General features: G+C 55.8%; 65 protein-coding genes and 4 tRNA genes (2 of these 69 only partly in view). 47 read left to right on the top strand and 22 right to left on the bottom strand.

Annotation, left to right across the window (positions count from 1 at the left end):
* Positions 1-503 carry the 5' portion of a DUF8183 domain-containing protein gene (locus ACZ5AM_RS11055; protein ID WP_464916169.1) on the bottom strand. Its footprint begins 97 nt before the window's first position, so 503 of the gene's 600 nt are visible here — the first part of the coding sequence; the start codon lies at positions 501-503; its stop codon lies beyond the left edge, outside the window.
* 92 nt (positions 504-595) lie between these two features.
* On the opposite strand from ACZ5AM_RS11055, the gene speB reads away from it, so the two are divergent.
* Positions 596-1,453 (top strand): agmatinase, encoded by an 858-nt coding sequence (speB, locus tag ACZ5AM_RS11050; RefSeq protein WP_464914969.1) that lies wholly within the window; start codon positions 596-598, stop codon positions 1,451-1,453.
* Here speB and ACZ5AM_RS11045 read toward each other — a convergent pair whose 3' ends face one another.
* On the bottom strand, positions 1,454-1,924 hold the full coding sequence (locus ACZ5AM_RS11045; protein ID WP_464916168.1) for a hypothetical protein: 471 nt from the start codon (positions 1,922-1,924) through the stop codon (positions 1,454-1,456). It lies immediately after the preceding gene.
* A 74-nt stretch (positions 1,925-1,998) separates the two neighbouring features.
* Between ACZ5AM_RS11045 and ACZ5AM_RS11040 the strand changes: the two genes are divergently transcribed.
* The 14 genes from ACZ5AM_RS11040 to ACZ5AM_RS10975 all read left to right on the top strand — a co-directional run bounded on the left by ACZ5AM_RS11040 (position 1,999) and on the right by ACZ5AM_RS10975 (position 15,393).
* Positions 1,999-3,720 (top strand): chloride channel protein, encoded by a 1,722-nt coding sequence (locus ACZ5AM_RS11040; RefSeq protein ID WP_464914968.1) that lies wholly within the window; start codon positions 1,999-2,001, stop codon positions 3,718-3,720.
* A 9-nt stretch (positions 3,721-3,729) separates the two neighbouring features.
* A complete protein-coding gene (locus ACZ5AM_RS11035) occupies positions 3,730-4,986 on the top strand; it encodes a TIGR00375 family protein (RefSeq protein WP_464914967.1) in 1,257 nt (418 codons plus the stop codon).
* A 97-nt stretch (positions 4,987-5,083) separates the two neighbouring features.
* Positions 5,084-6,325 carry an ATP-binding protein gene (locus ACZ5AM_RS11030; protein WP_464914966.1) on the top strand — a complete coding sequence of 414 codons (1,242 nt, stop codon included), beginning with the start codon at positions 5,084-5,086 and terminating at the stop codon, positions 6,323-6,325.
* On the top strand, positions 6,322-7,257 hold the full coding sequence (locus ACZ5AM_RS11025) for a thiamine-phosphate kinase (RefSeq protein WP_464914965.1): 936 nt from the start codon (positions 6,322-6,324) through the stop codon (positions 7,255-7,257). Before ACZ5AM_RS11030 ends, ACZ5AM_RS11025 begins: the two co-directional genes overlap by 4 nt.
* Positions 7,258-7,293: 36 nt before the next feature.
* A complete protein-coding gene (locus ACZ5AM_RS11020; protein ID WP_464914964.1) occupies positions 7,294-7,674 on the top strand; it encodes an ArsR/SmtB family transcription factor in 381 nt (126 codons plus the stop codon).
* The gene (locus ACZ5AM_RS11015; RefSeq protein ID WP_464914963.1) at positions 7,674-7,958 is read left to right on the top strand and encodes a MazG nucleotide pyrophosphohydrolase domain-containing protein; all 285 of its coding nucleotides are present in this window, start codon (positions 7,674-7,676) and stop codon (positions 7,956-7,958) included. Before ACZ5AM_RS11020 ends, ACZ5AM_RS11015 begins: the two co-directional genes overlap by 1 nt.
* A gap of 104 nt (positions 7,959-8,062) precedes the next feature.
* On the top strand, positions 8,063-8,527 hold the full coding sequence (locus ACZ5AM_RS11010) for a lysylphosphatidylglycerol synthase transmembrane domain-containing protein (protein WP_464916167.1): 465 nt from the start codon (positions 8,063-8,065) through the stop codon (positions 8,525-8,527).
* Positions 8,424-8,942 carry a lysylphosphatidylglycerol synthase transmembrane domain-containing protein gene (locus tag ACZ5AM_RS11005; protein ID WP_464914962.1) on the top strand — a complete coding sequence of 173 codons (519 nt, stop codon included), beginning with the start codon at positions 8,424-8,426 and terminating at the stop codon, positions 8,940-8,942. The genes ACZ5AM_RS11010 and ACZ5AM_RS11005 overlap by 104 nt, the downstream gene beginning before the upstream one ends.
* Positions 8,918-10,144, top strand: a complete 1,227-nt coding sequence (locus ACZ5AM_RS11000) for a glycosyltransferase family 4 protein (RefSeq protein WP_464914961.1) — start codon at positions 8,918-8,920, stop codon at positions 10,142-10,144. Before ACZ5AM_RS11005 ends, ACZ5AM_RS11000 begins: the two co-directional genes overlap by 25 nt.
* Complete coding sequence (locus ACZ5AM_RS10995; RefSeq protein WP_464914960.1) at positions 10,141-10,863, top strand: polysaccharide deacetylase family protein; 723 nt, start codon at positions 10,141-10,143, stop codon at positions 10,861-10,863. The genes ACZ5AM_RS11000 and ACZ5AM_RS10995 overlap by 4 nt, the downstream gene beginning before the upstream one ends.
* 24 nt (positions 10,864-10,887) lie before the next feature.
* Positions 10,888-11,937 (top strand): AmmeMemoRadiSam system radical SAM enzyme, encoded by a 1,050-nt coding sequence (gene amrS, locus ACZ5AM_RS10990; protein ID WP_464916166.1) that lies wholly within the window; start codon positions 10,888-10,890, stop codon positions 11,935-11,937.
* Positions 11,938-11,940: 3 nt separating this feature from the next.
* Positions 11,941-12,744 (top strand): hypothetical protein, encoded by an 804-nt coding sequence (locus tag ACZ5AM_RS10985; RefSeq protein WP_464914959.1) that lies wholly within the window; start codon positions 11,941-11,943, stop codon positions 12,742-12,744.
* Positions 12,745-12,816: 72 nt separating this feature from the next.
* Entirely contained in the window at positions 12,817-14,697 is a 1,881-nt protein-coding gene (locus tag ACZ5AM_RS10980) for an S-layer protein (RefSeq protein ID WP_464914958.1), read from the top strand.
* Between the two features lie 30 nt (positions 14,698-14,727).
* Positions 14,728-15,393 (top strand): hypothetical protein, encoded by a 666-nt coding sequence (locus ACZ5AM_RS10975; RefSeq protein ID WP_464914957.1) that lies wholly within the window; start codon positions 14,728-14,730, stop codon positions 15,391-15,393.
* Positions 15,394-15,406: 13 nt separating this feature from the next.
* Here the strand turns inward: ACZ5AM_RS10975 and ACZ5AM_RS10970 are convergent, their stop codons facing one another.
* Positions 15,407-15,982, bottom strand: a complete 576-nt coding sequence (locus ACZ5AM_RS10970) for a TATA-box-binding protein (protein WP_464914956.1) — start codon at positions 15,980-15,982, stop codon at positions 15,407-15,409.
* Between the two features lie 103 nt (positions 15,983-16,085).
* Positions 16,086-16,928: an SDH family Clp fold serine proteinase gene (locus ACZ5AM_RS10965; RefSeq protein WP_464914955.1), complete on the bottom strand. Its 843-nt coding sequence runs from the start codon at positions 16,926-16,928 to the stop codon at positions 16,086-16,088.
* A 100-nt stretch (positions 16,929-17,028) separates the two neighbouring features.
* On the opposite strand from ACZ5AM_RS10965, the gene ACZ5AM_RS10960 reads away from it, so the two are divergent.
* Positions 17,029-17,454, top strand: coding sequence for a DUF356 domain-containing protein (locus ACZ5AM_RS10960; protein ID WP_464914954.1), 426 nt, complete (start codon positions 17,029-17,031; stop codon positions 17,452-17,454).
* Here ACZ5AM_RS10960 and ACZ5AM_RS10955 read toward each other — a convergent pair.
* From ACZ5AM_RS10955 to ACZ5AM_RS10945, 3 genes are all read right to left on the bottom strand, one after another.
* Positions 17,440-17,574 (bottom strand): PIN domain-containing protein, encoded by a 135-nt coding sequence (locus tag ACZ5AM_RS10955; protein WP_464914953.1) that lies wholly within the window; start codon positions 17,572-17,574, stop codon positions 17,440-17,442. The two genes, ACZ5AM_RS10960 and ACZ5AM_RS10955, sit on opposite strands and share 15 nt — an antisense overlap.
* A 302-nt stretch (positions 17,575-17,876) precedes the next feature.
* Positions 17,877-18,044: a hypothetical protein gene (locus tag ACZ5AM_RS10950; protein WP_464916179.1), complete on the bottom strand. Its 168-nt coding sequence runs from the start codon at positions 18,042-18,044 to the stop codon at positions 17,877-17,879.
* Positions 18,045-18,076: 32 nt separating this feature from the next.
* Entirely contained in the window at positions 18,077-18,619 is a 543-nt protein-coding gene (locus tag ACZ5AM_RS10945; RefSeq protein ID WP_464914952.1) for a multiprotein bridging factor aMBF1, read from the bottom strand.
* Between the two features lie 70 nt (positions 18,620-18,689).
* On the opposite strand from ACZ5AM_RS10945, the gene ACZ5AM_RS10940 reads away from it, so the two are divergent.
* Both ACZ5AM_RS10940 and ACZ5AM_RS10935 read left to right on the top strand, forming a co-directional pair.
* The gene (locus ACZ5AM_RS10940; protein WP_464914951.1) at positions 18,690-19,193 is read left to right on the top strand and encodes a GNAT family N-acetyltransferase; all 504 of its coding nucleotides are present in this window, start codon (positions 18,690-18,692) and stop codon (positions 19,191-19,193) included.
* Between the two features lie 53 nt (positions 19,194-19,246).
* A complete protein-coding gene (locus tag ACZ5AM_RS10935; RefSeq protein WP_464914950.1) occupies positions 19,247-19,498 on the top strand; it encodes a hypothetical protein in 252 nt (83 codons plus the stop codon).
* Positions 19,499-19,526: 28 nt separating this feature from the next.
* Here ACZ5AM_RS10935 and ACZ5AM_RS10930 read toward each other — a convergent pair whose 3' ends face one another.
* From ACZ5AM_RS10930 to ACZ5AM_RS10900, 7 genes are all read right to left on the bottom strand, one after another.
* Entirely contained in the window at positions 19,527-19,811 is a 285-nt protein-coding gene (locus tag ACZ5AM_RS10930; protein WP_464914949.1) for a PIN domain-containing protein, read from the bottom strand.
* Between the two features lie 94 nt (positions 19,812-19,905).
* Positions 19,906-20,061 (bottom strand): hypothetical protein, encoded by a 156-nt coding sequence (locus ACZ5AM_RS10925; protein WP_464914948.1) that lies wholly within the window; start codon positions 20,059-20,061, stop codon positions 19,906-19,908.
* Positions 20,062-20,108: 47 nt separating this feature from the next.
* A complete protein-coding gene (locus ACZ5AM_RS10920; protein WP_464914947.1) occupies positions 20,109-20,513 on the bottom strand; it encodes a Zn-ribbon domain-containing OB-fold protein in 405 nt (134 codons plus the stop codon).
* 1 nt (position 20,514) lies between these two features.
* Positions 20,515-21,681, bottom strand: coding sequence for a thiolase domain-containing protein (locus ACZ5AM_RS10915; protein WP_464914946.1), 1,167 nt, complete (start codon positions 21,679-21,681; stop codon positions 20,515-20,517).
* Positions 21,682-21,691: 10 nt separating this feature from the next.
* Entirely contained in the window at positions 21,692-22,744 is a 1,053-nt protein-coding gene (locus ACZ5AM_RS10910; RefSeq protein ID WP_464914945.1) for a hydroxymethylglutaryl-CoA synthase, read from the bottom strand.
* Between the two features lie 118 nt (positions 22,745-22,862).
* Positions 22,863-23,543, bottom strand: a complete 681-nt coding sequence (locus ACZ5AM_RS10905) for a fibrillarin-like rRNA/tRNA 2'-O-methyltransferase (RefSeq protein WP_464914944.1) — start codon at positions 23,541-23,543, stop codon at positions 22,863-22,865.
* 5 nt (positions 23,544-23,548) lie between these two features.
* Complete coding sequence (locus tag ACZ5AM_RS10900) at positions 23,549-24,805, bottom strand: C/D box methylation guide ribonucleoprotein complex aNOP56 subunit (protein ID WP_464916165.1); 1,257 nt, start codon at positions 24,803-24,805, stop codon at positions 23,549-23,551.
* A gap of 106 nt (positions 24,806-24,911) precedes the next feature.
* On the opposite strand from ACZ5AM_RS10900, the gene ACZ5AM_RS10895 reads away from it, so the two are divergent.
* Positions 24,912-25,979, top strand: coding sequence for an SPOUT family RNA methylase (locus ACZ5AM_RS10895; RefSeq protein ID WP_464916164.1), 1,068 nt, complete (start codon positions 24,912-24,914; stop codon positions 25,977-25,979).
* 91 nt (positions 25,980-26,070) lie between these two features.
* Here the strand turns inward: ACZ5AM_RS10895 and ACZ5AM_RS10890 are convergent, their stop codons facing one another.
* Together ACZ5AM_RS10890 and ACZ5AM_RS10885 are read right to left on the bottom strand one after the other, a co-directional pair.
* Positions 26,071-26,793 (bottom strand): DUF92 domain-containing protein, encoded by a 723-nt coding sequence (locus ACZ5AM_RS10890; protein WP_464914943.1) that lies wholly within the window; start codon positions 26,791-26,793, stop codon positions 26,071-26,073.
* A 141-nt stretch (positions 26,794-26,934) separates the two neighbouring features.
* Entirely contained in the window at positions 26,935-27,390 is a 456-nt protein-coding gene (locus ACZ5AM_RS10885; protein WP_464916163.1) for an Lrp/AsnC family transcriptional regulator, read from the bottom strand.
* Positions 27,391-27,678: 288 nt separating this feature from the next.
* Here ACZ5AM_RS10885 and ACZ5AM_RS10880 point away from each other — a divergent pair, with 288 nt between their 5' ends.
* Positions 27,679-28,716 carry a hypothetical protein gene (locus tag ACZ5AM_RS10880; RefSeq protein ID WP_464914942.1) on the top strand — a complete coding sequence of 346 codons (1,038 nt, stop codon included), beginning with the start codon at positions 27,679-27,681 and terminating at the stop codon, positions 28,714-28,716.
* 6 nt (positions 28,717-28,722) lie between these two features.
* Here ACZ5AM_RS10880 and lonB read toward each other — a convergent pair whose 3' ends face one another.
* Entirely contained in the window at positions 28,723-32,040 is a 3,318-nt protein-coding gene (gene lonB / locus ACZ5AM_RS10875; protein WP_464914941.1) for an ATP-dependent protease LonB, read from the bottom strand.
* Positions 32,041-32,170: 130 nt separating this feature from the next.
* Between lonB and ACZ5AM_RS10870 the strand changes: the two genes are divergently transcribed.
* The 4 genes from ACZ5AM_RS10870 to ACZ5AM_RS10855 all read left to right on the top strand — a co-directional run bounded on the left by ACZ5AM_RS10870 (position 32,171) and on the right by ACZ5AM_RS10855 (position 34,289).
* On the top strand, positions 32,171-32,968 hold the full coding sequence (locus tag ACZ5AM_RS10870) for a DUF2666 domain-containing protein (protein WP_464916162.1): 798 nt from the start codon (positions 32,171-32,173) through the stop codon (positions 32,966-32,968).
* A 61-nt stretch (positions 32,969-33,029) separates the two neighbouring features.
* Positions 33,030-33,413 carry a Rid family detoxifying hydrolase gene (locus ACZ5AM_RS10865; RefSeq protein ID WP_464914940.1) on the top strand — a complete coding sequence of 128 codons (384 nt, stop codon included), beginning with the start codon at positions 33,030-33,032 and terminating at the stop codon, positions 33,411-33,413.
* A gap of 26 nt (positions 33,414-33,439) precedes the next feature.
* Complete coding sequence (locus tag ACZ5AM_RS10860) at positions 33,440-33,814, top strand: Mov34/MPN/PAD-1 family protein (RefSeq protein ID WP_464914939.1); 375 nt, start codon at positions 33,440-33,442, stop codon at positions 33,812-33,814.
* Positions 33,815-33,863: 49 nt separating this feature from the next.
* Positions 33,864-34,289: a metal-dependent transcriptional regulator gene (locus ACZ5AM_RS10855; RefSeq protein WP_464916161.1), complete on the top strand. Its 426-nt coding sequence runs from the start codon at positions 33,864-33,866 to the stop codon at positions 34,287-34,289.
* Between the two features lie 31 nt (positions 34,290-34,320).
* On the opposite strand, the gene ACZ5AM_RS10850 is transcribed toward ACZ5AM_RS10855, so the two are convergent.
* On the bottom strand, positions 34,321-35,655 hold the full coding sequence (locus tag ACZ5AM_RS10850) for an NCS2 family permease (protein ID WP_464914938.1): 1,335 nt from the start codon (positions 35,653-35,655) through the stop codon (positions 34,321-34,323).
* Between the two features lie 239 nt (positions 35,656-35,894).
* Here ACZ5AM_RS10850 and ACZ5AM_RS10845 point away from each other — a divergent pair, with 239 nt between their 5' ends.
* The 3 genes from ACZ5AM_RS10845 to ACZ5AM_RS10835 are packed head-to-tail and all read left to right on the top strand — an operon-like array spanning position 35,895 to position 37,625.
* The gene (locus tag ACZ5AM_RS10845; RefSeq protein WP_464914937.1) at positions 35,895-36,200 is read left to right on the top strand and encodes a Gar1/Naf1 family protein; all 306 of its coding nucleotides are present in this window, start codon (positions 35,895-35,897) and stop codon (positions 36,198-36,200) included.
* 6 nt (positions 36,201-36,206) lie between these two features.
* Positions 36,207-37,118, top strand: coding sequence for a transcription initiation factor IIB (locus tag ACZ5AM_RS10840; RefSeq protein WP_464914936.1), 912 nt, complete (start codon positions 36,207-36,209; stop codon positions 37,116-37,118).
* A gap of 12 nt (positions 37,119-37,130) precedes the next feature.
* Positions 37,131-37,625, top strand: a complete 495-nt coding sequence (locus tag ACZ5AM_RS10835) for a YfcE family phosphodiesterase (RefSeq protein ID WP_464914935.1) — start codon at positions 37,131-37,133, stop codon at positions 37,623-37,625.
* A gap of 23 nt (positions 37,626-37,648) precedes the next feature.
* On the opposite strand, the gene hpkB is transcribed toward ACZ5AM_RS10835, so the two are convergent.
* The gene (gene hpkB, locus ACZ5AM_RS10830) at positions 37,649-37,852 is read right to left on the bottom strand and encodes an archaeal histone HpkB (RefSeq protein WP_088858788.1); all 204 of its coding nucleotides are present in this window, start codon (positions 37,850-37,852) and stop codon (positions 37,649-37,651) included.
* A 194-nt stretch (positions 37,853-38,046) separates the two neighbouring features.
* Positions 38,047-38,220 (bottom strand): class III signal peptide-containing protein, encoded by a 174-nt coding sequence (locus ACZ5AM_RS10825; RefSeq protein WP_464914934.1) that lies wholly within the window; start codon positions 38,218-38,220, stop codon positions 38,047-38,049.
* 111 nt (positions 38,221-38,331) lie between these two features.
* On the opposite strand from ACZ5AM_RS10825, the gene ACZ5AM_RS10820 reads away from it, so the two are divergent.
* The 13 genes from ACZ5AM_RS10820 (at position 38,332) to rpl12p (ending at position 47,697) form a co-directional block, all read left to right on the top strand.
* Positions 38,332-38,931 carry an RNA ligase partner protein gene (locus tag ACZ5AM_RS10820; RefSeq protein WP_464916160.1) on the top strand — a complete coding sequence of 200 codons (600 nt, stop codon included), beginning with the start codon at positions 38,332-38,334 and terminating at the stop codon, positions 38,929-38,931.
* A gap of 26 nt (positions 38,932-38,957) precedes the next feature.
* Positions 38,958-39,034: transfer RNA gene (locus ACZ5AM_RS10815), tRNA-Thr, on the top strand.
* 9 nt (positions 39,035-39,043) lie between these two features.
* A tRNA-Pro gene (locus ACZ5AM_RS10810) sits at positions 39,044-39,121 on the top strand.
* Positions 39,122-39,252: 131 nt separating this feature from the next.
* On the top strand, positions 39,253-41,127 hold the full coding sequence (locus ACZ5AM_RS10805) for an ABC transporter substrate-binding protein (RefSeq protein ID WP_464916159.1): 1,875 nt from the start codon (positions 39,253-39,255) through the stop codon (positions 41,125-41,127).
* Between the two features lie 68 nt (positions 41,128-41,195).
* Complete coding sequence (locus ACZ5AM_RS10800) at positions 41,196-42,110, top strand: AbrB/MazE/SpoVT family DNA-binding domain-containing protein (RefSeq protein ID WP_464914933.1); 915 nt, start codon at positions 41,196-41,198, stop codon at positions 42,108-42,110.
* Between the two features lie 58 nt (positions 42,111-42,168).
* Positions 42,169-42,999, top strand: coding sequence for a D-aminoacyl-tRNA deacylase (locus ACZ5AM_RS10795; RefSeq protein ID WP_464914932.1), 831 nt, complete (start codon positions 42,169-42,171; stop codon positions 42,997-42,999).
* 128 nt (positions 43,000-43,127) lie between these two features.
* Positions 43,128-44,252, top strand: a complete 1,125-nt coding sequence (ftsZ, locus tag ACZ5AM_RS10790; RefSeq protein ID WP_464914931.1) for a cell division protein FtsZ — start codon at positions 43,128-43,130, stop codon at positions 44,250-44,252.
* A 66-nt stretch (positions 44,253-44,318) separates the two neighbouring features.
* Complete coding sequence (locus tag ACZ5AM_RS10785) at positions 44,319-44,516, top strand: protein translocase SEC61 complex subunit gamma (RefSeq protein ID WP_464914930.1); 198 nt, start codon at positions 44,319-44,321, stop codon at positions 44,514-44,516.
* Positions 44,517-44,534: 18 nt separating this feature from the next.
* Positions 44,535-44,993: a transcription elongation factor Spt5 gene (locus tag ACZ5AM_RS10780; RefSeq protein WP_464916158.1), complete on the top strand. Its 459-nt coding sequence runs from the start codon at positions 44,535-44,537 to the stop codon at positions 44,991-44,993.
* A 28-nt stretch (positions 44,994-45,021) separates the two neighbouring features.
* A complete protein-coding gene (locus tag ACZ5AM_RS10775; RefSeq protein ID WP_464914929.1) occupies positions 45,022-45,519 on the top strand; it encodes a 50S ribosomal protein L11 in 498 nt (165 codons plus the stop codon).
* Positions 45,520-45,633: 114 nt separating this feature from the next.
* A complete protein-coding gene (locus ACZ5AM_RS10770; RefSeq protein ID WP_464914928.1) occupies positions 45,634-46,284 on the top strand; it encodes a 50S ribosomal protein L1 in 651 nt (216 codons plus the stop codon).
* A gap of 5 nt (positions 46,285-46,289) precedes the next feature.
* Positions 46,290-47,309: a 50S ribosomal protein L10 gene (locus ACZ5AM_RS10765; protein ID WP_464914927.1), complete on the top strand. Its 1,020-nt coding sequence runs from the start codon at positions 46,290-46,292 to the stop codon at positions 47,307-47,309.
* A 64-nt stretch (positions 47,310-47,373) separates the two neighbouring features.
* Positions 47,374-47,697 (top strand): 50S ribosomal protein P1, encoded by a 324-nt coding sequence (gene rpl12p / locus ACZ5AM_RS10760; RefSeq protein WP_464914926.1) that lies wholly within the window; start codon positions 47,374-47,376, stop codon positions 47,695-47,697.
* Between the two features lie 81 nt (positions 47,698-47,778).
* Here rpl12p and dcd read toward each other — a convergent pair whose 3' ends face one another.
* Positions 47,779-48,249, bottom strand: a complete 471-nt coding sequence (dcd, locus tag ACZ5AM_RS10755) for a dCTP deaminase (protein WP_464916157.1) — start codon at positions 48,247-48,249, stop codon at positions 47,779-47,781.
* Positions 48,250-48,296: 47 nt separating this feature from the next.
* On the opposite strand from dcd, the gene ACZ5AM_RS10750 reads away from it, so the two are divergent.
* Positions 48,297-48,372 (top strand) — tRNA-Arg (locus ACZ5AM_RS10750).
* Between the two features lie 787 nt (positions 48,373-49,159).
* On the opposite strand, the gene ACZ5AM_RS10745 is transcribed toward ACZ5AM_RS10750, so the two are convergent.
* A complete protein-coding gene (locus ACZ5AM_RS10745) occupies positions 49,160-50,329 on the bottom strand; it encodes a hypothetical protein (protein ID WP_464914925.1) in 1,170 nt (389 codons plus the stop codon).
* A gap of 379 nt (positions 50,330-50,708) precedes the next feature.
* Between ACZ5AM_RS10745 and ACZ5AM_RS10740 the strand changes: the two genes are divergently transcribed.
* The 6 genes from ACZ5AM_RS10740 to ACZ5AM_RS10715 all read left to right on the top strand — a co-directional run.
* A tRNA-Gln gene (locus tag ACZ5AM_RS10740) sits at positions 50,709-50,784 on the top strand.
* A gap of 386 nt (positions 50,785-51,170) precedes the next feature.
* Positions 51,171-51,404 carry a hypothetical protein gene (locus ACZ5AM_RS10735; protein ID WP_464914924.1) on the top strand — a complete coding sequence of 78 codons (234 nt, stop codon included), beginning with the start codon at positions 51,171-51,173 and terminating at the stop codon, positions 51,402-51,404.
* 5 nt (positions 51,405-51,409) lie between these two features.
* On the top strand, positions 51,410-51,904 hold the full coding sequence (locus tag ACZ5AM_RS10730; RefSeq protein ID WP_464914923.1) for a DUF7344 domain-containing protein: 495 nt from the start codon (positions 51,410-51,412) through the stop codon (positions 51,902-51,904).
* Between the two features lie 211 nt (positions 51,905-52,115).
* Positions 52,116-52,709 carry a DUF1102 domain-containing protein gene (locus ACZ5AM_RS10725; RefSeq protein ID WP_464914922.1) on the top strand — a complete coding sequence of 198 codons (594 nt, stop codon included), beginning with the start codon at positions 52,116-52,118 and terminating at the stop codon, positions 52,707-52,709.
* Between the two features lie 14 nt (positions 52,710-52,723).
* Positions 52,724-53,263 carry a DUF1102 domain-containing protein gene (locus tag ACZ5AM_RS10720; RefSeq protein ID WP_464914921.1) on the top strand — a complete coding sequence of 180 codons (540 nt, stop codon included), beginning with the start codon at positions 52,724-52,726 and terminating at the stop codon, positions 53,261-53,263.
* A 54-nt stretch (positions 53,264-53,317) separates the two neighbouring features.
* Positions 53,318-53,327: the beginning of a signal peptidase I gene (locus ACZ5AM_RS10715; RefSeq protein WP_464914920.1), read on the top strand. The gene runs 1,067 nt beyond the window's last position; only the first 10 of its 1,077 coding nucleotides appear in the window; the start codon lies at positions 53,318-53,320; the stop codon falls past the right edge of the window.

The following is a 53,327-nucleotide window of genomic DNA, read 5'->3' as shown; positions in this document are numbered from 1 at the left end:
AAGTCGATTATCTCCCTCTCGCTGGCGCCCTTCTGGAGCCGCTCTATTATCATCATGCTGAGCCTCTCGAATATCGCCTCCTGGAACTCCTCGGTTAGGCCCAGTGCGTCCATGAGGACGTTCATTCCCACGAGGAGGGCCGTGAGGGCGTCGTTGAACTCCTCCTTTCCAAGGCTCTTCTCGTCCAGGTCGACCCTCAGCGTTATCTCGTCGTTCATGCCGCTCAGTGTGAACTTGAGCATGTTCATCCTCTCGTTGAGGACGAGGAGGGTGTGATACGTTTTGACCCTATCCTCTAGCCTCATGGCTATCGTCTCTACCCCCGAGGGGACCGCGAGCCTTATGAAGCCATCCGCGAAGACTACGTTGAGGATGAAGGGTATCTTTGGGTGCTCCGCTACGTAGTGTCCTTCCCCCGCCTTCTCCACCTTCCAGGGGAGGTCGACTATATCTTCCGCGTCGTCCCTCCCTGCCTTCAGCCACTCCAGCACCTGGCTCTGCATGTGTACCACCTGCGGTACTACGGCGGAGGGATAAAAATAGTTTGCCCAAAAGCTTTTTTAGATCGTGCCTTCTCCCTGCCGGGGGTGGGGATATGGACTTCCTGTACACCTACGAGACCCTCAAGCTTGAGTTTCCCCTCGTTGAGCCGGAAAAGGCCATGTTCACGATCCTCGGTGTTCCCTTCGACGGGACGACGAGCTTTAAAGCGGGAGCGCGCTTCGGCCCAACGCTCATCAGGCATGCGACTCTCAACCTGGAGAGCTACATCCTCGACTACGGAGTTGACATAGCCGAACTCCCGATAGCTGACATAGGCGACGTCGCTGTTGTGGCCGGCGACCCGAGGAAAACTGCGGACCGGGTTAGGGAGACGGTTGAGGAGCTCAAAAGGGCCAACCCACAGACCATCCCGATACTGCTAGGCGGCGAGCACTCCCAGACCCTCGGGACGGTCGAGGCATTGAAGCCAGCGAGCTACGTCGTCTTCGACGCCCACCTCGACCTGCGCGACAGCTACGAGGACAACCCCTACAACCACGCCTGCGTCGCCAGGAGGATAAGTGAGCTGGGCGTTAGAGAGGCGATGTTCGGGATAAGGAGCGGGACGAGGGAGGAGGTGGAGTACGCCGAGGAGAAAGGCATCCGCTGGGTTCACGCAAGGGACTACGACTTCGACGCCTTCGTCGAGCTCGTAAAGCCCCTTCCAGAGCCGGTCTACCTCTCCATCGACATAGACGTCTTCGACCTCTCGCTGGTTCCTTCGACCGGAACGCCCGAGGCCGGTGGCTTAGCTTTCTGGGACGTGGTTGAAGCCCTTGAATGGCTGACCGAGAACAAAAAAATAGCGGGCTTCGACATAATGGAGGTCGCGGGAGAAAAATTGGGGGAGATAACGGCCCTAACAGCCGCCAAGCTGCTGTTCTACTTCATCGGCATGATGGGGAGGTGATCAGCCGAAGAAGGCCCCCATCATGTCCATCTGTTCCTCGCTCATGCTCTTTATCTTGAACTCCGGCATCTCGGCTTTGAGCCCCTCGTACTCCTCCCCCGTTATCTCCCTCGCCTCACCGTTCTCCACAACGTAGAAGATCCCGTATTCGGGGTCGCGGTAAGCCACTAGAAACTTCTCGACCTCGATGTCGTCGAAGTTCACGAAGATGACGTTTCCCCCGGTGTAGGGGCGCTTGCACTTGAAGGGGAAGCTCGAGGAGTTGAGCATCGCATCGCCCAGGGCCTGGTTGGCCTTCTCGCCGTTTATCTCGGTCCAGAACTTCCTCCCCTCGAAGTCGCCCTCAACTACTATCAGAAACCTCTGGCCGTCGAGCTCCACCACCGGCGCGCCCTTCTCCTGGAGTATTTTGAAGAGCTCGCCGATGGTCTCGGCGTTTCTAAGCGAAGCAACGAACCCTTCAACCTTCATGTTGTCCACCGGATGGGGTTTGGCGCGAGCCTATAAAAGCTTAAGCTTTTTAGGTATCGGGGGTACGAAGGGATATGAAGTCCGGGGCCGAAGCTTATGCTAGGCGGTGGGCCACGGTCATCTTCTTCTCCATCATAGCAGGCCTAGTCGGCGGCCTCGGCGCTGTCCTTTTCAGGCTCGTCATAAAGGCTTTTCACGTTCTCTTCTTCGAGCGCTTCCTACCCTTCGTCACACTCAACTTCCACGGCTTCAACCTAGGGTACGTCCTCCTCCCTGCCTTTGGATCCCTCCTCGTCGCTTTCCTGGTGGTTCGCTTCCCCCAGATTCGCGGAAACGGTATTCCGGAGGTCATAGAGGCCGTTATATTCAGGGGTGGGAACATCCCCGGCCGGTTCGCTGTCGTCAAGACCCTCGCCACGGCGATAACGATAGGATCGGGCGGAAGCGTCGGGAGGGAGGGGCCGATAGGCTTCATAGGGGCTTCTCTGACCTCCATCCTGGCGAGATGGTTTGGCCTCTCCAAGGAGATGAGGAAGCTCCTCGTCACGTGCGGCCTCGCGGCCGGAATAGCCGGGACGTTCAACACGCCCCTGGCCGGAGCAATGTTCGCCCTTGAAGTGGTCTACATGGGGGCGTTCTCGATAAACCTCGTGCCGATCTTCATAGCATCGATAACCGGAAACGCGGTAACGCTCGCCGTCCTCAGGAAGGCCTTTGAAATCGACATCCCCGGTGGAATAGGCCACACGCTCCCGGAACTTCCCCTCTTCTTCCTTCTTGGCCTCTTCCTCGGCGTCTTGGCCGCGTTCTACGCCAAATTCCTCTACCGCGTCGTCGATGCCTTCGAAGGTTCCCGGGTCAACCCCCTCTTGAAGCCCGTCCTCGGGGGCTTCGGTGTGGGCTTTCTGGGGATGCTCTTTCCCGCCTATGGGATCTTTGGCATAGGCTACGAGGGCATGAGGATGGCCTTCTACGGTGAGCTGGCAGTGGGGATGCTCCTCGTCCTCGGGTTCGTCAAGATGCTAGCGACGGCCTTGACCGTGGGTTCAGGGAGCAGCGGTGGTGTCTTCGCCCCGAGCCTCTACGTGGGTACGATGTTCGGTGCGGCTTTCGGTGAGGCCGTCGGATCCCTGTTCCCCTCTCTCGGGGCCAACCCCACAGTTTACGCCCTCGCTGGGATGGCGGCCTTCTTCAGCGGCATGACCCAGGCACCCCTGACCCAGATACTCATGGTTACCGAACTCACGAGGAGCTACGCGGTCCTGCCGGCGGTCATGACCTCCGCTACTATGGGCTTTCTCACCGCGAGGTTCTTCCTCGGCGGCGAGTCGATATACACCCTCAAGCTCCTCCGGAAGGGCTACCACGTCAGGACGGGCAGGCCTGTTATCCTGGAGACTATCTCCGTGGGGGAGATAATGACCCGGAACGCCGTTTACGTTACACAGGACATGACGCTCTTTGAGGTGGAGCATCTGATAGCTGAGACCGGCCACGACTGCTTCCCGGTCGTCAACGAGAAAATGGAAGTCATCGGGATAATCGGGGTGAAGGATATCCTCAAGAGGAGCAGCTCGATGAAGAGGCTTCCAATAGGGCGCTTCGTCAGAAGGACCTATGGAGTTACCTATCCCACTGAAACGGCGCAGGAGGCCTTTGAGAAGCTTATGGCCCACGACCAGAACCTCCTGCCCGTGGTTGAGGGCCCCGAGAGCAGGAAACTGGTGGGGGTCATAACCAAAAGGGACATATACCGCGCCTACTACCGCGGACTGGAGGGGATGTACATCGACTGAGGTGATAGGATGCTCGTTGATGCCGACCTTCACATTCACTCCCGCTACTCCAAGGCGGTTTCAAAGGCCATGACGGTTCCGAACCTCGCTGAGAACGCCCGCTTCAAGGGTCTCGGCCTGGTGGGGACCGGCGACATACTGAACCCGAAGTGGGAGGAAGAACTGCTCAAATACGCCCGAAAGGTTGATGAAGGAACCTACGAGCGCAACGGGATACGGTTCCTCCTAACAACAGAAGTCGAGGACAATAGAAGGGTTCACCACGTCCTGATTTTCCCGGGCATCGATACCGTCCGCGAGATGAGGGAGAGGCTAAGGCCTCATTCAAGTGACATTGATACCGAGGGAAGACCGCGCGTGAACCTCTCCGCCGCTGAAATAGCCGACCTAGCCAACGATCTCGACGTTCTCATCGGCCCGGCGCATGCATTCACCCCCTGGACGAGCCTCTACAAGGAGTACGACTCGTTGAAAGAGGCCTATGGAAACGCGAAAATACACTTCCTCGAGCTCGGCCTCTCCGCCGACAGCGAGATGGCCGACATGATAAAGGCCCATCACAAACTCACCTACCTCAGCAACAGTGACGCCCACTCGCCCATGCCCCACAGGCTTGGCAGGGAGTTTAACCGCTTTAAGGTTGAGGAGGCCACGTTCGAGGAGATCAGGAAAGCCATCCTGAATCGCGGTGGCAGGAAAATAGTCCTCAACGCGGGCCTCGATCCTCGCTTGGGTAAGTACCACCTCACGGCCTGCTCGCGCTGTTACACCCACTATTCCCTCGGCGAGGCCAAAGCTTTCAAATGGAAGTGTCCTAAGTGCGGGGGCAGGATAAAGAAGGGCGTAAGGGACAGGATTTTTGAGCTTGCCGACACTGATGAGAGGCCGAAGGAGAGGCCGCCCTACCTCCGCCTGGCCCCCCTCGCGGAGATAATAGCGATGGTTATAGGGAAAGGCGTCGAGACGAAGGCCGTGAGGCTGATCTGGGAGCGCTTTCTGAGGGATTTTGGGAGCGAGATAAGGGTTCTCGTTGACGTGCCGGTTAAGGAACTCGCTGGAGTTCACGAGGAGGTTGCAAAGGCCATCTGGGCCTACAGGAACGAAAAGCTAATCGTAATCCCGGGCGGAGGAGGGAAATACGGGGAGATCAGACTGCCGGAGGAGATAAAGAACGCTTCCATAGCCGAGCTTGAGAGCGTTGACGTCGAGCTTCCGGAGGAAAAGCCAAAGCAGAGGAGCATAACGGAGTTTTTGAGGCCTGGGTAAAGTTGCCAAACGTGATTGGCAAGATTGGCAAAAAGTTGCTAGATAGAATTGGCAAGATTTTTAAGAAGTTGCCACTTAAAATTTCAAGGTGTGAAGAATGGGTGCGGTCAGGGAGGTTGTGGAAGACTACCTTGAGGTGGATGTTGAAGGCGTTGAAAGAGAGCTCAACGTTCCACTCCCGAGGGTTCCGAGGGCCATAGCGATAACCGGCCCCAGGAGAGCTGGAAAAAGCTTTTACATGCTCCAGAAGTTTAAGAGCCTGCTCTCTCATGTTCCCTCCCTCTATTTGCCCCTCGATGACGACAGGCTCTATCCCCCGACTCTTGAAACCCTTGGGGAGTTCCTTGAGGCGTTCCATGAAATTCACGGTGAGAAAAAAGGTGTTTTGTTCTTGGACGAGGTCCCGGAGGTTCAAAACTGGGAATTGTTTGTTAAAAGAGCAATTTCACTCGGCCACACAGTTTTTGTTTCAGGTTCGTCTTCAAAGCTCCTCAGCAGGGAAATCGCAACCCAGCTCAGGGGCAGGGGAGTTTCCTTTGAGCTGTATCCCTTCTCCTTCCGGGAGTTTTTGAGGGCCAAATCCTTCGAACCGGGCGAATCCCTTCCAAAGAAGGCCAGAATCAAGGCCCTTCTCGAGGAGTACCTTACGTGGGGCGGTTTTCCGGAGGTTGTTTTGGAGGACTCGGAGCTATTGAAGAGAAAGACCCTGGAAAGTTACGTTGACTTGATACTCTACAGGGACGTTGTCGAGCGCTTTGGAGTGAAGAACACGAGGGCGCTTAGACTTTTGCTGAAGCTCATCGGGTCGTCCTTCGGCTGGGAATTCTCGATAAACAGGACGGTTAGGTACATGAAGGGAATGGGGATAGAAGCCAACAGGAACACGCTTTCGGCATACCTCGAGCACCTTGAGGACGCTTACCTCGTTGTTAGGGTCAAGAAGCTAGTGCCATCCAGGGAGAGTGAAAAGGCCCTTCCAAAGGTTTATCTCGTTGACACCGGCCTCGCGAGGGTTTTCAAGGAAAACTCGGAACTGGGAAGGCTCATGGAGTCAGCGGTTCTAACGGAACTTCTCCGTCGGGGAATTAGGCCGTATTACCTCAAAACCCAGAGGTTTGAGGTCGATTTCGTGGTCAGAGAGGGGGATTCACACAGGTTAATTCAGGTAACGCGCTCCCTTGAGGGGAATACCCTTCGGAGGGAGATCAGGGCCATTAGGGAGGCCTCAAAGCTCATCCCGACCCACGAAAAAGTTCTAATAACGTGGGATGAGGAGGGAGAACTCGGGGGTGTGAAGCTGGTACCCCTGTGGCGGTGGCTCCTGGGGGTGGAACCTTGAGGGAATCGGAAATAATCGAGCTCTTCCTCAAACACTTGAAAAAGCATGGCGATCTGCCCCTCGGCGACGATGCGGGAGCGATAAGGCTCGGCGATGGCTGGCTTGTAGCTACAAACGACATGCTCGTCAGAAAAACAGACGTTCCCGATATAATGACGCCGGAGCAGGTTGGTTTTAAGGCGGTAACGATGAACGTGAGCGACGTTGCCGCGGTGGGTGGTAGGCCCATAGGCTTCCTGTTCTCGCTGGGAATACCGGAGGATTTGAGCGCTGACTACCTTGAGGGGATAGCGAGGGGTATTGAGAAGGCCCTGGACTTCTACGGCGTCCCAGTTCTCAGCGCCGACACCAACGAGGCGGACGATTTGATAATAGACGGCATCGCCCTTGGGATAACTGAGAGGCTTCTCACCCGCTCCGGGGCAAAACCGGGCGAGCTGGTCTGCGTCACCGGCGACATTGGCAGGGCCTTGGCCGGCTACCTGGTCTGGAAAAACGGCCTCGAGGTCTCTGGGGGAACGCTCAAGGCCCTCTACGAGAAGTTCCTCGAGCCGAGGGCGAGGGTTGGGGAGGGGATGGCCCTCCCGGGGGTTGCAAGTGCTGCGATAGACGTCAGCGACGGCCTCGCCAAGGAGCTCCACCTCCTCGCGAAGATGAGCGGTGTTGGGGTTGAGATCCGCTCCGCCAGCCTTCCTATCCACGGAAGCGTTTTTGAGGTGGCTGATCTCTTGGGCCTGAATCCCGTTGAGATGGCCATCGCCAGCGGGGAGGAGTTCGAGCTGGTCTTCACGGTAAGGCCGGAACTTGTCTCCGACATTGACTTCGAATTTTCCGTTATAGGGAGGGTTGTTGAGGGCAGCGGGGTCTACCTGGATGGGGTGCCCATGAGGCCCCTCGGCTGGGAGCATCTGGCTTCAAATGAAAATTTTTAAATAGTGAGGGGGAGTTTTAGTCTCAGGTGAGCGAACATGAAGGTTAGGGAGCTCATGGAGAGACTTCCGGACAAACAGAAGAGGAGCGTTGAGAAGTGTGTTGAGAAGTGTGATCTGGTCAACTTGGACGAGGAGATCCCCACCGAGGTTCCGAGGGAGGTAGTTGAGTTCTCCAAGGTCATCTCGAACCCCCTCAGGCTCAGCATACTAAGAATGCTCAGGGACCGCTGGCTCTGCGTGTGCCTCATAGCCAAGGCCCTCGATCAGGATCAGACCCTCATAAGCCACCACCTCCGCACCCTTAAGGGCCTCGGCCTCCTGGAGGAGAGGAGGGAGGGCAAGCTCCGCTTTTACCGCGCGAAGAGGGACGTTATCGGGAAGTACCTGGACGCCCTCCGCTCAGAGCTCCTAGGGTGATGGTGTTGGAGGGCCAGAGGGACGTGGATGAACTCATAAGGTCTTTGGGCGGCTACTGGAAGCCCTTCGAGATGCTGGCGGCCCTGGTCGAGGAGGTCGGCGAGCTGGCCGACGTCATGCTGGCCGTTGAGGGCCTCAAGGGGAGCGCCGAAAGGGAGCGGCTTGAGGAGGAGCTCGGCGACGTTCTCTTCGCCCTCTCCTGCATCGCCAACCACTACGGGATAGACCTCGAGAGCGCGCTCATGAAAACCGTCGAGAAGTACCGTTCCAGGGATCTCAGGTGACTTTCTGTTTTCATTTCGATGTCCGTGGAAGGTAAAGTTTATAATCCCCTCATCCATTACCCTCCGAGAGAGGAACTGAGAATGCATACGGGGGTTAAAAATTGGTGTTCGGGAGCATTCTGGGGAGCGGGAGGGAGTACCTAGCAGTTCTTGGTCGCGTCTCGGTACTCTACCTGTTACTGGCCATCTTCGTGTACTACTTCAGCGTCCTCATCTACGCCCTCCGCTGGAAGCTGGTTCTGCGGGGCATGGGAAAGGACGTCCCGTTCCCCGAGCTTGTCAAATCCATCCTCGCGTCGATCTTCATGAACAACATAACCCCCATGAGCCGCAGCGGCGGCGAAGTCCTCAGGATAGCGTGGATAAGCCGGAGGGGAAAGGTTCCCGTTGGACTCTCCACGATGAGCGTCGTGTATGAGCGCATCCTGGAGACCATACCCGTTTTCGTCCTCTTTCCTAGTGGGGATGCTCTACTTCTCATCGATGCCTGGTTTTCTCTTCGTCTTGGGCGTCATCGGGATTGCCCTCGTGTGGATCAGGTGGGAGGACTTCGTCAGGATCTCACTTAGGGTGTTTAAGGCCTCCGTGAGCGACGAGGAGATGGAGAGGATAGTGTCCCTCAGGAGGTGCCACAACATAACCCTCTGGGGGATCCTCCTCAGCTCGGCCATATGGATCCTCGACGTCGTCAGGCTTAAGCTCATAACCCTGGCCTTTGGGCTACATCTCAGCCTGTCCATCCTTGTCGTCGTCTCGATAGCCAACCTGATCCTCGGCCTGGTCGCGCTCACCCCTGGAGGAGTCGGCATCATAGAGGGCGGACTAGTGGGTACATTGACTCACTTCGGCCTTCCGCTGGCCATGGCCGTCTCGGTGACCCTTCTGGAGCGTTTCGTGTCCTACGTGCTCAGCACGGTCGTGGGCTTCGTTGTACTCGTGACCTCGGGGGGAAGGGAAGTATGGAGAGCCTTAAAATCGCCATAGCAAGCGACTGGTTTTTTCCTAAAATCGGTGGGATCGAGACTCACATGGACGAACTCGCCCGCAACCTGCTGAAAGCCGGGCACGAGCCCTACGTCATAACCCATGACTACCGCCACCTCGGCCCGAGGGACGATGGGTTTCCATATCCCGTCGTCAGGTTCAGGTCGCCCATCTACATAAAGAGGCACCACATAAGCCTCGGCCCCTCCCAGCTATGGAGGATAAACCAGTTCTACAAGGAGGTTCGCTTTGATATAACCCACGTTCACAGCATATACTCCCCCTTCTCGATAGCCGTGGCGAACCTGTCCCGGGGAATTCGGGACGTGCCCGTCGTCGCCACCAACCACTCCTTCTACGGCAACCCAAGGGCCGACCCGATAATAGGCCCCATGCTCAGGTATTACCTAAGGCGCGTGGATTCCTTCGTTGCGGTAAGCACGCCCGTCGCGAGGGACACGAAGCAACTTTTGGGGAAGAGGCTGAACGGAAGGCCCGTACTCGTCGTTCCGAACGGTATCGACGTGGAGAAGTGGCGTCCTCCGGAACCGGAGGAGAGGGAGAGGGCCAGGAGAAAGCTCGGGCTTTCCGACGAGATAGTCCTCTTCTACACCGGCAGGATGACGGAGAGGAAGCAGGCCCACAGGTTGCCTTTCATAATCTCGCGGGCGCTGAAGAGCTCCGGGGTTTCTGAGGAAAAGATAAAGCTCATAGCGGTTGGCAATGGGGAGATGAGGGCCGAGTTCGAGGAGAACCTCAGAAAGACTGGCCTAGGCTCCCGTGCGATGGTTTTCGATTTCCTCCCCCGCGAGAGACTCCTGGAGTTCTACTGGGCGGCGGATGTGGTTCTGATGCCCGGAATACTTGAGGCCTTCCCGATGGTCGGCCTCGAGGCCTCTGCAACGGGAAGGATGATAGTCGGCAGGAACGAGAGCGGCCTCTCGGACCTCATACTGGACGGAACGACCGGGTTCCTTGGGGACAGCGAGGAGGAAGTCGCTCAGAAGCTTGGGGAAGTCCTTTCGGATCCTGAGATCATCGAGAAGATGGGCAGGGAAGCCAGGGAACGCGTTATCAGGGAGTTCTCCTGGGAGGTCGTTTTGGAGAAGATCCTCGACGTTTACAGGATGACCCTTGACCTCGCTGACGGGAGCGACAAGAGGTACCTCCTTTACAAGCTCTGGAGGAGGGCGAGGGGATGATCGTTTCAATAACCTTCGACGTGGAGCACGACTGTCCGCCGTACCTAACAACGACGAGGGGCATGGAAGAGGGCCTCCCGAAGCTCCTCGACCTGATGGGGGAGAAGGGGATAAGGGCGACCTTCTTCTTCACGGCTGAGATGGCGAAGCGCTTTCCCGAACTTGCGAAACGCGTGGTCGATGAGGGGCACGAGCTCGGGAGCCACAACTACAACCACGAGAGGCTCGACAAGCTGAGCTTTGAAGAGGGGAGGAAGGCGATAGAGAAGTCGCTCGAGGTTCTCAGGAAGTACGGGGAGGTGGTCTCGTTCCGCGCCCCCAACCTTCAGTTCCCCAACGAGTACTACCGGGTTCTTGAGGAGAACGGTATCCTTGTCGATTCCTCCAAGGCCACCTACAAGGGCTATCGCTCGGGCGTGAAGTTCTTCGGGGGTGTTTTGGAAGTTCCAGCCTCGACAACAAGCTCGGTCATAAGGCTCCCCTGGAGGTTCCAGAGGATAATTCACTCACGCCTCAAGGAGCCGAGGGTTTACTTCGCCCACCCCTGGGAGTTCGTGCCGATGCAGAGGGAGAAGATACGGTGGGATTGTCGCTTTAACACCGGAGATAAGGCCATCGAGCTCCTCGGGATGCTCATAGACCACTACAGGGCACAGGGCGCGAAGTTCCTCACCATGCGCGAGTACTATGACCTCTACGGAAACCTTAAACGGGAGTGAGCCTATCCCCTATTGGTGAAAGGCATGAGGGAGGCCATGTACTGGGAGCCGCTCGAGGGGGGGAAGGTTCGCTGTAAACTCTGCCCCCTCAACTGCATAATCAACGAGGGAAAGCGCGGCTCCTGCAGGGTTAGGAAGAACATCGGCGGAAAGCTCTACACCCTCAACTACGGCAAGGTTTCGGCCATCGGAGCGGACCCGGTTGAGAAGAAGCCGCTCTTCCACTTCTGGCCCGGTTCGTGCGCCCTCTCCATAAGCACGGTCGGCTGCAACATGCACTGCAAGCACTGCCAGAACTGGGAGATAAGTCAAGCGGATGAGAACTTCCCATACATCCACGAGATGACTCCAGAGATGGTCGTCGCTATAGCGAAGCGCTACGGCTGCGAGAGCATAGCCTACACCTACAACGAGCCGGTCATCTGGTACGAGTTCGTTCTCGAAACGGCGAAGCTTGCTAGGAAGGAGGGGATCTACAACCTCCTCATAACCAACGGCTACATAAACGAGGAACCGTTTAGGGAGCTGGCTCCTTACATAGACGCCATGAATATTGACATTAAGGCCTTCGACGATAAGTTCTACATGAAGATAGCGAGTGTCCCAAGCGGCGAGCCTAGCAGAAAAACAGCGGTGATAGCGAAGAATGAATACGGAATCCACGTCGAGCTCACCTATCTCATAATCCCGACGCTCAACGACAGGGAGGAGGAAATACGCTCATTTGCCCGCTGGGTGGTGGAAAACCTTGGCGACGACACTCCGGTCCACTTCTCGCGCTTCTTTCCTCACTACAGGCTCACGCACCTGCCGCCGACGCCCATCGAGACGGTGGAGATGGCCTACCGCGTCGCTAAGGAGGAAGGCTTAAAGTTCGTCTACATCGGCAACGTTCCGGGCCACGAGGGTGAGAACACCTACTGTCCCAAGTGCGGGAGGCCGGTTATAAAGAGGTGGGGTTTTGAGATAACCGACTACCGCGTTGGCCCCGACGGGAGGTGTGAGTACTGCGGTGAAAAGCTCCCGATCGTGGGGACTTACACAAAGAGGAGGTACCCTGGGATGTGGTGGTGAATCATGATCGAGGCGGTTCTCTACGTTGAGGCCCTCGGCAGGACCAGGCTCTCGGTGGAGGAGAGGGTTAAACGGACTGTCGAGGGGCTTCAGAGGTCTAAACTCCGCGTTAAGGCGATCGAGGTCGGGGACGTCATAGAGGACGAGGAGATGGATCCCCTTAGGTTCTCGGCCCTGGTGGAGGCCAGAGTAGAGGGCCGGCTGGAGGACGTCCTCGACGCTGTAATCGCCTACGCCCCGACGATGGTCGAGATCCTCCGGCCTGGAAAGGTCGAGGTCAAGGGTGAGGAGCTTGAAAACCTCCTCATGGGGGTGAGGGATGCCGTTCTCCTGAGGATGAAGGAGCTCAACGCAGCTCCCGCTCTGCCTGACCTCAGCGAGATCCCTTCCCCACCCATAGGCTTCGACGAGGAGGAGCTCTGGGAGATGATTTATCAAGGCCGGGGGATTTTGTACAGGGCTTCCCTCCTGATGCGGGGTCCGGATGAGGGAGAGGTTAAAGACCTCGTGTCGAAGCTCTTCCTCGTTGAGGGGTGCGGGATAAACTCCCTCGACGTCAGTGTTGAGCGTGAGGGGCTCTTCAGGGTCACGGTTGAGGCGGTTTCGTCCTTCGAGTCCCTAATCGCGGTTACCGCGAGGTACCTCCCGAAGGGGGTCGAGGTTGAGGAGCCCACAGTCATCGACGTAACTGCCGCCGAACTCCAGAATGCCCTGAGCGATCTGGGTGCTTTCATCAACTCACTCCTCCTTGGGGAAGATCTTGAAAAGGCCTACGAGAGGGACACTTTCTCCTTCAAACTGGCCTGAGCGAGAGTCGAAAAGTATATGAGGAAAGAGGGACAGAAAAAAGATGACGCAGGATAATAAGGGGGTATGATGATGAGAATCCTGAAAGGGAAGGGCTTTATGAAGGTGTTCGCCCTCCTCATGGGGGTCATCTTTCTGCTCTCCGTGGGCGGAGCTTCAGCCGGTTCCAACTACATAGTTCCTACCGGGCTCAAGGATATAAGCAGCGTTCCCAGGAGCTTTTTTGTCAACCCGGACGGCACCCCCAACGTCAAGATAGTCGTGGGGAGCTATGCTCGGGCCGAGGACGTCGCCAGCGCCGCCGACATAGCGGCGGCCCTTGGGAGTATCCTCTACAGGGAGGAGGAGGCCAAGAGCATAGCGGTCAAGCTGAGGAAGGCAGGAGAAACGAACGTCGCCCTCCAGCAGGTCATATACCGCTACAACTACGAAACCATGACCGTTGACCACAACCTGCCCTACAACAGCGGGCTCGTCAACTGGTCCACCTCATACGATGACCTCCCAGCGGACTACTGGTACAACGGGGCGAGCTACACCGCTAACTACACCACCTGGGCCAGCTCTTTCTCCGCGCAGTTCAAGGTCAAGGACAGCGACGCCGTCAACGGCAACTACCTCTACGGCTGGGCGATCGACATAAAGGGCCTCTCACTCAGCTCTGTTGATCCGGTGGACTGGAAAGGGATCGCCCCGCCGAAGAAGGCGAACGTGGAGATCCCGCCGAGGGGGATTTCTGTTTCCGTTGGCTACACTCTCTACAACTACACCGTGACCGTTGAGAGGACCGTGAGGGAGGCCTACCCCGACTGGGGCGTCCCCGAGAAGAAGAACGTGACAACCGAGAGCAGGATAGGGAACTTGGTCGACGTTGAGAGGGACGGCGGAAAGATCGTGAGCGTGATAAGCCCCGGCGTTGCCGCTGGGGATGAGTTCACCCTCCTCGGGACCAAATACCACGTCTTCTCAGTGGGGGCGGAGAGCTTCACGGCTGGAGAGGTTCTGGGAACCGGGTGGTTCGCACAGAACGAGAGCAAGCTCCTCGGAAACAGCAGGTGGAAGATAACACTCATCGGTGCCAACCCGCTTGAGGGCTCGGCCATTGTCACCGTGGTTGACACGAAGACCGGCGAGGTCTACGGGCCTTCGGTTCTCAAGCTCGGGGAGCCCACAAACGTGGTCGTCAACAGCGACACCGTGGAGCTCCAACTCAAACTTGAGGCCCTTTCGGAGAACCTCATCCTGGGCAAGATAGCCCAGATAAGCGGTTACGGGGACATAAAAACCTATTCCACAGGGACGGAGATAGAGTACAAGGGCCAGAGATGGCTGATGAGCGTCGATTCTGACGGCCAGTACATCAAAGGCATAACCCTGACGAACGAGAACGAGCTCTCCGGAAACCCGCTCGACGTACTCAACATCTACACCATCGAGTACTCCTTCGACATGAAGTCCCTCAACGAGAAGGACGTTGAGTTCGACATAAACAGGGACGGGAAGATAACGGACACGAGCTACGTGGTTGCGGAGGCCACGATAAAGATACTGGAGAACAATCCGAAGGTCAGCGAACTCACCCTCACCATAGGCGACGAGATCCCCGGCACGGACTACATCATAGCCGGCTTCGAGGGCGTCACGAACATAGTGATCCGCACCCCGACTCAGCCACTTACCGTGCTCGACACCGAGGTCAACTTCGCGAACCCCGATTCCAACTACATCCTCGTCGGATCCAACAGGGCTAATCTGCTCACCTCGATGATCTTCGGCCGCTACCACCTGCCAACGGACTTCAGGGTCTGGTTCGGTGAGTACCCCGTTCTCGGCTACATCCCGAAGTGCGACCTCCTTGGTGGCAAGGGCGTCATAATCGTGGCGGGATCGACGCCAGAGGCCACGAGGAAGGCTGCAACGATACTGATGCAGTACATAGCCGGCCTTTCCTGACCCTTTCCCTTTTGCTTTTCGGTGGTTGGTATGAGGAGAAAGGCCCTTGTTTTCTTAGCCGTTCTCCTGGTCTTCGTAGTTCTTTCGGCCTGGACTATCGGCTCGTGGTATTCCCGCTATACCTCACTCTTCGGGGGCAAACCCATCCATTCGGTGACTATCACGGACAAAGAGGGAGTGATAACCCTCGAGAGCTACCTGACGGGGGATCCCTTTCTGGACCTCAACATGACGCTGTACCACCAGTATGATCGGGTCACTATAGTCCTCGGGACATCAAGCACGAAGGACTACTGCGACAGAACCGGAAAATGCAGGTTCAGAACTATGGCCGCCGTCGAGGTTTCCTGCCTCGTCGGCAAGATACTGGGGGCCGAGTACTATGAAACGGCCAGGGAGATGGGCTACAGCGATGCAGAGGCCAGGAAGTTTGCCTTTGAACAGGTGTCCAGAAGGGTTGAAGCCGGCCGCTGGGCCTCGTTTTCAACGAAGCTTGAGATAGGCAGGGGGGACGTAGGAAACGTGAAGCACCTCCTGATATTCCTGAGGGGCCCGCTCGACAGGGCCGAAAAAGACAGGATCTACGTTCCGAGAGAAGGGGTTCTCGTTCTGGAGGCCCGGAGCGACGAGGCCCTGTACAGGGAGGCCCTAGTACTGGAGGGCGTGCTTGGAATAAGCTGTTCCGCCAAAAGTTGAAGGGTGAGGGGGTTCACCACTCCTCTTCCTCTTCTATGAGGCTGTACTTTTCGAGCTCCCTCAGGAGCTTTCTGACGGCCTCCCAGGCGTCGTCCTCACTTTTGGCACCGGAGCAGACTATCTTGCCAGAGGAGAAGAGCAGGATGACCGCCTTGGGGTCTTTAACGCGGTAGATAACGCCCGGGAACTGCTCGGGCTCGTACTCACAGTTGGGCAGGCTCAGGGCAACCGCGTCGAGATTGAACTCCATGCCTATGTCGCCGCTGAAGACCATATTCTGGATGTCTATCTGGGGCGGCTTGGTGAACTGGGTCCCGACCTTCCTCTTGAGCATGTCTATTAGCTTGTAGACGGCCCTCTCTATGTCCTCGACGCTCTTGGCCCCGGTGACGACGAGCTTTCCGGAGCTGAATATCAGGAGGGCCACCTTGGGTTCCTCAAAGCGGCAGATGATGCCCGGGAACTCCTCGGGGTTGTACTTGGAGTTCGGGCAGATTTCTATCACCTTCTCGAGGTTGAGCTGGGCGAAGAGATCCACAGAAGCGACTATATTTTCAATCCTGAGCTTTACATTGCTCATGTCGACCAAGGCTTACACCTCCGGATGGTGGGTTTAAAAACCCTTTATAAATGAACCCGGAGAGTTTTTAAATGTTTAGGTCGGTCGGAAAATTGAAAAACTTGGGGGTCCTTCAGCGTTTGCTCTCCTGCTTCACCGGGTAGGGCATGAACTCCACGGTACCCCTCTGCTTTGTGGGTTGCTTGTAGAGCTCCATCAGGGCGTAGACCTCCTCCGGAACGTCCGTCTCAACGTGAAGTCCGAGCTCCTTGGCATGCTCCACGGTTATCGGGTAGTCGTGCGTCCACCTGCCCTCGGTGAGGGCCTGTGCCAGCTCCCTGGCCTTCTCCTCCCCGTAGCGGTCCTTCAGGAGGTTGTAGACGAAGTCCCGAACCTGCTTTATGGCCTTCTCAGCAACATCCGCCAGGATGAGCGTCTGGTCGTCTACCTTATCTACGCCCTTCTTCTCAACCGCTCTAACAATGCTCGGGGCTGGGTACTGGCCGAGCTGTGGGTCAACTGGGCCCAAAACCGCGTGGGGATCCATTATGATCTTGTCTGCGGCCAGGGCTATCAGAGTGCCACCGCTCATGGCGTAGTGGGGGACTATGACGCGAGTCTCAGCCGGGTGGTCCTTGAGTGCCTTGGCTATCTGGGTTGCTGCGAGAACAAGACCGCCGGGCGTGTGGATTATTAGGTCTATCGGCTTATCCTTCGGAGCCGCCCGTATGGCCCTTAGAACCTCCTCGCTGTCCTCGACGCTTATGAACTTGTAGAAGGGTATCCCAAAGAGACCTATACTCTCCTGCCTGTGGATCATGGTTATGACCGTTGAGTTCCTCTTCCTTGCTAGAGTCTGCATTATCCTCGCCCTCGCTATCTGGAGGCTCCTGTACTGGAGCTGGGGCCACATCAGGATGTAGAGGAAGAACAACACCCACAGCAGGGATCCAAAGAAGCCGCTTACTGGATCCATGGCCTTCACCCCATTCGGTTTAATGTTTAGCTGGTTTGCAATTAAACCTTTGCCCGCCAACGTTTATAAGTTGGACATCCGAGTACGTTCCGGTGAGACCATGAGAAACACGATCGTTTTGGTGAGGACCGACAGCTTTCAGAAGGCGAGCGTTGCCCTCGCTGATCTGGTGCGCTACGGCGGGATGAGGATACGGGGCCGGCCGAGGATAGTTTCCCCTGCCCTCTCCGACTGGGTCTTCGAGAGGGTGAGCGGCGAGAAGCCGAGGAAGAAGTTTAGAGCGCACGTCGTGGCCCAGATAGACCTCCCCCCGAAAAAGGCGATAGGCAGGCTGATGGATATCCATCCACCAGCTCACGTCCTCGTTGTGCCGCCTGAGAGCGATGCTTGGAGGGAGCTGATGAGGCTCTGGGGGAGCTTCGAGGAGTTGCGCGGCTTTCATCCCCCGAAGAGGACGAAGGCTGAGGAGCTCAAACGGAAACGGGAGAAAAAGATGGATGAAGATTGGAGGTTAGATGAGCTTTAATCCTTCTTTCACAGCCGCGCTCTTCAAGTCTCCATCCAGTGTGGCCAGCGTTTTAATCCCGTTTATCTTACACGATGCGAGTATGAGAGCATCGTTTGGAAGGAAGTTGTGTGCCCTCATTAGGTGATACGCGGCCTCGTGGTCTCCTCATCCGTTGGGAGGATATGGAATTGGTTAATAAAGTCCCACGGTTCATCTTCCAAAATAAATTCTCTTATCTTTCCCGTCTGTTTAATCGTAAACGGAGAAACACCTGATTTCAGGCGAATATAATGGAACAGGAACTCACTAACGACGATATCGTTTTAATTGCGATGGTGTTCTCTTCCGCCAGTAGGTTTAGGATCCTAACGGCTTCTGGGTTTCCTTTTAGCCCCTCAATCAGACTGAAGAATCGACGAAGACCTCAATCATTGGAGGTACTACTCCTCTTCATCAATGGTGTTATGAAATTTTCCCAGGTACTTTTCCAGGATTTGCCTTTTAATCCCTTTTTTGCCCTCCCGCTCTAGGAGAGTGGATATCTTCCGCTGAATAATTTTCTCGAGTCCGTTGGGCACGCTTATCACAATCTCCCCCATAACTCCCACTAATAAAAGTTGGTCAAAGAAGATTTAAACGTTCACTTCTTCTTCCGCTTCTTGATTCTTATGTTGGCGATGTCGCCGAGCGTTGGCTCGTAGTCCCTTGGGATCGTCTTCTTCCTCTCCAAGAGCTCTTCCCCACCGCTCTCGATGAGCTTTATCTTGAAGTACTTCTCGAGCTTTCTGGCTTCCTTGATGGTCGGCTCGCGGTGGCCGTGGGCTATAGCGCGGAGATCGTTCATTGAAAGCCCTATCTCCTGGGCCAGCTCCTGGTAGCTCTTCTTTGAGCGCTGTATGGCCTGGTAAACCCTCTCGGCGTAGTCCTCAACGATCTCCTCCGTGTAGAGCGGCCTCTCGGTTCTCGGTTTTGGAGCAGGCTTCGGTCTCGGGCTTGAGTACGTCCTCCTCCTCGGCTGCCTTCCGGTTGGCATTATGCTGAAGGTTCCGGGCTTTTTGCCCCCGTACTTCTCGTAACAGCGGTCGCAGACGAGGACTTCAGCACCCTCAATCCTTATCCTGTGGCCGGGCCCCCTTATCGGTGCGCCGCATATCTCGCAGTATTTGGGCTTGGCCTTTCCCATCTCAATCACCTTCTTGCTCCACTTAAGGCTCGGAGCCAGGCTTTTTAAACCCCACGATGAGCTTGTATTGATGGAGGAGGTAAAGATAGAAAGACTTGAGAAGCTCGATCAAGAAACGCTGGAGAGGCTGATAGAGATCTACATGAGGGGCTATGAAGGAATGCGCGAGTACGGCGGCGAGGGAGAGAGCTACGCGAAGCGCTACCTTAGATGGTGCTGGAACAAAGCTAAAGACGGCTTCTTTATCGCCAAGCTCGGCGACGAGATAGCGGGCTTCATAGTCTGCGACAACGACTGGTACAGCAAGTACGAGGGCAGAACCGTCGGGGCGGTGCACGAGTTCGTGGTGGACAAGCGCTTCCAGGGCCACGGGATAGGCCACAAACTCATGGAGAAGTGCTTAGAGTATTTGAGCAGGTACAACGACAGGATAGAGCTTTGGGTCGGTGAGAAGAACGAGGGGGCGATGAGGTTCTACGAGGGCTACGGCTTCAGGAAAGTTGGCCAGAGCGGCATATGGGTGCGCATGGTGAAGGATGTGCGAAAGGATGATAAAGAATCGGGAGAAAGTTAACGGGGTGGAAGAATGCCGTGCATAAAGCCACCTCAGCCGAGAGGGTGAGAGGATTGAAGGAAGAGAGCTTCATACGAGAGGGGAAGGGAAAGGTCAAGGTCATCATCGAGAGCGAGGGCGAGAGGCTCGAGACCACGATGAGCGGCTCGCTCAAGAGCGTCGATGAGATAGCGGAGATGCTGGGCGTCGAGGCCGAGAACGGGAGGATAGAGGCCGTCGTCGACGGTGTGAAAGTCAAGATGGAACGCGGAAAGCTCGAGCTGGAGTTCGAGAACGGGGATAAGGTGAGAATAGAGAAGGCCTGAGGTATCTTTATCTCCCGGTTTGAGCCTCTCATCGTTCCAGTATTATCGCGTTTCCAAGGAGTTTGAAATGGTGGTCCGTCGTCAGGACCACCGCGCCGTATTTTCTCGCGGTTTCCGCTATTATGCAGTCGGCAAGGGACACGTTCTTATTTTTCTTCTTGACCTTTGCATGGAGAGCTCCAGCGTTTATCGCGACCTCCATCTCCAGCGGGATGACGAAGCCGTTCCCCGCCACCATATCAACTATCGAGGCATCGAGGTTGTTCCGCTCAAGGAAACTCCTCAGCTCCGCCAGAACAAGAGTGGGAATCAACACAAGCTCAGAACCGTTTAGTATTTCCTCGGCGGCTTTCCCTGCGTCGCTGCCCTGATCAGCTCAACGATGGCTGAGGTATCAGGGATGACTATCATACCCTCACATCCACCCTGTCTTCTTCTTTAAACTCGGGGGCGTTCCGGGCAATCCCGAGTAGCTTTGACCATGCCCCCCGCTTTTTCTTTCCCTTCAGAATCCTTCTGAGCTCCTCATCGCTGAGCGGAACCTTAATCTCCACGGCCTCCATCGTCCCACCGCTGAAGGTTGGAAGAAAAAGTAGATAAGGCTTGCGCCTCACTTCAAAACCGGCCTGAACTTGTAGGCGTAGAGTATTATTCCGTCCTCGTCGAACTCCCTGACCTTCCTGGTGACCATCTCGACCTCCATTCCGAAGTCGATCTCCTCCGGGTCAACGTCGGTCAGCTGGGCTAAAACCACTGGCCCCTCCTCGAGCTGGACGAGGGCGAGCGGGTAGGGCTTGTAGTACTCGAGCCCGCTCGGCGGGTTTCTAACTATCGTCCAGCTCACCACCTTGCCCTTCCCGCTGAACTGGTACTCCTCAACGTTCCTGGAGCCACAGACAGGACAAACTTCCCTCTTCGGGAACATCAGGTGACCGTTCTCGCACTTGCCCCCAATGAGAGAGTACTTCTCGCGGAAGTGCCTCCAGTGCCTAGAGACCTGCATCGGCTTCCCCATTTCAGACCCTCCTAAACACGTTGACCGTTATGTTCGAGCCGGTACCACCTATGTTCTGGGTCAGGCCGATTTCAGCATCGGGCACCTGTACTCCCTCGGGGGCCTCGCCGCGAAGCTGGAGTACTGCCTCGACCGTCTGGTAGACACCGGTCGCTCCGACCGGGTGGCCCCTGCTCTTCAGTCCGCCCATGGTCTGTATCGGGTAGTCACCGTCTATCGCTATCTGGCCCTCCTTGGCGAGCATCGCGCCCTTGCCCTTCTCGGCAACACCGAGGGCCTCTAGGCTGAGCGCCGCCATGACGGTGAAGGCATCATGAACCTCGAAGAAGTCGATGTCCTTTGCCGTAACGCCGGCCATCTTGTAGGCCCTCTCTGCTGCAACCTTGGCCGCGGTTAGGGTGAGGAACTCCTTCCTGTTGGCCAGGTTTATGGTGTCTATGGCCCTTCCCATTCCGGCTATCTCCACCCACCTCTCCTTGGGAACGCCGAGTTCCTTCGCCTTCTCGGGAGTGGTGATTATTACAGCGGCCGCGCCATCGCAGACAGGGGAAGCGTCGAAGAGCTTGAGCGGGTCGGCAACGTAGGGACTCTTCATCACGGTCTCAACGGTTATCGGCCTCTTGAACATCGCGTAGGGGTTTTTAGCTCCATTCGCGTGGGCGTTGACCGCGAAGAGAGCTAAATCCTCCTCGGTGTAGCCGTACTCCTTCATGTAAAGGCGCATGATGAGCGCGTTGAGGGCGACGAAGCTCGCTCCGTGGAAGAGCTCCCAGTCCGCGTCGGCGGCATAAGCTAAATAGCGCGTCGCGTCGCTCGGCCAGGCATCCGTCATCTTCTCGACGCCGACGACGGCGACGACGTCTTCCAGCCCGCTGAGAACGGCCTTTGCACCCTCCTGGACAGCGGCTCCACCGCTGGCGCATGCCGCTTCGACCTTAACGGCCGGTATGTGTCCCAAACCAGCCCAGTCCGCTATGAGCGCACCGAGGTTCTCCTGCTCGACGAAGGAGCCAGATGCCATGTTTCCGACGTAGAGCGAATCGACCTCCTCGATTCCAGCGTCGTCCATCGCGTTGAGCAGAGCTTCGACGGCCATGTCCCTCAGGGGCTTCCTCCAGTGCTCACCAACCGGAACCATCCCGGCACCGATTATGACGGCCTTCCTCATTTTGACCACCTCACAGTATGTACTTCCTCCTCGCCTTCGCGTAGAGGGCGTAGTCGATGTACTTCTTCCTCTCCACGTAGTCCCTCGTCTTCGGAGCAAGGTCGCGCTTCTCCTCTATGGCATCCTGCACAACGACGCTGAAGGCGTCGCTTCCGGCTCCTGAACCGAAGGAGACCCAGAGAATCCTGTCGCCGGGCTTGGCTATGTCGAGAACGGCTGAAACACCGACCATCGTGGCGCCGCTGTAGGTGTTGCCGATTATCCCCGTGAGGAGGCCGGGGAGAACCTTCTCCTTTGGGATTCCAAGGATTTTGGCCGCTGTGAGCGGGAACTTGACGTTGGGCTGGTGGAATACCGCGTAGTCAAAATCGCTTGGCGAATAGCCGAGCTCCTCCATCAGGGTTTTAGCTGCAGTGATGACGTGGTGGAAGTAGGCCGGCTCGCCGGTGAAGCGGTTGCCGTGCCTTGGGTAGTGCTCGTGCTGGCGCCTCCAGAAGTCCGGCGTGTCGGTAACGTAGGAGTAGCTCGCCTCGAAGTATGCAACTGTCTCGGAGCTCTTCGGGCCGACTATGAAGGCCGCTCCTCCTGCTCCCGCCGTAAACTCGAGGTGGTCGCCGGGCCTTCCCTGGGCGGTGTCCGCTCCGATTGCCATCGCGTAGTCGGCCATTCCCGAGCCGACGAAGCCTATCGCAGTTTGGAGGGCCTCCGTTCCGGCCTTGCAGGCGAACTCGAAGTCCGCCGTGCTGACATCAGGCGTCGCCCCAATCGCCTCCGCTATGACAGTACCCGTGGGCTTGACCGCGTAGGGCTTGCTCTCGCTTCCGAACCAGACGGCACGGATGAGCTTGGGGTCTATCCTGGCCCTCTTGAGAGCGTTTCTTGCCGCTTCAAGTCCTATCGTGAGCGCGTCCTCGTCGAGACCCGGCACGGCTTTTTCCTCGATCGGGAAGCTTGAGACCCCCCAAACGCGTCCTATCTCTTCCGCCTTGATTCTATACATCGGGACGTAGGCTCCGTAGCCCACGATACCAACCTCACGGTTTGGCCTCAGGAGTTTTCCCATTGGGCACCACCTACAAAAGTTGAACATAACTTCGCCTAAGGTTCAGGGGGGAGTTATAAAAGTCTTTCGGTAAAAGTGAAAGGGCTTTTCGACGATAGGCGATAAAAGGGGAAAGGGCTCAAGGCTTCCTGACAACAAAGAGAGCGTGGTCCTTCTCGTAGGGCTCGAGGCTTAAGCGTTCAACGACCTCGAAGTAGCTTGCGAGCTCCTTCTCGACCTCCCTGAAGACCTGCTCTGGCTCCTTCGTCACGTCGATGCTCCTGCTCTTGACTGATATCATGCCGTAGCCACCGCTCTTGAGGAAGACCTTGGCGTTGTCTATCAAGATCTTCGCCTGCGTTGGCTGGGCAACGTCCTCGAAGATGACGTCGACCTTCGGAACCAGAGCGCGGTAGCCCTCGGGCTTGGTCGCGTCGCCGAGTATGGGCACGATGTTCCTCCTCTCCTCGACGAGGGGGACGAGCTCCCTAAGGACCCTCGGTGAGAACTCCACTCCAAAGACCTTGCCCTCCCAGCCGACTATGTCGCTGACGTGAGATGCTGTAGTTCCGCTCGCGACACCGAGGTAGAGGACGGTTGAACCCGGCCTTATCGGGAAGTTCTTGAGGCCGTTGAGTATAGCCGCAGCCAACTTCGACCTGCTCGGGTTCCATATCCTGTACTCCTCGCCCTCCGCCTTTATTAACCTCTCGCCGTAGACCTTCTGGCCTGGAACCAAGTTTTTAGTCGCGATCTTCTCGCTCCCGTCCTCGTCGATGAAGACGTAAACGCCCGGGAACCTGTGCTTCTTAATCCTCATCCCAATCACCTCTTGTTCTTAGCCTTCTTTTTCTTTCCGCCTTTCTCCCTCTTGCCCTTGGCCTTCTCCTTCTTCTCGAACTTCTTGCCCTTCTTCTTGCCTTTGGCCTTCTTCTTTTTCTTGGCCGGCTTTGCCTTCCTCTTCGGCGGGTTCGGGTACTTCTGCTTTATCTCCTGGATGCGCTGCTCTATCTCCTGCTTCAGCTCCTCGGCTATGTACTCGCCGGAGAAGTAGTCAACGCGCGCCGCTATGGCGAGCTTGCCTGCCAAAGCCCTCGCGATCTTACCCCTCTGCCACCAGGGCGAGCGGTTTATAGCTGGATACTGGAAGATGACGCCGTGCTTGGGCGGCTTGGCACCTGTCCTCAAGTGCCTGAAGAGGGCTTTCTCGGCCCCGAGAACCTGGATCGTCGATGCCGGCATCATGGCAAGCTCCCTGAGGCCGCCGGCGAGGCTCATCAACCTAGCGGCAAGCTTCGCCCCGACGAGGGCCTTGAGGTTAGGTGCAACCTCGTCCATCGCCGTCTCGAGGTAGTCCTCTATCTGCCTCCTGAGCTTGTAGAGGTCGCTTATCTCGCCCGCGAGCTTCCTGATGATATCCTCGTCGAACTTGCCGAGCGGTGCACCCATCGACTTCTCCGCAGCTTTGAGGATCTTCTCCACCTTAGCGTCGGGGAGGCCGAGCGACTTAAGCCTCTCCTCGGTGGCGTTCTCCCTAGAGCCCACCGCGCTCACGAAGGCCACGTACTGCTCGTGCTTGGGTAAGATCTCGTCCAGTTCCGGAAAGTGGAGGCCGTACCACTCCCTCAGGCGGGAGACGAGTAAATTCACGACCTTGTCGATGTCGTCGAGCGCTTCAATGGCCTGGATTATCATCTTGTCCCTTGCTCCGCTCTGCTCCTGTATGCGGAGTCTCGTTAAGGCCACTCCCACGTTGAAGTACTCGTCAAACCATCCTCCGCCTAGGAACTCCCCCGGGTTCGCGCGGAGCTTCTCCCCGGCTATGTTTGGAAACTCCGCCGTCGCGCTGTAGCCGAGCTCCTTGAGGTTCCTCGCGAGCTCCGTGTCCTCAACTATGAACTCGGTGTAGCCTTTCTCACTCAGTTCGTCGATAAGCCTGATGAGCTCATCAACGGGTTCTCCCTTCAGGAGTTTGTCAAGGCTCGCTTCCGGTTTTTTGGCAAAGGGCTTGCTCTCAATGAGGTTACCGTCCCCGTCAAAGGCGTAGATACCCCTGACGTTTTCAGCGATGTAAGCTTTCATCGTCATCACCCTACACCCCTTTGCAATGGTTGTATAAAAGCTTATAGCTTTTCGGGGATTCTAAAGGCCTATAAACCCCTCCGTTGATGGGTGGGTGGTGTTCGGTATGGGGGATGCGAGGAAGTTCATAGTGAAAACCCAGAGGGGGATGGAGAGGGTAGCGGCCAGTTACATCGGCGAAGCCCTCCCCGGTTCTAAAGTTTGGGCGTCTCCAATGGGTTATTCTGGGCTCGTTGTGGTTGAGAGCGACGATGAAAACTCGATGGAGAAAATCCTTGAGATCCCCGAGGTGGAGCGCGTTATCCCGGTTCTGGTCGAGGTTCCAGCTGAGCTCGAGGCGATAGTGAGCGCCGCCGAGAAGGTAGCTCCGCTTATCGGCGAGAACGAGACCTTTGCGGTTAAAACAAAGAGGCGCGGGAAGCACGGCTTCTCAAGTCTTGACGTCAACAGGAACCTCGGTGCAAAGGTTCAGGAGCTCACCGGGGCCGATGTGAACCTGAGCTGGCCTGACAAGGTGGTTCAGGTCGAGATCATCGGCGATAGAGCTTATATCGCGGTCGTTCCGGGTGAGGAGTTCAGGAAGTTCACTCCGGACAAGATCGACGCCAGGAAACTCTTCCGCAAGCTGACGATAGTCCAGATGCCCTACTGGGGCGACTACAAGGCCTGCCGCTCCTTTGGCGAGAAGATAGGCAGGGCTGCCCAGGCTTTTGAAGTCAAGGAGCTCATAATTGCGCCAAAGGAGAAGATGGACGCCTTCGAGCTGGCGGAGTTCATAAAGGGCGTGAGGATCGGCCAGGAGAGCAGGCATCAGATCCAGAGGGAGGCCTACCCCTGGAAGGTGGAGAAGGTTCCCGTTTCAGTTTGGGATCTCTACCAAGTGGCCCGGGACAAGAGGGGGAGCAAGAGGCTGCTCATAATCACCGACCCCAAGGGCCCGACGCTATCGGAGGTTAAGGATAAACTCGCGAGGGACATGTTCTACGCGAAGGAAGTCGTCGTCTTCGTTGGGTCCCGCGAGGGAATCCCGCGCGGCCTCTTCCGCTTCGCCGACTACGTAGTTGACCTCGCACCCTACATGACCTTTGCAACTGAGCACGGCATTCCAGCGGCCTTGGTCTCGCTCTGGGAGGTCTATGAGGAGTATCTAAGGGGCAGGGAGGAGAAGGAGTGAGCTCCCGTTTCTCCTCTCGTTTTTGGCCGGCGTCAGACCCTAAGGTCGTCCTCACCGCTCGGGAATCCGCCGTAGTCATCATCCGCCTGCGTCAAACGGCTAAGATGTAGAAGAGGATCGCTCCCGCAAGGCCTCCGAGCAGGCTCGCTAGGAAGTTGGTGGAGTTGTTGTCGGTTATTCCCATGTTCTCGAGGGTGGCCCCTATGAGGCTGTCCAGGTTGACCCCTATGAACCCCCCGAGGGTTATAGCTGCAACCATCGGGATCTTGTAGGCCGTTAGGGGGAGGGCGAAGGGGGCTATCACGAGGGATCCGAGCAATGCGAAGGCCTCGCCTGCGAGGGAGATCCCGCCGTTGGTTCCGGGCTTGACGGGTTTGAGGTTCGTTATGAGCCTTGGCCTTTTCCCGTGGATCTTCCCGAGCTCGCTCGCGAGGGTGTCCCCGTTGACGGTGGCTATTGCCGAGAAGGTAGCGGCCCAGAACGTGTCCTGCCGGGTTATCCCCTCGATTATAAGGAACAGGAGAACGGCAAGCCCGTTGCCCAGGACGTTCCCCACTCCCCTCGTCTTCTCGTTCTTTGACGAAAAGCCGAGGCGAACCTTCTCCTCGAAGCGGTACTTGGTGGCGAGAACCCCGAGGATCAGGAATACCAGCAGGGCCAGGAAGGTGTAGATACCGCCCATGTACAGCACGGCGAAACCGAGAACGGTTGAGAGCAGGGCTCCCCCCCTGTCGAGGGCCCTGAACTTGTAGGCGGCTATTCCCATCAGTGGGGTCAGGATTCCAGCGATGAGTGAATGGATGATATTCTGCATCACTGCCACCCCTTGGGCCTGAATGGAACCGCTTGATTAGACCTCCGTTTGTTGGACTGATGCTGAGTAATCCTTTATTACTCTTTCCGTCGACTATCGACGAACCCCATGAAGAAAGGTGGCGAATTAAGAATAGAGGGTTCAGAAAAGCTCGTACTTGCAGGTCTCTGTGAGGAAGGTCACGTCCATGTGCTCTATACCGGGCATGGCCTTGGATATGCCCTCTATTATTTCCTGTATCTCCTTCATGTCCTTGGGGGCGATCACGTGAACCACGAGGTTGTGGGTCCCGAGGGCCTTCTGAATTATAACCACGTGCTTGTTCTCCTTCAGCCTCTCGACGACTTCATCGATGTCGGTCCCGGCCTTCAGGGTTATGCCAAGCAGGATGTGGGAGTAGCCCAGGAGGTCGAAGTTTGGAACAACCGTGTACCTCTGAATGACCCCCATGCGCTCTAGTTTGTCCATCCTGCGGGAGATCCTCTGCCTGGTCGTTCCGAGCTTCTCTGCGAGCTCCTTGTACGTCATCCTCGCGTTCTTCGAGAGGAGCTCAATTATCTTGAGGTCTATCGGGTCAATTTTAGCTCTACCCATCATGTCGTACCCCTCCAATGGTATCACATCATACTAAACCCGGTGGCGGTTATAAGATTTTCGGAAAATTTTCAATATATTGGCCTCGTCTTACTTTTGGTGTTCCATAACGTTACAAAGTTTGACAGATATCTTCGTTTTGTTGAGGAATGTCCATGTCATTATGCACTGAAATTACAAGGTAATTATGTCGGAAAAACTTTATTAAGTCGGGTATTACTTTTAAACTTCGTAACAATGGGGATTGCGAAACCCTTAAATCTCGGTGATGGTATCCCTGACGGTGATACCATGCGCAGGGTCACGGGAATAGCTCAAATCGAACCCGAAAACCTAAATTCTGTTATTGATGGCCTGTCGCCTGGCCTGTATCTGATAAAAGCCAACGGGAAGCCGGTTCTACTGGTAGACGGAACGGGAAGGAGGTTTCCCCTCGTGGAGGGGCTTTCGGGTGTTCTTCTGAACGTCGAGATTCATGAACTGGACAGGTTCGAGTTCCTCGACTTTCTTGCAGGCTCTGCTTCAAAGTCTGGGCCCCTTGGAGTCCCTAATTCCGTATCATTCTCCTACTCGACCCGTTTCTCTGGTATGCCACCCTCGCTGTCCCTCAGGGTTGAGGGGTCAGTTGGGCGGATCGTTAAGCGGGCTTACTCAAGGGGTATTGCGCTGGAATCCCTCGAAATCTCGTGCGTCCTAAGACAGGGGGTAACAGGGAGGGACATCCTTAAGGTCACGGCCAATGCCAGGGGCTATGCCACGGTAGACGCCCCCGAAGTCCATCTCAAGAGGATTGTCTCGGAGATAATCTCGAGGGAGACAGGTTTTGAGGTGAGGGCCGTTGTCAGGGGGGATTTTGTGAGGGTGGAGGATCTCCCGATGATGAGGGCCAACGTGACCGGAATAGCCGTCGGCGGCGGGGAGATAGTTGAGATCCCGCTTCAGAGGGACAGCACTGGGGTGGGCAGAGTAAGGCTTGACCGCAACGCCCTGGAGCGTGAGGTGGAGAGGATACTGAGCGAGGCCGGAATAGGGGAGATTGCCGAAAACCTCAGGGACACAAAGGCACGTGGCGAGGTTTCCTTAGGGGAGGCTGCGTCAGTGGTCCGTGATTCCCTTTCATCCCTGAAGGGGGTTACTACTATTACGGTGAACCTTATGCCTGGTTCGGACGGTTACAAGGCTGTACTGCGCGTTAAGAGGGACAGAAAGCTCTCAACCGGCACTCTGGTCTCAATGGTCTCGGATGCACTTAAGTCCGCCCAGGGCAAGATCAGGGCCAGGGGGTTGATGGTCGAGCTTGAGAAGGCGTACTTGATAATAGAAGAATGAAAGGGCTCAGGTCCTCCCCAGCGGGAGGCTCTCCCTTATCTTCCTCAGCAGTTCCTCCTTTTTAGCCGAGTCGGCAAGCGCTATCTCGAGGACTTGATCTATGGTCTCCACTGGCACTATCCGTATTTTTGCCGCCTTGTCCGGGCTGAGGAAGACGTCCTTCTCGTTTGCCTTGGGTATTATAACGGTCTTTATGCCCGCTTCGATTGCGGCCTCGATCTTGGGCGTCGCTCCTCCTATCGGGAGCACCTCTCCGCGGACGCTTAGCGAACCTGTCATCGCGACGTCCTGTCTTATCGGTATCTCCTCAAGGGCTGAGATGACGGCAGTTGCAACGCTTATGCTGGCTGAATCGCCCTCAACGCCCTCGTAGGTCTGAAGGAACTGGACGTGGATGTCGTATCTGCTGATGTCCTCCCCCTTGTAGCGCTTTATTATCGCCGAAACGTTCTGGACTGCTTCTTTGGCGATCTCACCGAGCTTTCCGGTGACGATTATCTTGCCCTCCTCCTTGCTCGCCGCTGGGGCGACGACGGCCTCGATCGGGAGCACTATACCGCTCTGCTCCCCTATAACCGCCAGACCGTTGACCCTTCCGATCTCACCGCCCTCCGTTTTTATGACCTGGTACTCCTTTTTGTTCTCTATGTACCAGTCCGCCAGCTGCTTCTCCAGGGGCTTTGCGACCCTCATGGCTTCAAGAACGTCCTCCCTCTCGACCAGCTTTTTGCCCTTCTTGACGGCTATGTCGCCCGCGGCCCTCACTATACCGCCGAGGTCCCTGAGGCGGAGCGTGAGGTGGCCTTTCCTTCCGGCCCTCTTCTGGGCCTCCCTGACTATCTCCTCGACGGCTTCTCTGGTGAAGTGGGGAATCTTGCCGTCGCGCTTTACCTCCTGCGCAACGAACTGAACGAGCTTTCTCCTGTTCTCTATAGTGTCCGGCATCGTCGTCCTCATGTAGACCTCGTAACCGTAGCCCCTTATACGGGAGCGCAAAGCCGGGTGCATCTTGTCGACGGTATCTAGGTTCCCCGCCGCGACTAGGATGAAGTCACACGGCACCGGCTCAGTCCTCACCATGGCACCGCTCGACAGCTCGCTCTGGCCAGTTATCGGGAACTTCTTCTCCTGCATGGCCGTGAGAAGGCTCTGCTGCATTTTCAGGCTCAGCGTGGCTATCTCATCTATGAACAGAACGCCCTTGTGGGCGCGGTGTATCATCCCCGGCTCAACGCGCTCGTGGGCCGGCGTTCCAAGGCCACCGGAGTTCTTGACGAAGAGGCCGTTGGCGAGCAGGTTGCCCTTCTCCGTGGTGAGGTTGTACGTTACTTCCACTTCCTCCCAGGTCTCTACGAAGGCTCTCCTCTCGCCCCTGAGGATTGATTCAAACCTTTCCCTGAGCTCGTCGAGCCTCTCGGCGTGCCGTGAGTTTTCTGCATTCTCAAGGTACCTTCTCACTTCCTCCAAGAACTTGGCCTTCTTTGCGGGAGAGAGGGTTACCGGCACGAACTCGAGGAAGGTCAGGACGTTGTCCACTGACTGGGAGAGGATTAGCCTGACCTTGTGCTTGCCCTTAGCTTCGTCAACCCGTACCTTTGCTTCGATGCCGAAGAGGCCGAGGTGCCAGGCAATTTCCTCGAAGAAGGGCACCTTCTTCTCGGGTTCATCCGTCAGCTGTGCTATTTCGAGGGTCCCTTTGAACTTTATCCCGTCAGTGTAACGGGCAAACCTCGGGACGCTACCGTCGCCGCTGTAGAGGCCGTCGAAGAAGGCCAGGAACAGCGAGGGCCTGAGCTTAACCCACCACGGGAGTTGGAGCTTCACCTTCGTCTTGTTCCCAACTGGAGCGCCCAGGGCGACGAAGAACCTTATTATCCTCCTGTCCCATGTCCTGAAGAGAACGCTTCTTCCCCTTGCCTCGCGGTTATCTTTAATTTCGTAGTTGAACTCGCCGAAGAGCTCCCTGAGTATTCCCGCGAACCTTTCGACGGCTTCCCTTTCGCTGGAGACGAAGCTGAGCGTGTTGAGGTTTCTATCTACGTTGCCATCGCTGAAGAGGGCACCCATGATGAGGGCGACTTTCTCAAGTCTCTCATCATCGCTCGTGAGGGGGAGTAATCTAAGGCTCCTGAGCTCGTCCGCCATCCTCAGGGACTTCGGCTTTGCCCCGCTCTCCCACCAGCGGAGCGTGCTGGCCTTTATGCCGAGCTCCTTGGAGGCCTTTTTGTAGCCATGACCGGTCCTCTCGTGGTGCTCTTTCCAGCGGAGGTAATCCCTCAGCTTCCCTTCCTCGCCGTAGGTCCTCGCTATCGTGAACTCGTCGAGAACGGTCACTGGAACCCTTATGAGGCCGTCCTTCTCCGTTATCTCGCCTGCTTCTCTAAGTCCCTCCTCAGTGTAGACCTTGTGGTCCGGTGTCAGGGCGAACCAGTAGTCCTTCTCCAGGTTCACAACCCTTCTCAGCCTCTGCTTTCCGACCCTCTTGTTGGCGTAGAGGAGCTTTGTGAAGCCGTCCCTGGTGAGCACCTCGACGTTCTCGTCCCTGAAGTCGTGGTAAACAACCCTGACCTCGCCGTCCATTCCCTCGCCGGATGGGTTCCTAAGAGCGTTCTCAACGAAGTCCTTGAGCTTTAGAGCCTTTACCTCGCCGTTTTCCCTGATTACAACGCTCTCCTCTCCGCTAAAGCACTGGAAGGGGTCGTGTCTTACGTCTCCGAGCAGTGCGCCTGCATGGGCCCCAGTCGCGTCGACGAACGGGGCCTTCCTCCTTCCGCAGTTGTCCACGAGGAGCTTGGGAACGAGCACGCTGGTTCTCATCCTCATGTTGGAGAGGACCATCATGGTGAGGATTATCACGAAGAGCCCCATCAGGAAGTTGGTCGTGCTGTAGTCTATCATGATCGCCATCATGACCATGAAGACCACTGCGAGGAGGAGGTAGGACTTGACGTTCTCCTGGCTTTTGGCCTTCTCCCTGTACTTCTCGACTATCCTCTTGCCCTGACACGCCGGGACGGTCTTTATCCTCGGCATGTTCTCGTCTTCCGGATTCGGAAAGACCAGTACGTCCTCGAGGTTCTCGGTCGGGAGTAGCTCGGCCATTGCCTGGCCCAGCATGGACTTTCCGGTGCCGGGCTCGCCTATGAGGAGGACGTGTCTCCTCTGGCCGGCGGCGGTCTTTATGACTTCAACGGCGTGCTCCTGCCCTATGACCTGATCGATGAGCTTTTCGGGTACTTTTATCTCCTCTGTGGTCGAGAACTCGATGCCCAGATCCAAGGTCTCACCGTTCTGGCTGGAGGTGACGGGTTTCCCATCCTCCATGTGCATCCCTCTTAAGCTCGGTTCTCACACTGATGGTGGATATCCGGGCCGGCTTATAACTTTATCCTCCCTGAACCCCCTGGAGGAAAAGCTAAAATACCCGGGGATCTAGGTTCCTCTGGTGGAGATGATGCCGAGGGGTGTGGAAGATCACGTGATGTTTACTGCGAGGCACGGCAGCTGGAAGGTAGGGGATAAGTTGCTCGACATGGACGATAGGGCCAAGGTTGCCCACTTCCTGGCGATGGTTTCCAACACTGTCAACTCGAAGATCCCCGAGTACCTCACGGGGGTCATGAACGTCGCTGGTATAATGAGCCTGGCCGAGGAGCTGGCGAAGGACGATCTTACGAAGGCGGTCGTTTCCCTCAAGTCCCCCGGGACTTCCAGAAAGCTGGGTGCTCTCGTCTTTGAGGACGATAAAAAGCTCAAGAAGCTCCTCGTGGAGGTGGCCAAGGCAGTCCTAGTCAGGATGACGCTCTCGAAGTTCGTCCCCGTCACCTACCCTGAGGGGGAGCTGGGGGAGGTCAAGGTCGTCTTCCCCTTCCCTGAGGACCACGTTAACTTCACGGCCAAGCACGGGAAGTGGATAGTTGTTAAGAGGCTCATAATAGACGACGCGACGCCTATGGTCGACGTCGCGAGGCTTTTGGCCAGCATAAACGAGACGACGACCCTTAAGATACCCGCCTATGCCGATATGGACGTTGAGGGTATTGGTGACTGGTTCGGAGGCTTTAAGAAGGTCAAGAAGTCCGAGATCCCGGCTGTTGTCGAGAAATACCTGCACTTCCAGCCTTCGTCCTTTGCCTCGGCGGAGTTCGAAGGGCACGCGAGGGTTTACGCCCTCAGGAAGGCGCTCGAGGTTGTGGGCCTTTCCCTGGACGTGCCGGCCAAGAGCCTGGAGAAGTACCTTGAGAAGAAATGATGAGGCCGAGGACACCCGAGGGGAACCGATGAGGAGTCTTCGCTTCGCTGAGGTGGTGAAAATGGAGAAGAAATTGGTGGCTCCTTCGAACGCCCCCGCCCCGGTCGGGCCGTACAGCCCGGGGATCCTGGCCTCCGGGAGGTTCCTCTTCGTCTCTGGCCAGATCCCACTCGACCCCGCGACCGGAAAGCTCGTTGAGGGTAGCTTTGAGGATAAGGCCAGACAGGCACTGAGAAACCTCCTCTCGGTAGTTGAAGGCGCTGGGGGGAGCGCGGACAACGTGGTGAAGGTTACCGTGTACCTCAGGGATATCGGCAAGTACGGTGAGTTCAACAGGGTCTACTCTGAGTTTTTCGGCGAATCCAAACCTGCCAGAGTGGTCGTCGAGGTTTCAAACCTTCCTAAAGGCGTTGACCTTGAGGTGGAGGCCATAGCGGTGCTCTGATTCCCAATTTTTTGAAGGTGAAACCCTTGGCCGTCAAAGTGAGGATCCGCGAGGAGCTTTTGGACTATCTCCTTGAACTATCCAGGGACTTCTACCCGAACGAGTTCGCGGGGTTTCTAAGGGAGAAAGACGGTGTTTTAGAGGAGGTCTTAATAGCCCCCGGTGGCCATTTCGGTCCAACGTCTGCCTTCTTCAACACCTGGCTCCTGCCCTTGGACGAGGGGATAAGGGGAACCGTCCACTCGCACCCTGACCACGTGTGCCACCCATCATCGCAGGATCTGTGGTTCTTCTCCAAGTTCGGAGGCTTTCACCTGATAATATGCTACCCCTATTCGCGGGAAGACGTGAGGGCATACGACAGCGAGGGCAAACCCGTGGGGATCGAGGTTGTCCCATAACCCGAAAACTACTTAAACATTTTTGGCCATCCTAACACAGGTGAGGTCGTTGGAGGTAAGCAAGCGCGAAGAGGAGTACCTCGAGACCATGTACCTCCTCCACAAGAACAAGGGCATCATACGCGTGAAGGATATAGCCAGGATGATGAAGGTCAAGCCCCCCAGCGTCGTCGATGCCCTGAAGAAGCTCAGCGAGAAGGGCCTGGTTGAATACGAGAAGTACGACAGGATTCTCCTGACCGATAGGGGCCGGGAGATCGCCGAGAAGACCTACGCAAAGCACCAGCTCCTCACCAAGTTCTTCGTCGAGATACTCGGTATTCCCCCAGACGTTGCCGAGCAGGACGCCTGTCAGTTCGAGCACTACGTCCACGAGATTACCGTTAGGAGGATGAGGGAGTTCGCCGAGTTCGTGAGGGAGCAGTGCCCCTACGTCATAAAGCAGTTCGTTAAGGAGAAGCTTGAGGAAGGCTGATTCTTAGCCGCTGATTTAAAAATAAAATGATTCAAAAGGCGCCCCCGAGGTAGGCGAAGTAGGCCACGAACACCAGCGCGAGGATCCACATCAGGGGGTGTACGTCCCTCCACTCCCCCCTGAAGGCTTTTATCACCGTGTAGCTTATGAAGCCCAGCCCTATTCCGACGGAGATGGAGTACGTGAAGGGTATCGACATCACTATCAAGAAAGCGGGGATCGCCTCGGCTGGATCGCTGAAGTCGACTTCCTTTATGGTGCTCATCATGTAGTAGCCCACTATGACCAGGGCTGGGGCCGTCGCGAAGGCTGGGATCGCCTGGGCCAGCGGCGCTATGAAGAGGCCTATCCCGAGGAAGAGCAACCCGACAACGAGCGACGTCATCCCGGTTCTTCCGCCCTCCTCTATTCCGGCCGCGCTTTCTATGTACGTGGTCACAGTGGACGTCCCGAGGAGTGCCCCCAGGGTCGTTCCAATGGCGTCCGTGAGGAGAACCTTCTCCGCATCTGGAACCTTCCCCTCCTTTGTGAGGTATCCGGCCTTGGCACTCAGTCCAGTAACCGTTCCGAGGGTATCGAAGAAGTCCACCATGAAGAAGGCGAATATGACTCCGAGTGCCCCGACGTTGAGGAGACCTTTGAGGTCGAGCTTTAGGAAGGTGTAGCTTATGTCTGGGGTGGAAAACAGGTGGCTGGGCCACGGGGCGGCGCCGGTTATCCATCCGAGCACCGCGGTTGTGAGTATCGATATCAGCAGGGCCCCCTTAACGCGGTAGCTTATGAGGATCGCCGTCAGGAAGAGTCCAAAGAAGAAGAGCAGGCCGGGTTTGCTTATCAGCATGTGGTAGTTCAGCTCCGTGAACTGGAGAACGCCGTTGGTTGTGACTCCGTTTATTAAACCAACGTCGTTGAGGCCTATGAAGGTCAGGAACAGTCCTATTCCAGCCCCGACCGCGTACTTCTGGCTTATCGGGATGGCATGAATTACCGCGCTCCTGACCTTGGTGACGCTCAGGACGATGAAGATCAACCCCTCGACGAAGACCGCCGCGAGCGCGACGCGCCAGTCGTAGCCCATTCCGAGGACAACGCTGTAGGTGAAGTAGCCGTTCAGCCCCATTCCCGGCGCGAGGGCGAAGGGCTTCTTGGCGTAGAGACCCATGATTATCGTTGTTATGCCCGCCGCGAGGGCCGTAACGGCGACCAGTGAATCAAAAGCCTTTGGTCCCATGGCCTTGCTCAGTATTATGGGGTTCACGATGAGGATGTAGGCCATCGTCATGAAGGTCGTGATCCCCGCCACTACCTCGGTTCTCATGTCGGTTCCGTACCTATCGAACTCGAAGTAATCCTCAAACCAACCCATCGTGGCACCTCCTTTCTTGACTGGTCCATGGTGAAAATTAGGTTTTTTAAAGCTTTTTTTGACATGTACTTGTTAAAACCGGGGACCTCCCTGGGGGCCTCCGTCGGTGCATCAAAATGGGTCTGTCTAAAATCTGATTCTAGGGCTCTTCTCAATAAAAGCCTTTCGGAAACCACCGAAAGCTTTATAAGGCAAATAGGCGAAAACTTTAAAAGGAGATGTCCTTTTGGGGTGGGGCTATGAGGAAGCTGGGCAGGGTTTCTCACTATGCAAAGCAGGGGTTTCTCATACTGAGAACGGGTTGGGTACCCAATCTTAACGATCGCGTCGTTGACAAGGATCTTAACATGGTCGGCGTTGTCAAGGATGTTTTTGGTCCTGTTAAGGCCCCTTACGTCGCTGTGAAGCCCCGGGTCAGGAACCCGGAGGAGTACGTTGGTGCCGTTCTGTACGTCGATACCAGGAAAAAGCGGGAAGGGAAGGCCAGGCCCCCTCGCGGGAGAAGGCATCCCAAGCGACGCCCCACCCCCAAGAAGAGGGGGTGAGAACCTTTGGCTGATAAGAGGGTGTGTCCCGTTTGCGGTTCGACCGAGTTCTTCTACGACCGGACTAGGGGTGAACTCGTCTGCAGGGTCTGCGGCTACGTTCTCGAGGAAAACATCATTGATGAGGGTCCTGAGTGGCGCGCTTTTGACCCGGATCAGAGGGCAAGGCGCGCGAGAACCGGCGCGCCGATGACTTTGATGATCCACGATAAGGGCCTCTCCACGGACATAGACTGGCGCGACAAGGACATCCACGGCAACCAGATAACGGGCATGTACCGGAGCAAGCTCAGACGCTTAAGGATGTGGCAGAGGAGGATGAGGATAAACGACGCGGCCGAGAGGAACCTCGCCTTTGCCCTCAGCGAGCTCGACAGGATGGCGGCCCAGATGCGCCTCCCACGCCGCGTCAAGGAAGCCGCCGCCGCGCTCTACAGGAAGGCCGTTATGAAGAAGCTCATCCGGGGAAGGTCGATAGAGGGCATGGTTTCGGCAGCTTTATACGCCGCCTGCAGGATGGAGGGCATACCTAGAACCCTGGACGAGATCGCAAGGGTCTCCAAGGTCACCAAGAAGGAGATAGGGAGGAGCTACCGCTTTATGGCGAGGGGTCTGAACCTCAACCTCCGGCCGACGAGCCCGATAGACTACGTTGACCGCTTTGGCGACGCCCTGGGCGTTAGCTCGAGGACGAAGAAGAGGGCCAAGGATATCCTCCAGGAGGCCATAAGGCGCGGGATAACCAGCGGCAAGGGCCCCACCGGTCTGGCCGCCGCGGCCCTCTACGTGGCCTCCCTGCTTGAGGGCGAGAAGAAGACCCAGCGCGAGGTGGCCGAGGTCGCCCACGTCACAGAGGTCACGGTGAGGAACAGGTACAAGGAGCTCGTCGAGAAGCTTGACATAAAGGTCCCGATCTGAGGTGGTTTCGTTTTGAGGGTTGTTCTCGTCAGCGACACCCACGTGGGGGACAAAGCCTCCGCCCTTCCTCCAATCCTTTTGGAGAAAATCGCCGCTGAAAAGCCGGACTACATCCTACACGCCGGCGACGTTACCGACGGTTCGGTTCTTGAGGAGCTCGAGGACATAGCCCCCACCCTGGCCGTCAGGGGAAACGCCGACGGACTTTCCCTGCCCGAGGAGGAGGTTCTGGAAGTGGGGGGGTTTAGGATAGGCCTTCTCCACGGACACCAGTTTTTCAGCCTGAACAGCTACTTCCTGGCGTTGAAGGCCATTGACATGGGCGTTGACGTTCTCGTATTCGGGCACACCCACAGGTTCTACCACGATGTTGCATCGGTACACGGAAGAAAGGTGCACCTGATAAACCCGGGATCCCCGGTTTTTCCCCGGTACGACCACCCGTCCTTCGCGGTTCTGAAGCTGGAAGGAGAAGAGCCCGCCGTGAAGAGGGTAACGCTCTGGTAAAACTGGAAAGAAAAGGAAGGACTTCAGCTCCTGATGGCGAGCTTTATGTCCTCGGCCTTGACGGTCTTCCTGCCGGCGTGGTGAGCGAGCTCGACGGCCTTCTTGGCAATCTCTATGGCCTTCTCCTCAAGGTGCTCGGCGAGAACCTTGGCGGCCTCCTCGCTGACGCGCGGAGCACCGGCCTTCCTTATAAGCCTGTCAACTGGGGCAATCGGCAACTCGGCCATTTCTTACACCTCCATCAAGTGGTTTGAATTGCCACTGCAGTCTATTTTAGGCGTGAAGGAATATATAAACTTTTCGGAAACGGCCGCCTCTTCGTCCCGTAATCTTGGATTTGATACGTTGGACGTTCCGATTGATGGAACCAAGTTTTGTCCCATGGGAGGAGATCGAGAAAAAGTGCTGACGCTGATGACTCTCATCCGCTGCTCGCAAGCTGTTGTATGTACTCGGCGAGGTTCTCCGAGCTCTGGTTTATTGTTCGTGCCGCCTGCTCTGCCGCCTGCTTGACGTACCTTATGACTATGAGCACCATCGTGAGGGCTAGGGCGATCATCATGAGGTACTCTATCGCCGCCTGCCCCCTTCTCATGCCCTTCACCTGTTACGTTTTTACGCATGTTGTTCACTTAAACCTTTGGGGGATCTTCAAAAACCGGCTAACGTTTTAAACTCGGGCGCCGCAGAATATCTAGTGGTCGGCATGAGGTTCGTCCTCGATACGAGCATCTTCGTTAACCCCGAGATACGGTCGGCCTTTGGAGACACCCCAACCGAGGCCATGAAGATCTTCCTGAACTACGCTGCGAGGCTTTTCGGCAGAGTGGAGTTCTACATGCCGCCCGGGATCTACAGGGAGGTCATGAACTTCGTTGAGGAGGAAGAGGTCTCCCCCGAGCTGGAGCTCTACATAATAAGGAAACCCCCCAACGTCCACGACATCAGGATACCTGCCTTCGTCGTCTACGAGCTCATAGACGACATACGGCGGAGGATAGACAAGGGCCTCCGCGTTGCCGAGAAGGCCGTTCGCGAGAGCGTCATCGAGACGGACAACGTTGACAGGATAATCCAGAAGCTCAGGAGGAACTACCGAAAGGCGCTGAGGGAGGGGATAGTTGACAGCAAGGAGGACTTTGAACTAATTCTCCTCGCGAAAGAGCTCGACGCCACGATAGTCTCGGCCGACGTTGGTATACTAACGTGGGCCCAGAAGATGGGGATAAAGTGGATCGACGCCGCTAAATTCAGGGACGTTCTTGAGGGTCTCGTTGAGAAGCTCAACCAAGAGAAAAATTTATAAAGCCTCCCCTTCATCGTATCATCGACGCCCCGGTGGCTCAGCCTGGTGGAGCGGCCGCTTGGTAAGCGGCAGGTCGCGGGTTCAAACCCCGCCCGGGGCTCCAACTTCTTGGGGGGCCGTGGGGTAGCTTGGCCTATCCTTCCGGCTTCGGGAGCCGGGGACCCGAGTTCAAATCTCGGCGGCCCCACCATTAACTCTCTGATTGGCTTTTGGTGGTTTTGTGGTGACTTTGGAGCTTTTCCCTGGATCTGGAGAATTTATCCAAAAGCTTATATACCCGTGCGTTTTTCAATAACTGGACAAATAATCCAGGTGGTGCACATGAGGAAGGTGCTCTTCGTTGTGATAACCCTGCTCCTTCTGGGGGCGGTTTTTGCGGCCGGTTGCATTGGGGGCGGAAACGGGGGTGAAAAGACTTCCTCTTCCCCGACGAAAACGACGCCCACTCCAACCGCATCCTCTACTGCCGAAACCAGCGGAACGACCACCTCTTCCGCGGCACCCACGACAACTACGTCCGTCTCCTACTACCCAATAACGGTCCGCGATTCCCTCAACAGGACGGTAGAGATTAAAGCCGAGCCCCGGAGGGTAGTTACCCTCTCCCCGGCCATAACCGAGGACCTATACTACCTTGGCCTCTTCGACAGGGTCGTTGGTGTTACCGACTACGACGACTTTCCGCAGGGGGTCACGAACGTAACCCGCGTCGGCGGCTACGGTAAGTACGCCAACCTAGAGGTCATCGCCAGCCTCAACCCTGACCTCATAATAGCAGACACGTACTCCCAGGGGATTCTCGATAAGCTTGAGGAGATAGCGCCCGTTGTGGTGCTGAGGTCTCATAGTATTCAGGATATAGCGGACAACCTCAAACTACTTGGAAAGATCTTCAACAGGGAAGGGAAGGCGAGAGAGGAGATTTCCACCTTTAAATCGCAACTAGGGGAGATAAGCTCGGCCGTTTCGTCTGAGCCAAAGGTTAAGGTCTTCTACGTTACTTGGAACAATCCCCTGATGAGCGTCGGAGGCGACGCCTTCATAAGCGAGCTCATAACCCTCGCGGGGGGCGTCAACGTGTTCAACGACACCACCGGCTGGCCCACCGTGAGCGTGGAGCAGGTCATAGCGAGGGATCCGGAGGTTATAATCCTCACCCCCCACTGCGGCATGAGCGTTGAGGAGGCCTATAGCAAGTTCTCGGGAACTTCTGCGGCCAAGAATGGTCGGATATACATGATCGAAAACGAGAACGACCTCATCCACCCGAGCCCGAGGCTGGTCAAGGGCCTCGAGGTTCTGGCCAAACTCCTCCACCCGGATGCCTTTGAGGAGAAGTACCCGATGACGGTAACGGACTTCGCGAACAGGACGGTTACCATAGAGAAAGAGCCCAGCAGGATAGTCTCCCTGGCCCCGAGCATAACGGAGACGCTGTTCTACATAGGGGCCGGCGACAAGCTCGTTGGCGTGACCCAGTGGGCTGACTGGCCTCCCGCGGTGAGGAACATCACCCGCGTCGGCGGCTACGGTAAGTACGCCAATCTTGAAAAGATAGCCGCACTGAACCCGGACCTCATAATAGCCGACGATTACTCCATGTCAATACTCGACAAGCTGGAGCAGATTGCCCCCGTTGTGATAGTTGCCCCCAAGAGCATTGACGGTATCTACCGGCAGATAGAACTTCTCGGAGAGATAACCAACAGGAAGGAGGCCGCTGAGCTCGTTATCGGAGAGATGAAGGGTACGATCTCCTACGTGCAGTCCACGGTAGCCAACCTGTCGAGACCCAGGGTGTTCTTCATCCTGAGCTACTACCAGGGCTACTGGACGGCCGGGAAGGGCACTTTCATGGACAGCGTCATAAGCCTCGCCGGGGGTAGAAACGTCTTCAACGACACCACTGGGTGGGTCAAGGTGAGCGACGAGCAGATAATAGCCAGAGACCCGCAGGTCATAGTGATCCTCCCAACAGCTGGTATAAACGCTACCCAGCTCTGCACTGGCCCCCTGGCAGAGACGGAGGCGGTTAAGTCCGGCAGGGTCTACGTGGCCTCTGATCCCAACATCTACCAGAGGCCCGGCCCGAGGATAGCCCTGGCCGTTGAGGAGATGGCCGAGTTCCTCCACCCGAGCGCCTTCGACATGACCTTCAACTCCACGACCTGCGCGGTTTCAAGTTCCAGCGGTTGACGGGTTCTCCTTTTATTTTCCGAAATCTATTTAACTCCGCCACTTTTCTATATAGCGGTGGATGATGTATGGAATTCCGCAAGATCCAATTTACCGGAAGGAGTTCATACATAGTTTCCCTGCCGAAGAAGTGGGTTCTGGAGAACAACCTGAAGCAGGGCGACACGGTGCCCCTGATAATAAACCCCGATGGGAGTATAACCATACTTCCCAAGGAGCCCAAGGACATCGGGGAGAAAAAGGAGCTCGAGATATCCAAGGAGTACTCCCCAGACATGGCGGTGCGGCTCGTCATATCCGCGTACATCCAGGGGTACGATACCCTGGAGATCCTGTTCCTGGACGAGATGCCCTTCTACAAGGTGAAGATCAGAAAGATCCTTCAGGGCCTCCCTGGGGTTGAGATAATCCTGGACGAGCCCCAGAGGATAATAGCCAAGAGCCTCCTGGACGAGAGGGAGGTAAACCTTTCCGAGATCCTCATGAGGATACGCTCCATCGTGATCTCCATGATAGGGGATCTTGAGCTCCTCGCTGAAAACCCTGGTGAGGTCGAGGTGCTTAGGGACCTGAGCGATTTGGAAAACGAGCTCGACAGGTTCTACTTCCTCACGATAAGAACTGTCAACAGGCTGTTGTCCCAGAGAACTGCCTCTGAGGAGAGCGGGATAATCCGGAGGTACTTCGACCTCATAGGCATACTCTTCATAGTCAGGAACATCGAGAGGATTGGGGACCACATAATCCGCATATCCGAGAGCCCCGAGGTTCTGGACTTTCCCAAGCTCAGGGAGCTGTTCACCGCCGTGATGGACAGGATCTCCGACAGGGACCTCAGGAGGATAGACAAACTCATGCTCGAACTCAAGGAGATGATAAGGGGCATCGACTCGAAGGAGTCCACCGCGAAGGAGAGCTACCGCAGGATCCTCGAGTACCTGGAGAACATAGGTGAGACCGTGATCAACATGGCCCTGAGCTGACTTTTCCCTTATTCATAAACGTTATAAGCCCGGCCCCGATCCAGCTCTGGGATGGAAGATGAGGGTTATAATGACCACGAAAGTAGACCTCGCCTCGATGAACATAAAGGACAAGCTCATCCAGCACTTCGGCTTTGAGGAAACGGATGCCGTTTTTGACGGAAACCCCGTTTTCAGGAGGGGGGACGACGTCATCCTAACGACCAACGACGAGATGATCTACTACGACAACCTCGACAGATCTATCGAGGGGCAGCTAGGTGAGAAGCCGGAACTCATAGTATTCGCCTCGAGACACTCCAGCAAGGCCAAGATGCCAGCTTTAACTGTTCACGTTACCGGAAACTGGGGAAAGGCTATGTACGGGGGGAGGGATGGTAGCCTCGCCATAGCACACCCCTTCGCCATGAAGCTCGCCCTCCTCAAGCTCAACGAGCTGAACGACCTTGGGTGGACCGTCTGCTACGAGGCGACGCACCACGGCCCCAGTGAGCTCGAGGTTCCCAGTCTCTTCGTTGAAATCGGTTCTAGCGAGGAGGAGTGGGTCAACGACAGGGCCGGGGAGATACTCGCCGAGACGATAACCCACCTTCTGGACTCCCTCGACAGAGGGGTCTCAAAGGCCGGATTCAAGCCTGCCCTGGGAATTGGTGGGGGCCATTACGCCCCCAAGCAGACGAAAAGGGCCCTGGAAGGGGACCTGGCCTTCGGTCACATCCTCCCCAAGTACGCCCAGCCCGTCGGTGAGGACCTCCTCTTAAAGGCTATAGAACGCACACACGGGGGGGTAGAGGCGATATACGTGGACTGGAAGGGCAGCAGGGGGGAGACGCGTCAGATGGCGAAGGAGCTGGCCTCAAAACTTGACCTTGAGTTCATCAGGGACTGAAACGTGACGAAAGGTTTAAAGACTTCAAAATCAACATAACCCAGCATTGGACAACTATGTAGCTAACTTTATATACTTTCCACCTGCAATTGGTTGCAGGTGTCAAATTACACCCGGAGGGTCGGAAGATGTTGAAACTGATTGAGGATGCTATTGATAAAACGACGGCCACCCCCGCTGGATCAAAGACTGTGCCCGAGGTTCCAGCCCCCCAGTCCGATATTGATGAGGAGCTCAAGAGGCTTCTTGAGCAGATTCAGGCGAAGATCTACGTTGTAGGCGTTGGCGGCGCCGGCTGTAACACCATAAACAGGATGATGCAGGTCGGCATTCAGGGGGCGAAGATCATTGCCGTCAACACCGATGCCCAGGACCTTCTCAAGATAAGGGCCCACAAGAAGATCCTCATTGGCAAGGAACTCACCAGGGGTCTCGGTGCCGGGAACAACCCCAAGGTCGGCGAAGAGGCCGCCAAGGAGAGTGAGAGGGACATCAGGGAGGCCCTTGAAGGGGCCGACATGGTCTTTGTTACCTGCGGTCTCGGCGGTGGAACCGGTACCGGTGCCGCTCCGGTTATAGCCGAGATGGCCAAGAAGATGGGTGCCCTCACTGTTTCGGTCGTCACGCTCCCCTTCACCGTTGAGGGAATAAGGAGGATAAAAAACGCAGAGTACGGCCTCGAAAGGCTTAGAAAGGCCAGCGACACCGTCATAGTCATCCCGAACGACAAGCTCATGGAGGTCGCTCCAAACCTGCCGATCCACATGGCCTTTAAAGTTGCGGACGAGATACTCGTCCAGGCGGTCAAGGGCATAACCGAGCTCATCACCAAGCCCGGCCTCGTGAACCTCGACTTCAACGATGTAAGAGCCGTCATGAAGGACGGCGGCGTGGCAATGATCGGTATCGGCGAGAGCGACAGCGAGAAGCGCGCTCTGGAGGCGGCCCAGCAGGCTTTGAACAGCCCGCTCCTCGACGTCGACATAAGCGGCGCCAAAGGCGCACTGATAAGCATCAGCGGAAGCGACGTCAAGCTTGAGGAGGCCCAGCAGATAATCGAGCTCGTTACGAGCAAGCTCGACCCGGAGGCCCAGGTCATCTGGGGAATCCAGCTCGACGAGGAGCTCGGCAAGATGATCAGAATCCTCCTCGTGGTCACGGGTGTGAGCTCCCCGTACGCCGTGGTTGAGGAGGAGTCCTCCCCCTACGAGGAGGAGAGGAGAGTAGTCAGGCTCGACCTTGAGGAGTTCTGACCCGACCGTTACCTTTTTATTTGCTTTTAATCTGGGCTTAACTAAGTGTAGAAAGGGGTGTTCATGATGGCCGAGGGCTTTAGTGAGAAGATCAAGAACTTCCTTGCGGAGTCCAGGAGGGTGCTGCTGGTAACGAGGAAGCCGAGCTGGAAGGAGTACAAGATGGCCGCCAAGATAACGGGCATAGGCATGATAATAATCGGCACCATAGGCCTTTTGATAACCATGATCGGCTACCTTATTATGGGCGGCGCGGGCCTCTGAAGCTTTCGGGTGATCCCAATGGAGGAGGGCAAGATCTTTACAGTGCGTGTCACAGTGGGTCAGGAAGAAACTACCGCAAAGCTGATCTACAGCAAGGTTAGAACCTACAACCTCCCGGTCTACGCCATACTGGCCCCCTCGAAGGTCAAGGGTTACATCTTCGTCGAAGCGCCGAGCAAGAGTGCCGTCGATGAAGCAATAAAGGGCATACGTCACGCCAAGGGGACCCTGCCGGGGGAGGTCAAGTTCGAGGAGATAGAGCACTTCCTCGAGGAGAAGCCCGCTGTGAGCGGCTTCGAGCCGGGGGACATCGTTGAGCTCATCTCCGGCCCGTTCAAGGGCGAGAAGGCCAAGGTCGTCAGGGTGGATGAGTCGAAGGACGAGATAGTCGTTGAACTCATCGGCGCCATAGTCCCGATCCCCGTTACCGTGAGGGGAGAATACGTTAGACTTATAAGCAAACACCAAAAGGAGTGAACGGTTTACAGGTTGAGAGGTGAGAAAGATGCCACAGGTCGTTGAAGTTCTCGTTGAGGGAGGAAAGGCTTCCCCGGGTCCACCACTCGGTCCCGCTATCGGTCCTCTCGGACTCAACGTCAAGCAGGTCGTTGACGAGATAAACAAGGCCACGAAGGACTTCGAGGGGATGCAGGTTCCCGTCAAGATCATCGTTACCGATCCCAAGAAGAAGACCTTCGAGATCGAGGTCGGTGTCCCGCCGGTCAGCCAGCTCATCAAGAAAGAGCTCGGCATAGCTAAGGGTTCAAGCGAACCCGGGCACAGCCCGGCCGGCGACCTGAGCATGGACGCGGTTATAAGGATCGCCAAGGCGAAGATCGACCAGATGCTCGCACCCAACATCAAGGCTGCGGCCAAGGAGGTCATAGGAACGGCTTTAAGCATGGGCGTTACCGTTGAGGGCAAGGATCCGAGGGAAGTCCAGAGGGAGATAGACGAGGGCGTTTACGACGAGGTCTTTGCCAAGGCGGAGGAGGCCGAGTGAGGCCTCTTTTCCCGCATTTGATGTGGTTGGGGAAAAGTTTAAAAACACCTCCCTTTACGCATCTTTGATTCTTCGTCTGTTGCTAAAATCAAAAAACAGAAGGAGGGCTGTAAAGTGGCCTTCGACAGGCAGAAAATCGTGGAAGCGGTGAAGGAGGCGAAGGCCCGGGCTAAGCCGCGCAACTTCACACAGACCGTCGAGATGGCAGTCAACCTCAAGGATATAGACCTTAAGAAACCCGAGAACAGGTTCAAGCTTGAGGTTGTGCTGCCCCACGGTCGTGGGAAGGAGCCAAAGATCGCGGTCATCGCTGATGGTGCCGTTGCCGAGGCGGCTAAAAAGCTCGGGCTTGATGTGATTAGTGGAGAGCAGCTTGAGGAGCTCGCAAAGAGCCCAAGGCAGGCAAGGAAGCTCGCGAAGAACTACGACTTCTTCATTGCCGCGGCTCCGCTGATGCCGAAGATCGGTAGGTACCTCGGTAGGTACCTCGGTCCGAGGAACAAGATGCCGCAGGTCGTTCCACCGACCATGACCAACCTGGAACCGATCGTCAACAAGCTCAAGAAGACCGTCAGGATCCAGCTCAAGAACAACCCCGTCGTTCACGCTAGGATAGGAACCGAGGACATGGACGACGAGAAGCTAGCTGAAAACGCCGAGGCAGTGCTCAACGCCATCATCAACAAGCTCGAGCGCGGCGAGAACCAGGTGAAGTCAGTGTACATCAAGACGACTATGGGCCCGGCCGTTAAGGTTGAGAGGTGAGGAAGATGGCCCACGTAGCAGAGTGGAAGAAGAAGGAAGTTGAGGAGCTCACCAAGGTCATCAAGAGCTACCCAGTGATAGCGCTCGTTGACGTGGCCGGCGTCCCAGCCTACCCGCTCAGCAAGATGCGTGACAAGCTCCGCGGAAAAGCGCTCCTCAGGGTCAGCAGGAACACCCTCATAGAGCTGGCAATAAGGAGGGCCGCCCAGGAGCTCGGAAAGCCGGATCTCGAGAAGCTCATCGACCACATCCAGGGAGGGGCTGCGATACTCGCCACCGACATGAATCCCTTCAAGCTCTACAAGCTCCTCGAGGACAGCAAGACCCCTGCCCCGGCCAAACCCGGCGTTCCGGTCCCCCGTGACGTCGTCATCCCGGCCGGACCGACCTCACTCGCCCCGGGCCCGCTCGTCGGTGAGATGCAGGCCCTTGGTATCCCCGCGAGAATCGAGAAGGGTAAGGTCAGCATCCAGAAGGACTACACCGTCCTAAAAGCTGGAGAGGTCATCACAGAGCAGCTCGCCAGGATCCTCAACGCCCTCGGAATAGAGCCGCTTGAAGTTGGCCTAAACCTGCTCGCGGCCTACGAGGACGGCATAGTCTACACCCCGGACATCCTTGCCATCGACGAGAGCGAGTACATCAACATGCTCCAGAAGGCCTACATGCACGCGTTCAACCTGTCGGTCAACACCGCCTACCCGACCAGCCAGACCATCGAGGCCATCATCCAGAAGGCATTCCTCGGTGCGAAGAGCGTTGCTGTCGAGGCTGGCTACATCACCAAGGAGACCGTCGAGGAGGTCTTTGGCAGGGCCCTTCGTGCAGTCCTGCTCATAGCGCAGAACCTTCCGGAGGAGCTGCTTGACGAGAAGACCAAAGAGCTTTTAAACGCTCAGGCGCAGATGGTTGTAACCTCCCAGCCGCCTCAGGAGGAGAAGGTCGAGGAGGCTGAGGAGGAAGAGGAAGAAGAGGAGGCATCCGAGGAGGAGGCCCTCGCTGGACTGGGCGCTCTCTTCGGCTGATTTCATTTCCCTCTCCATGTCCCGTATGAAACAAAAAAGATGAAGATGATTGGAGGTGCGAAAAATGGAGTACGTGTATGCCGCTCTGCTGCTCCACGCCGCTGGTAAGGAGATAAACGAGGAGAACCTCAAGAAGGTCCTTGAGGCTGCCGGCGTTAGCGCCGATGAGGCAAGGATAAAGGCCCTCGTTGCAGCGCTCGAGGGTGTCAACATCGACGAGGTCATAGAGAAGGCCGCCATGCCGGTCGCCGCCCCGGTGGCCGTTGCCGCTGCCCCAGCTGCCGCTGAGGGTGGCGCCGCCGAGGCTGCCCAGGAGGAGGAAGAGGAAGAAGAGGAGGAGGCCTCCGAGGAGGAGGCTCTCGCCGGTCTCGGCGCCCTCTTCGGCTGATTCCGTTTTCTTTTCCCGCCCTTTGGCGGGTCAAATCTTTATCCTTCTTGCTGGTTTTTAGGGGTTGAAAAATGAGTTGCTCTAGAGCTTCTTCCTCTTTGAGAGGGCTATTCTCCTGCTTCCCTGGTAGTTCCCCCTATAAGGCTTCTCTGCCGGCCCTTCGAGGCGTATGAACGCTATCTGGACGAACCTCTCCCCATAATTCAGCTCAACGGGCTCCTCAGATGTGTTGAAGACCATGAGCGTCAGGTTGCCGTCCCATCCTGGATCGACCCACGCGAAGGAACCGAGGAGACCCTCCCTCGCGAGGCTGCTCCTTATCTTCATATCGCCCATCACGTCGTCAGGGAGCTTAACGCGCTCAAGGGTCAGGATTAAGGCATGGGTCTTGGGCGGGATTACAATTTTGCCCTCCTTCTCGACATCTGTGAGTTTTCCGTTCATGTACGCCTCCTTACCAACCCGCAGATCGTAGCCGGCAGGCTGAAGGGACTTCTCGTTGAAGGGCTCGATGAGGATCTCCTTTCTGATTTTCCAGTCCGGGAGCATCATTCCAACCACCGCAAGCTTTATTTTACCGCCCCTTAAAACACTTCCGAGGGCCCGTGGCCTAGGGGACATGGCGCCGGCCTTCGGAGCCGGTAGTCGCGGGTTCGAATCCCGCCGGGCCCGCCATACAGCCCTTGCAAAGCAAGCGCTGGCGGAATGTTAAGAACTATTTTGAAAATGCTAAAATGAGGGGATTCCTTTTATCTAACTGGCGCAATTTAGGTTGAATTCCCCGTTATTGTCTTTTTTAAGGAGTTCCTCTCCTTTGACGCCCTTCGGGCGTCGATTAAAATCGAACTCTCATTAAAACGCAAACCAACAAGGGCAGAATTCAAAATTCAGTCCAGAGTTTTCAATGGAATCCCCCCCAAACTGGCGATTTAAAGTGAGCCACAAACTTTGATGAAACCTTTGCGCGAGCAAAGTTTCCTGTACTCTCAAACCCCGGAGTGGGGCTTCGCCCCCACAACCCCGTTTTCTCTTAAACTCTGGGGGGCTAACGCCCCCACGCCCCCAGAAACTTTGCCTGCGCAAAGTTTCATCAAGGTTCTCATGTCACTTTTTGGACCCTCAATCTTGAGATGGGTTTGCTCCTTCACCTGCTGATTCTGCAGTGTTTCAATGGGAATTTGAAACCTGTTTTAGCTTGCTTTTTCAGGTGCAAACCCGCTTTGAGCTTGCAATCTTGAGAGAACATACGAACTCATTCTGGCGGTTTTGGTGAGATTTTACTCTTTGATCAAAGTTTGCAGAGCAAAGTTTGCTTGCTGGCGCAAAGCGCTGGCGGAAAGGAGTTGACTTGTTCTTTGGTTAGTGTTTGTTGTACAAAGGTTGTTGTCCTAGGCCCGATCCCGTTAAACGTTCAAAATTAATTTTCGGTAGCCTTGTCTCATTTTCAGGCTGTTTGGAATGATCATAAAGGTAGGCCAAAAATCTCCGCCACGATGACCTGGAGGATGTAGACCATTATCGGCAGAATAATAGCACCAGTGAGTTCAAGGATGATGTCTATCTGCAGGGGGTACACGCTGACGTCCCGGTACAAAATAAACTCATCCTTTACGGCTTCCAGCTGGGTGAACTTTTCAATACAATCATTTCCCCGGCAGTTCTTTAGCTCCTCCCTGAGTCTTTTGTATTTGTCCCTGAGGTTGGCAAGCTCTGAAGAGCGCTTTTCATCCGCAACTTTGTATATTCTCCACGTTGGATAGAAGAACGACACTGCCACGAGAATGGCATACATTCCCATTATGATCATAACAAAGTGCTTGGCTATTAGCCTGGAGCCCTCCCCTGCGTGATATGCCGCAAATGCCATGGGGAAGAACAGGGCCCCCGTTGATAGGATCTTGGTTAGTTCAATTGAGAATTTACCTATTACGCTCATTCCCCCAAGGCCGTCGGGATTCAGGGGGTCGATACTAAGGTTTGCCCTTTCGATTTCCCGTATTATTCTTAGTGCTATGATCCCTCCGAAGAATCCGAGGGCTGCAAAGTACCCCAGCAATAATGGGGGGATTATGGACGGATAAAACCAAGGGTCGTGCTTCCCCATCATTCCAGGCGCGATTGTCTCCGAGAATATTTGGAGGTAAGTCGCCACGATGAGTCCTTCAAGTGGAATTAGTATCGCCCAGAATATGATGTCCTTTTTGTAGTTCTTAAGTCTCTTAACATGGCTTTGTATTTTTCTCACGGTTTTTTGGTACGAGTTTTTGCCATTATCGTCTTTGCAATCTATTATTTCCCTTAGCCCGTATTCAAGCTCGGGTATTACAACAGTTTCCGCGCGCCAGAGGAGATGCGGCACCAATGCGAACCACAAAACGACAAGGGCATACGCAAACTTGAATTCCACTCCAATATGATTCCATCTCTGGTACATGAATATGACCATGGGGATACTGAACGGTATTCCAAACCTTATCAGTGAGTTTATCAGCGCATTTAGATGTACATAACGGCAACTTTCTCCTTTTTCCAGATTTTTCTCACTGTTGCACAGTTTTTCTGGGTCTACCTCTATTTCATCGCGTGGGCATTCTTTGGGATTTATGAATCTGGCCAATAAAAAACTCGGCATGTGATAAAAAATGCAAATGATTTTATTAATTTTTCGGAAAGAAGACCTGCTGTCAGTCCTCTGCTGGTCACAAAGGTTGTTGAGGGTCAGTATCCTCCCCTCACCTCCTGGTTGGCCCTTTTTAAGAAAATTAAAGATGCCCTTTCAGCAATGTTTCACTGTGAGGACAACACCCGAGAACTCTGGGATAAGTTGAGGAGACATATTGCCCTGAAGCTCCTCAATTATCCCTCCCGTTCCAGTCCTCCAAAACGTGGGTTTGTCCCATCTTGCCCGCTAAGTCCCAGAATCTTGGGATAGCCCGCCAGGATATAAGAGTTGTGCCCCCAATGCCGAGGGCAAAATTTATAAATCAATCCCGTAAGCTATCAACGGGTACAGCCCCGTGGTGTAGCGGCCAAGCATGCGGGACTCTGGATCCCGCGACCGGGGTTCGAATCCCCGCGGGGCTACCATTCAACCGGGCTCCAGATGAACTTCGAACCCCATATTCTACCTTTCATCATAACTCGTGCCCCCGTGTATTTCCTTGGCTTTTTCGCGGATCATTGGAATACATTCAGGATATTGCCGGGTTCCTGCTTCATCTCCGAGTTCCTTTAAAGCTGGGCTAGTTCCGCTCCTTGGCTTTGCGGATCAATTTTAAGGCCGCCTTTCTTTTCCCGTGGATTTTCCTCCTTGGATTGTCTCCCAGCAAATCGCCTGAAAAAGTCTCTTTTCGTCAAAAAGGCCGAGAATTCGAACTTTTTAGGAAGCCTTTTAAGGGAGAGTCCCTAGTAGAGTTAGGTGGGATTTTAGTAACTTGTAGGATTCTAGCGCTTTAATCAGCTGAGACCGGTAGGTGGTGATTGACACGAATGGAACGGTGAACCTTGAGAGTGAGATCAGAGCCCTTCTTCAGAAAAGGGGCCCCCTTAGTGTTGCGTTTATCACGAGGTTTTTGAACGAGATGGGTGTGGAGTGCACCCGGCAGAAGGTCGAGAGGGTTCTCAGGAACCTAGTTTTGAGGGGTGTGGTGGAGGCCTTCTACAACGGCGGACGGTACAACAGGAGAAAGCATTACAGGTTGAGGTGAGCGAGTTGATCAGTAACAACGCGTCCTCCAACATGATCCTTGGAAACGAGAGGAGGATGCTACTTATAGAGTTCCTTCAGATGAGGAACGGCAGGGCTGAGCTCAGGGACATAGTTGAGTACATCGCTGAGAAGGAGGGGAACCCCGATAGGAAGCACAGGAAGAGCGTCTACGTGAGCCTCATGCAGACCCACATCCCCAAGCTTGAGCGTGAGGGTGTTCTGGCCTTTGAGCGTGGTGTGATAACACTCCTCCAGGTCCCCGACAACGTCACCCTCTACATGGAGGTCGTTCAGAGGAACGACATAAGCTGGAGCGCATTCTACGCTGGCATCTCCTTCATCTTCTCCCTTACCGCCCTCTGGTTCGGCAACTTCCTCCTTTTATTTGCCTCGCTGACCTACCTCACGGTTGCGGTGATCCAGCACGCGAAGACCTACAGGGTGTTGAGGCCGAGGGACGATGAGGGCCGTGGAAAATCCGACGGTAACGGTGAGTAACGTGGCGTTACCCCCTGGTAACTCCCAACTTCATATATATCCCGGGAGTCTAAGCAACTGTGGAGCGACCGTAATGGTTGCCCGCCAAGGGGCATCTATATGGTGCAGTTGAGTTGCAGAATGAGTGCCGCGGAATTGAAGCCGGTCCTTTAGGGCCCAGCACTCACAACCGTGGCCTGTTCCATGATGCCTCCAAACGGAGGCGAAAAAATTGAGGAAAAATCTTGCCTTAGGAATTTTTGGCCTGTTGGTGGCCTTTGGTCTCGTTTTGGGAGCCGGAGCCAACTTCAGTGACTATAAAACCCAGAGGAGCATCCACTGGGATATAGTGGCAGATGACAATGAGCTCATTGACCTGACTCCAGTGCAGCCCTACGCATACATAAACGATGCGGGAGTTCTAGTGGTTGACATCAGCCCGGAAAACCCGAAGTGGCCCGGATACGGAAACGGCCTCAGCCCGAACTCAGAGTACAACTTTGATGAGGTATTCAACGTGAGCAACGACCTGTGGGAAGACGGTATGGCAATAGTAGTCAGGATAACCAGCGACAACACGGACATCCAGTTCTACGGCGCTGACGAGAACATATATGAGAGTACAACAGGTGTTGTTGCCGCTTACAGTGACACGGCTAAGAATGATGTATGCTTTGTGGTGCAGAACGGAGACGCGGTTAGCGTTGGCATGGACTTCACCGTCGGAAACGACCCGATTGACAGCGTCCACAACGCGGTAATGCATATTGAGGCCTACAGACTAGGCACCGAGCCGGCGGAGCTTGTAGGGAACTGCGGTCAGTGAAGGAGGAATGAAAGATGAACAAACTATTTGGATTGGCCTTCCTTATGATTGGAATGCTCCTGGCAGTCGGCGCCGGTGCCAACTTCAGGTACTACTCTGCCGACAGGTCGGCATCCTTCCAGGTCGTCTCAGACGACAACGAGCTCATTGACCTTACCGCCCTTCAGCCCTATGTGAGATACGACGCCGGGAAGCTCTACGTGGACATAAGCCACAACAACCCCAACCACGACGGTGGAGACGGCATGAGTCCGAACACCACCTACGTCTTTGAGGAGATGTTCAACGTAAGCAACGAGCTCTGGGAAAACGAGCAGGGAGATTACCCAATCTGCGTCACCCTTTCGGGAGTCCCCCAAAACGAAAATGTGCAACTATTTGCAGGAACTTACGACAACCCGATTGCAGGTCCAGGAACAACTATAACATTTACCGTTACTCATGACAGCCCAGTATCGATCGGGATGATCTTTAACAACACAAACGTCGCTAATGGAACCAGCCATCAGTTCGACCTAAGCATAACGGCAGTTGCAGGTGCATGCACCACATGATTTCCTTTCTGGAGCCTTTGCTCCAATTTATCTATTGCCGAGGGATGAGAAGAGATGAGTATAA

The sequence above is a fragment of the Thermococcus fumicolans genome, assembly GCF_055386755.1.
Note: the sequence above shows the minus strand (reverse complement) of the source record. Positions and strands in the feature narration are given on the sequence as shown.

Excerpts from the sequence above, each read along its gene's own strand:
- speB (WP_464914969.1), top strand. The coding sequence starts at position 596 with ATGGACTTCCTGTACACCTACGAGACCCTCAAGCTTGAGTTTCCCCTC.
- ACZ5AM_RS11045 (WP_464916168.1), bottom strand. The coding sequence starts at position 1,924 with ATGAAGGTTGAAGGGTTCGTTGCTTCGCTTAGAAACGCCGAGACCATC.
- ACZ5AM_RS11040 (WP_464914968.1), top strand. The coding sequence starts at position 1,999 with ATGAAGTCCGGGGCCGAAGCTTATGCTAGGCGGTGGGCCACGGTCATC.
- ACZ5AM_RS11035 (WP_464914967.1), top strand. The coding sequence starts at position 3,730 with ATGCTCGTTGATGCCGACCTTCACATTCACTCCCGCTACTCCAAGGCG.
- ACZ5AM_RS11030 (WP_464914966.1), top strand. The coding sequence starts at position 5,084 with ATGGGTGCGGTCAGGGAGGTTGTGGAAGACTACCTTGAGGTGGATGTT.
- ACZ5AM_RS11020 (WP_464914964.1), top strand. The coding sequence starts at position 7,294 with ATGAAGGTTAGGGAGCTCATGGAGAGACTTCCGGACAAACAGAAGAGG.
- ACZ5AM_RS11015 (WP_464914963.1), top strand. The coding sequence starts at position 7,674 with ATGGTGTTGGAGGGCCAGAGGGACGTGGATGAACTCATAAGGTCTTTG.
- ACZ5AM_RS11005 (WP_464914962.1), top strand. The coding sequence starts at position 8,424 with ATGCTCTACTTCTCATCGATGCCTGGTTTTCTCTTCGTCTTGGGCGTC.
- ACZ5AM_RS11000 (WP_464914961.1), top strand. The coding sequence starts at position 8,918 with ATGGAGAGCCTTAAAATCGCCATAGCAAGCGACTGGTTTTTTCCTAAA.
- ACZ5AM_RS10995 (WP_464914960.1), top strand. The coding sequence starts at position 10,141 with ATGATCGTTTCAATAACCTTCGACGTGGAGCACGACTGTCCGCCGTAC.
- amrS (WP_464916166.1), top strand. The coding sequence starts at position 10,888 with ATGAGGGAGGCCATGTACTGGGAGCCGCTCGAGGGGGGGAAGGTTCGC.
- ACZ5AM_RS10985 (WP_464914959.1), top strand. The coding sequence starts at position 11,941 with ATGATCGAGGCGGTTCTCTACGTTGAGGCCCTCGGCAGGACCAGGCTC.
- ACZ5AM_RS10980 (WP_464914958.1), top strand. The coding sequence starts at position 12,817 with ATGAGAATCCTGAAAGGGAAGGGCTTTATGAAGGTGTTCGCCCTCCTC.
- ACZ5AM_RS10975 (WP_464914957.1), top strand. The coding sequence starts at position 14,728 with ATGAGGAGAAAGGCCCTTGTTTTCTTAGCCGTTCTCCTGGTCTTCGTA.
- ACZ5AM_RS10965 (WP_464914955.1), bottom strand. The coding sequence starts at position 16,928 with ATGGATCCAGTAAGCGGCTTCTTTGGATCCCTGCTGTGGGTGTTGTTC.
- ACZ5AM_RS10960 (WP_464914954.1), top strand. The coding sequence starts at position 17,029 with ATGAGAAACACGATCGTTTTGGTGAGGACCGACAGCTTTCAGAAGGCG.
- ACZ5AM_RS10955 (WP_464914953.1), bottom strand. The coding sequence starts at position 17,574 with ATGAGGGCACACAACTTCCTTCCAAACGATGCTCTCATACTCGCATCG.
- ACZ5AM_RS10945 (WP_464914952.1), bottom strand. The coding sequence starts at position 18,619 with ATGGGAAAGGCCAAGCCCAAATACTGCGAGATATGCGGCGCACCGATA.
- ACZ5AM_RS10940 (WP_464914951.1), top strand. The coding sequence starts at position 18,690 with ATGGAGGAGGTAAAGATAGAAAGACTTGAGAAGCTCGATCAAGAAACG.
- ACZ5AM_RS10925 (WP_464914948.1), bottom strand. The coding sequence starts at position 20,061 with ATGGAGGCCGTGGAGATTAAGGTTCCGCTCAGCGATGAGGAGCTCAGA.
- ACZ5AM_RS10920 (WP_464914947.1), bottom strand. The coding sequence starts at position 20,513 with ATGGGGAAGCCGATGCAGGTCTCTAGGCACTGGAGGCACTTCCGCGAG.
- ACZ5AM_RS10915 (WP_464914946.1), bottom strand. The coding sequence starts at position 21,681 with ATGAGGAAGGCCGTCATAATCGGTGCCGGGATGGTTCCGGTTGGTGAG.
- ACZ5AM_RS10910 (WP_464914945.1), bottom strand. The coding sequence starts at position 22,744 with ATGGGAAAACTCCTGAGGCCAAACCGTGAGGTTGGTATCGTGGGCTAC.
- ACZ5AM_RS10905 (WP_464914944.1), bottom strand. The coding sequence starts at position 23,543 with ATGAGGATTAAGAAGCACAGGTTCCCGGGCGTTTACGTCTTCATCGAC.
- ACZ5AM_RS10900 (WP_464916165.1), bottom strand. The coding sequence starts at position 24,805 with ATGAAAGCTTACATCGCTGAAAACGTCAGGGGTATCTACGCCTTTGAC.
- ACZ5AM_RS10895 (WP_464916164.1), top strand. The coding sequence starts at position 24,912 with ATGGGGGATGCGAGGAAGTTCATAGTGAAAACCCAGAGGGGGATGGAG.
- ACZ5AM_RS10890 (WP_464914943.1), bottom strand. The coding sequence starts at position 26,793 with ATGCAGAATATCATCCATTCACTCATCGCTGGAATCCTGACCCCACTG.
- ACZ5AM_RS10885 (WP_464916163.1), bottom strand. The coding sequence starts at position 27,390 with ATGATGGGTAGAGCTAAAATTGACCCGATAGACCTCAAGATAATTGAG.
- ACZ5AM_RS10880 (WP_464914942.1), top strand. The coding sequence starts at position 27,679 with ATGCGCAGGGTCACGGGAATAGCTCAAATCGAACCCGAAAACCTAAAT.
- lonB (WP_464914941.1), bottom strand. The coding sequence starts at position 32,040 with ATGGAGGATGGGAAACCCGTCACCTCCAGCCAGAACGGTGAGACCTTG.
- ACZ5AM_RS10870 (WP_464916162.1), top strand. The coding sequence starts at position 32,171 with ATGCCGAGGGGTGTGGAAGATCACGTGATGTTTACTGCGAGGCACGGC.
- ACZ5AM_RS10865 (WP_464914940.1), top strand. The coding sequence starts at position 33,030 with ATGGAGAAGAAATTGGTGGCTCCTTCGAACGCCCCCGCCCCGGTCGGG.
- ACZ5AM_RS10850 (WP_464914938.1), bottom strand. The coding sequence starts at position 35,655 with ATGGGTTGGTTTGAGGATTACTTCGAGTTCGATAGGTACGGAACCGAC.
- ACZ5AM_RS10845 (WP_464914937.1), top strand. The coding sequence starts at position 35,895 with ATGAGGAAGCTGGGCAGGGTTTCTCACTATGCAAAGCAGGGGTTTCTC.
- hpkB (WP_088858788.1), bottom strand. The coding sequence starts at position 37,852 with ATGGCCGAGTTGCCGATTGCCCCAGTTGACAGGCTTATAAGGAAGGCC.
- ACZ5AM_RS10825 (WP_464914934.1), bottom strand. The coding sequence starts at position 38,220 with ATGAGAAGGGGGCAGGCGGCGATAGAGTACCTCATGATGATCGCCCTA.
- ACZ5AM_RS10820 (WP_464916160.1), top strand. The coding sequence starts at position 38,332 with ATGAGGTTCGTCCTCGATACGAGCATCTTCGTTAACCCCGAGATACGG.
- ACZ5AM_RS10805 (WP_464916159.1), top strand. The coding sequence starts at position 39,253 with ATGAGGAAGGTGCTCTTCGTTGTGATAACCCTGCTCCTTCTGGGGGCG.
- ACZ5AM_RS10800 (WP_464914933.1), top strand. The coding sequence starts at position 41,196 with ATGGAATTCCGCAAGATCCAATTTACCGGAAGGAGTTCATACATAGTT.
- ACZ5AM_RS10795 (WP_464914932.1), top strand. The coding sequence starts at position 42,169 with ATGAGGGTTATAATGACCACGAAAGTAGACCTCGCCTCGATGAACATA.
- ftsZ (WP_464914931.1), top strand. The coding sequence starts at position 43,128 with ATGTTGAAACTGATTGAGGATGCTATTGATAAAACGACGGCCACCCCC.
- ACZ5AM_RS10785 (WP_464914930.1), top strand. The coding sequence starts at position 44,319 with ATGGCCGAGGGCTTTAGTGAGAAGATCAAGAACTTCCTTGCGGAGTCC.
- ACZ5AM_RS10780 (WP_464916158.1), top strand. The coding sequence starts at position 44,535 with ATGGAGGAGGGCAAGATCTTTACAGTGCGTGTCACAGTGGGTCAGGAA.
- ACZ5AM_RS10775 (WP_464914929.1), top strand. The coding sequence starts at position 45,022 with ATGCCACAGGTCGTTGAAGTTCTCGTTGAGGGAGGAAAGGCTTCCCCG.
- ACZ5AM_RS10765 (WP_464914927.1), top strand. The coding sequence starts at position 46,290 with ATGGCCCACGTAGCAGAGTGGAAGAAGAAGGAAGTTGAGGAGCTCACC.
- rpl12p (WP_464914926.1), top strand. The coding sequence starts at position 47,374 with ATGGAGTACGTGTATGCCGCTCTGCTGCTCCACGCCGCTGGTAAGGAG.
- dcd (WP_464916157.1), bottom strand. The coding sequence starts at position 48,249 with ATGATGCTCCCGGACTGGAAAATCAGAAAGGAGATCCTCATCGAGCCC.
- ACZ5AM_RS10745 (WP_464914925.1), bottom strand. The coding sequence starts at position 50,329 with ATGCCGAGTTTTTTATTGGCCAGATTCATAAATCCCAAAGAATGCCCA.
- ACZ5AM_RS10720 (WP_464914921.1), top strand. The coding sequence starts at position 52,724 with ATGAACAAACTATTTGGATTGGCCTTCCTTATGATTGGAATGCTCCTG.